The organism is Paenibacillus sp. JNUCC-31 (genome assembly GCF_014844075.1).
Taxonomy (GTDB): domain Bacteria; phylum Bacillota; class Bacilli; order Paenibacillales; family Paenibacillaceae; genus Paenibacillus.
Genome location: NZ_CP062165.1, coordinates 3,919,531 through 3,977,201 on the forward strand (window position 1 = coordinate 3,919,531; position 57,671 = coordinate 3,977,201).

Here is a 57,671-nt window from a genome sequence, read left to right on the forward strand (position 1 = left end):
TTAAACCGAACAAGCCACTTTGCGTTATGGAAGTGGTTTGTTTGGCATGCGATGTTAATATTTCACACAAATAAATACGCTCTTTCAGCCGATATATAAGGTAGGCCTTCAGACTACATTGATGTCTATATGACACCTGATTTCAGAACAGGAAGGTTCTACATAAAAAGAAAAAGGGCAGATTTATTTGGAGGGGGAGAAGTATGATGAGTGAAATTCGGGAGAAAGAGCAAGTAAAGGCAGCAACCAAGCCTGCCAAATCCAAAGATCATAAACCGAAAAAGAAGAACAAGAAGAAAAAAGGTTTCGTCTGGAATATAAGAAATAAATTACTGGTGTCTTTCCTGGCAGTTTTACTGTTGCCTAGTCTGACCATAGGGATCGTTACGCTGCTTATCGCGGATCATACGGTGGAAGACCAACTGATGGATAGTGCCAAACAAAGTGTGGACACAACGAATTCCATCATTGAGACACATGTGGATGCGAAGATTAATGATATCAATTATTTTGCCGGTGTGATCGAAAAGGCCGTGATCAAAGGGCAAAGTGACAGTCCTGAACTTGAGACGAAACTGAAACAGTATCTAGGACTGCATCCGGATGCTTTAAATATTTTTGTGGGGACCAAAGAGGGCGTGATGGTCCGTGGTAAGGAATCAACGGGTAGTGCACAAGGGTCCAGTTATGATCCCCGGGAACGGGAATGGTACAAGCTTGCAATGGAGAAACCGGGTACTGCAGTAGTTTCACCCGTGTCCAAGAATACGGATGGCATTGCGGTTGTATTTGTATCCAAAACGCTTGAAGATCAATCGGGTGTTGTAGGTTTATCCCTGAATCTGACTGAGCTGCGTGAGCAGGCGTCCATTAAGGTGGGCAAAGAAGGGTATGTCGTTATCCTTGATTCGGAAAAAAACTATGTCGTATCGCCAGTTGTGGAAGCTGGTACACCAGAACAGACGACAACACTTGATCCAATGTATGAGAGTAATGAAGGCGAGTTCGATTATATCTATAATGAAGATGCCAAAACGATGATTTATTCAACCAATGAAGCGACAGGCTGGAAAATAGGCGGCACGTTGTTAAAGAGTGAAGTATCCAATGCAAGCAAAGAGATCCGGATAGCAACCTTGATGGTTATCGTGGCGGCTACTTTTCTAACGTTGTTGTTCATTATCTGGTTTACACGTTCCATGTTGCGTCCAATCAAACGTCTGCAGGAATCCGCGAGAGCCGTGAGCAAAGGTGATCTGACTGTGAAAATGGAAACAGGACGCAAAGATGAAGTTGGCGATCTGGCGAAGTACTTTGAGCGAATGGTCGATAATTTGCGAATGATGATTCTGGGTGTACAGGAAACGACAGAGCAGGTATCTGCCTCCTCGCAAGAATTATCCGCCAGTGCAGATCAAACAACCAAAGCGATTGAACACTCTACAATGGCGATTCAGGAACTTGCCGAAGGTGCCGAGCAGCAAGTGAAGAGTGTAACGGATGGATCAGGAATGATGAGTCGTATGGCGGAAGATGTTCGCTTGATGTCCGAACGTGTGCAATCTATTACAGAGAACATGCGGCACACTTCGGGAGCGGCTTACTCAGGAAATGAGGCTGCAGGCCAGGCTGTGGAACAGATGAACAGCATTCAGGAAACAGTGGAAAATCTGGCGACCGTGGTTCAGTCCCTGAATGCCCGGTCCGTCGAGATTGGCAGTATGGTAGATGTAATCGCCACCATCTCAAAACAGACCAACCTGCTTGCCCTGAATGCTTCTATTGAAGCAGCAAGAGCAGGCGACGCTGGCCGCGGCTTCGCTGTTGTAGCGGGAGAGGTGCGCAAGCTTGCTGAAGAATCGGGGAGCTCGGCAGCGCAAATTGGTGAGCTGGTTCACAATATCCGTCAGGATATGGATGCTGCTCTGAACGCTATGAATGCAGCTCAGACTCGAGTGGAAGACGGACTTCAGGCCGTGAACACATCCGGGCAATCCTTTGCCCAGATTCGAGGGGCCGTGGAAGATGCTGTCCATACGCTGGATGACTTGTCCGAAACGACGAAGCAACTGGAGAATGGTGCTTCCCACGTTGCCCAAGCAATGAACGATATTTCCATCGTGACCCAGGAATCTGCTGCGAATACGGAATCCGTCTCGGCATCTTCGCAGGAACAGCTGGCATCGGTGGAAGAGATTGCTTCGTCTTCGGCACATCTGAACAGCATGGCAGAGCAATTGCAAGGGTTGCTGGGGATGTTCAAGATGGTGGAGGACACACCGAAGGATGGGGACAAGTCCTAACCATAATTAGAAGGAAATAAAGATAGACATTTCTCCTGTAGCCATGTATAAATAGAGCGTCTGGTTTATCCGCAGGAATTGCGGTGTAATCATGATCTGGCAGGATTTTCAACTCCTGCTCGAATCATGAGGGGAATATAGCGGCGCAGGAGGCTTTATGACGTATATAGCAATTCTGATTTTTGTACTGACCATCACACTGGTCATCTGGCAGCCACGTGGATTGGGAATCGGCTGGTCCGCCATGGGTGGGGCTGTGCTGGCATTAATATGTGGTGTAGTCAGTCTGAACGATGCATCTGATGTGGCATCCATTGTATGGAATGCAACGCTGGCCTTTGTCGGCATTATTATGATTTCATTAATACTCGATGAGACAGGTTTCTTTGAATGGGCGGCTCTTCATATGGCAAGATTGGCGGGAGGGAATGGACGCAGACTGTTTATCTATTCCATTTTGCTGGGGGCGGCGGTGTCCGCTCTCTTCGCCAATGATGGTGCAGCGCTTATCCTGACTCCGATTGTGCTGGCGATGGTACGTGCATTAAAGTTCGATGAGCGCATGGTGCTCGCCTTTGTTATGGCTAGTGGATTTATCGCAGATACAACCTCGTTGCCGCTGGTGGTCAGCAATCTGGTAAACATCGTATCTGCCGATTATTTCGGTATCACCTTTGTGGAATATGCGGTGCGGATGATCGTGCCTAATCTATTTTCGATCGTGGCGAGTACAGGCATGCTATTCTTGTTTTATCGCAAAAGCATCCCGCTTCGCTATGATATCTCCGCAGCACGTGATCCAAGGGAAGCTATTCGTGACCCTCGGATGTTCCGCATCTCCTGGTTCATGCTGTTGCTGCTATTGGTTGCCTATGCATCCAGCGAGTTCTTGCCGATTCCGGTATCGGTTATCGTTGGTGCAGTGGCTCTTTTGTTCGCCATATTAGCGAGAAAGAGCGAAGCCGTTGACATGAAACGCGTGATCAAGGAAGCTCCATGGTCGATTGTGGTGTTCTCGGTGGGCATGTATATCGTTGTATACGGACTACGTAATGCCGGGTTAACCGATTACCTAAGCCGCTGGCTTGATGCCATCGCGGATCACGGTCTGCTGGCTGCTTCAATAGGGATGGGCATGATTGCAGCGATATTGTCTTCCGTAATGAACAATCTGCCCACTGTGTTAATTAACGCATTGGCGATCCAGGGTGCACACACCGAAGGCATTGTGCGTGAGGCACTGATTTATGCCAATGTGATTGGTTCCGATTTGGGTCCCAAGATGACCCCGATCGGCTCACTTGCCACATTGCTGTGGCTGCATGTGCTGTCCCGCAAGGGTGTGAAGATTACATGGGGATATTATTTCAAGGCAGGCATCATTTTAACCATTCCTACATTATTAATCACATTGGCCGGATTGGCGGTATGGTTATGGATTTTGGGTTAGTACAATCGTATCTTACATTTTCAACTAGCACAGACCGTTAAGTGTCTGGAGTAGGTAGTGTTTGTAGGGATCGCGCTTATGGTCATGGATGTAGTGGTACTATATACACAAACCAACCTTTTTAGAAGGTTGGTTTTTTTGTGTTCTGTTTTCCTTCCCAAAAGATTCCTTAATAGAACGAATACACGATCACTTCCTAACTATTAGGAAAGAGTATAGGCTTGGTGGATATAAAGCGCTTGCATTACTATGAGTGTAAGGAGGAAGCCAAAATGAGAAAACGTTACATTAAGCTATTAGAGCATTTAAAACAATCTGAGCATGATTTTGTGAGTGGAAGCGAATTAGCTAATCTATTTGATGTAACGACTAGAACGATTCGCAATGACATCAAAGAAATGAATGAAAATTATTTAGATAAAGCAATGATCATTGGCAATACTCGCAAAGGATACAAGTTAGTCGGGGATTTATCCAGCCTGCATAAAAATGAAGATGATGACGAAGAAAGAGCATTTCATATTATCAAAGCACTGTTATCGCAGACTGATTTTATTACGTATGAAGACCTTGCTAGAACGCTTTATTTTTCGACTCAAACCATCCGTAAAGACGTGCAAAAATTAGTACAAACGATTCAAGCAGAAAAGCAGAACATCGAGATTGAAGCGATTATTTTCCAAGGCATCCGGCTTAAAGGAAGCGAAGTCGAGAAACGGATTTTGCTCAAAAAACTAGTCACTACCGATTGTCTCAAACACATGCCGATAGATGAAGCACTGCAATACTATTTTGGCGATTGGTTCGATGGACCTTCTATTCATTTTATCTACGCTTGTATTGAAGAAGAGGTTGCCAAGTATAATTTACTGCTAAGTTTTCAAGAGTTATTCTCGATCTGTGTGAATGTGTTGATTAGTCTTAAACGTGTAAGTCTTGCACAAAAAATAACTGAACAAGATATGAGATTGGATCATACAAGTTTTGAAGAGTTAAAATTGGCCCAATCTATTCTGATCCGACTAGCCCAAGAAATAGATGTCTCTTTTGATGAATATGAGTATCAGTATTTGGGCTACCTGCTTATCGCATTGCAGATCTTGCCTAAAAAAAATCAAGAAATCGGACATAACTACGTGAATGAAATGGAACAAAAAATTAAATCAGTGATCCAAAAAGTAGGAGAGCAATACGGATTTATCAGCCTCAAAAATGAAGAGTTACTTGATCGATTATTAGCGCATATCATCAAATCATTATATCCGTTAAAGTATTATTTCCCTGTCGAAAATCCTTTTATTGCTCAAATAAAATCAGAATACACCAATGCTTATAATGTCGCGGTTGTGTTGGCCAAAGAATTGCAATTTTGCCTAAATATCAAAATACCTGAAAATGAAATCGGTTACTTGACGCTGCACATCATGGGCATTATTGAGAATTCTCAAGATAGCAGAACACGTATTGCGATAATTTATGGCAAAAATCTATTAGTCGGCAAGTTGTTGGAGCGTAAGATTAATCTCTATTTTCCGAATATTAAAATCGATAGTCTACTAGCTAATCATGAAATACATCTTCTTCCCGAAGGAATCGAAACGATTATTGCAACGAGCGAGATTGCGGGGCAGCAGCAGTTAAATGTACAAAATATCATTCTAGTTAGTGAAATGATTACAAGTGAGGATATGAAAAATATTTCCATTCAGTTGAATCGTGGACTACTCAAATATTATTTATCACCAGAGGATGTTTTTTTCTTAAATGAAGACAATCCAATCGATTTGTTGAAAACCCTTACAGAACTAGGCGATATTCAACATTTATATACCAGTATTCTGGAACGAGAAAAAATGTCCAGTACAAATATCGGTAATTTAGTTGCTATGCCCCATCCATTTGATTGTGGAGATAACAAAAAATTACGAGTGCTGGTCGCAATCAATAAGCAAAAAATACTGTGGGGCAATCAGATGGCCCAGATTATTTTCCTGTTTATTCCGCCGAAAAATCAAAAGGTGAATAACACCAAATTCTTCGAAGAAATTTACGATGTGTTCAAGCAGACCAATATGACAGAAAAACTACTCCATATCACCAATTACGATGAATTTTTGGAAGTTTGGTCTTCCAAATAAACCTAGGAGGAATTCAAATGTTAATCAATATGAAAGATTTACTTAAAGTAGCGTATGAAAATAAGTTTGCAGTCGGATCATTTAATGTAGCTAATAGCGAGTTCGTCAAAGTGGTCATTACAGCCGCAGAGGAGCAGAATTCGCCTGCAATCATGCAGATTCACCCGAATGAAATCGATCTAGTCACTGATGGCTTTATAGCTTATGTGCGAGAAGCGGCATCTAAGTCTAAAGTCCCGTTTGTTATTCATCTGGATCATGGAGCGACGATCAAAGATATTACGCGTTCGATTCGTAATGGTTATACGTCAGTCATGATGGATGCATCTCATTTACCTTTTGAGGAAAATATTGCGGCAACCAAAGAAGCGGTTGAACTGGCTCATCTGGTCGATGTATCTGTAGAAGGTGAACTAGGTACGATCGGGAGTAATGAAGGCAGTTCAGAAGGTGGAGCCGACGAGATTTTGTATACGAATCCAGACGAAGCGGCGATTTTTGTAGAACAAACAGGTATCGATACACTTGCTGTTGCCGTAGGCACTTCACATGGTATTTATCCTCAATCCAAAGATCATTCGATCAAAATCGATCGGTTGAAACAAATTCATGAAAAGGTAAAAATTCCGTTAGTGCTACATGGTGGATCAGATAATCCTGATGAAGAGATTAGAGAAGCAGTGAAGCATGGGATAGCGAAGATCAATTTATCAACCGATATGAAGCGAGCATTCTACAACCAATTAAGAGCGACACTCGATGCGAATCCAAATGCATATGAACCGGATCAACTGATGCCCGAGGCGACCAAAGCGGCAACAGAACTGGTGAAGAAGAAAATGGATCTGTTCGGTTCTACAGGTAAAGCATCCCTTTATAAACTGGGAGAAATTTAAGAGGAGAGATCCATCATGAAGATTTCTAATGTCTTAAAACCAGAAAATATCATATTAGATGTCACCGCTACGACCAAAGCCGAATTAATAGATGAATTGTCGCAAAAGTTAAACGATAACGGCTATTTAAGCGACATCGAGCAATTTAAAAAGGATATCTGGGCACGTGAAGAACAGGTTCCTACAGAAGTGGGGTTCGGAATAGCCATTCCGCATGCCAAGTCTACTGGAGTACAGTCCCCTGCGATTATTATGGGCAGATCATTACGCGGTATTGAATATAGTATCGAATCATGTAATTTATTTTTTATGATTGCAGTCGATCAAAACTCTTCATCAGAGCATTTGCAGACATTATCCAAAATTTCGACCTTTTTGATGGATGAGCTATTTAGAGCGAAGCTTATCCTTGCTCGAGATCAAGAAGAGGTTGTCCGCTTATTTGAACATGCAGAAGAGCAAGATGCGCAGGCGCTTCATCGTCCTAAAAAGTATGCTGGCAAAAAAGTGGTTGGAGTTACAGGCTGTCCTACAGGAATCGCTCATACGTTTATGGCAGCGGAAGCATTGAAAAATGCGGCCGAGGGACTCGGTGTACACATTAAAGTGCAAACCAATGGATCAACAGGTGTTGGAAATCCATTGACTCCTGAAGATATTGCTGAAGCTGATGGTATTATTGTAGCAGCAGATGTCAAAGTAGATATGGATGTTTTTGGAGATCGTCCAGTGATCAAAACATCTGTCAAAAATGGAGTTCATCATGCACAAGAGTTAATTGAAGATGCGATTGCTGGAAAAGGTGTCGTTTTGAATCAAGGCAACAGTAATCTTAAAGAAGCAAAAGAAAAAACACGCTTAAAGCAGCCTAAAATATACAGCCATATTATGAATGGTGTATCATTTATGATTCCTTTTGTAGTCGCAGGTGGTATATTGATTGCGCTTTCGTTTATGTTTGGTATTCATGCGGCTGATCCAACTAGCCCGGACTATAATGCTTTCGCCGCTTTTTTAAGTACAGCAGGGGGTAGTGCTGCTTTTGCATTGATGGTTCCTGTATTAGCAGGGTATATTGCGTATAGTATTGCTGACCGTCCAGGTTTAGCACCTGGTATGATTGGTGGGATGCTGGCAACTATTGGAGGTTCAGGATTTTTGGGAGGTATGCTAGCTGGATTTATCGCCGGTTATACGATCCTAGCTCTGAAAAAATTAGTCAAAGGCATCCCCGACTCACTGCAAAGCCTGTCGCCTGTGCTGATCTTGCCATTAGTAGGTTCATTTATAACCGCCTTGATTATGTACTTTGTCATCAACAGTCCGATGGCTTGGATCAATGAGTCGTTACAAGGTTGGCTAAATGGCTTAACAGGATCGAATGCTATTTTATTAGGAGCACTTCTGGCAGGAATGATGGCATCTGATATGGGAGGGCCGATTAACAAAACAGCGTCTGCATTTGGACTGGCGATGTTTGCCAACCAGATCTTTGAACCTTCTGCTGCTCTGATGGTTGGAGGCATGGTTCCACCACTGGGCATTGCATTAGCCACAACATTATTCAAAAATAAATTCTCAACTGAAGAACGTAATGCAGGCAAAGCAGCCTATATTATGGGCGCCTCGTTTATCACAGAAGCTGCGATTCCGTTTGCCGCTAATGATCCATTGCGGGTTATTCCATCCAATATTGTAGGTGCAGCGATTGGTGGAGGAATGTGCATGGCTCTAGGTATTTCATTACAAGCTCCTCACGGTGGGATCTTTGTTATTCCCATTGCGGCAAGTAATCCATTACTGTATATTGTCTGTATTTTAGTAGGTTCCATCGTTACAGCTTGTATGATTGGATTGTTAAAGAAACCTATATATCAACCACAGAGTAATACAAGCGAGCCATCAGAAAAGAAAGCCGTAACCACTATGAAATCTGCATAACTTCTCTAACCAGCTGGTGCCATGCACTGGCTGTGAGGCAGTTTTTTGTTTGTTCTATATATCAGATTGATTCAATATCTACATTAAGTATTTGCACAAAGCCAGCCTTTTATAGGGCTGGCCTTTTTTTGCTTTCTTCCAGGCTGAGGACTGAAATGCCTGGATGCTACCAAACAACAACGAAGTAGTGGAGGAGACGGAATCGATTCTGAAGAAGCGAAGCGTTCGCCTTTGTTTCTGAATTTTACCATTTGGAATATTAGATCAAAAAAAATTTGGAAACAACAGCGATCGGAAGAACGATCCGGAACCGGAACGGTCGCTCGAAAGTTGATTTAACCCAAATATTTCAATCCGCAGCCCACATTTTTAACATTGCGTTTACAAAACAATGATTTTGAGATGACATAACAAAACTACAATGAGTAAAGAGTTGATGGTGATCAAACAAATTCACAAAACGCCATCACTAATTTGGGGGAGGAAAACAAAACATGTTTAAAAAGTTGCCGTTTATTTTGATGACCTTAACGTTCGTACTGGTGCTCGCAGCATGCGGATCGAAAAATGACGCAGGTACTGATGGTGCCGCAAGCAATGGTGCAGGCGAAACCGCTACTGAACTCAGCGGGAACATCCTGGCTGTTGGTTCAACAGCACTGCAACCTCTGGTAGAGCAAGCTGGACAAAAATTTATGGCAGTTGATGAATATAAGAACGTAACGGTACAAGTTCAAGGCGGCGGTAGTGGTACGGGTCTGACACAAGTATCCGACGGACAAGCTACAATCGGTAACTCTGACGTATTTGCAGAAGAGAAAATCGACGATGCAGCAAAAGTGAGCGAACTGAAAGATCACCAAGTGGCTGTAGTAGCAATCGCTCCTGTAAGCAACAAAGATGCAGGTGTACAAGACTTGACGAAGCAACAACTGATCGACATTTTCTCCGGTAAAATTACGAACTGGAAAGATGTTGGCGGTAAGGATCAAGCGATCGTTATCGTAAACCGTCCTAGCAGCTCCGGTACTCGTGCAACATTTGAGAACTTTGCACTGGGCACAAAAGTAGAAGATATCCAAGGTTCGATTCAGGAAGATTCCTCCGGTACAGTTAAGAAGCTGGTAGCTGAAACTCCGGGAGCTATTGGTTATCTGGCTCTGTCCTACCTGGATGACAGCCTGCAAGTGTTGAAATACGAAGGTGTAGAAGCGACGGTTGAGAACGTAGAAGCAGGAACTTATCCAGTATGGGCTTACGAGCACATGTACACCAAGGGTGACCCTGACGCAGCAACAAAAGCATTCCTCGATTACATCCTGAGTGATGAAATTCAGCAAAAAGACGTGACTGAGCTTGGTTACATCCCGGTATCCGGCATGAAAGTAAAACGTGATGCAGCAGGCACTGTGACGAAATAATCTTTGAACTTGCGCATACAGCGAGAGAGGCGGACCCAGGTCCTGCCTCTTTGCGCGGTTTGCTCTGGATTTATCCCATATTTTGCATGAATTCTACTATAGAAGGATGGTTGTTATGGAACAGACCGAAGGGGGAACGGTAATGAACAACAAGTTGAAATCGCGCCGGCCCTTGAGAGAAAAGCATTACTGGGAAGAGTGGACGGGACGAATCTATACGTCGATTTGTGTCGTTTTCCTGATCGTTGTCATGTTTTCCATCGTTTATTTTGTAGCGTCCAAAGGGTTGTCGACCTTTTTCCAGGATGGCGTAAGTTTGAGTGAGTTTTTATCCGGTAAAACGTGGAATCCGGCGGGCGAACCCGCTGCCTATGGGGCGTTACCGTTCATTACAGGTTCATTCATAACAACATTTCTCGCAGCACTGATTGCAAGTCCGCTTAGCCTGTGTGCTGCGCTCTTTATGACGGAGATCGTACCAGGTAAAGGTAAAAAAATATTGCAGCCTGCGATTGAGCTTTTGTCAGGTATACCTTCCGTTGTGTACGGTTTTATCGGACTAAGTGTGATCGTGCCTTTGCTGCGCAGTATCTTTGGTGGAGCCGGCGTCGGGATTGCAGCCGGATGTCTGGTTCTGTCTGTTATGATTCTGCCTACCGTAACCAGTATTATGGCGGATGCATTGTCTGCCTTGCCTAAAGGTCTTCGTGAATCTTCCTACGCCTTGGGTGCGACTCGCTGGCAAACGATCTATCGGGTCATTATTCCGACCGTTCTGCCTGCCTTGCTGACAGGGATTGTACTGGGTATGGCTCGCGCATTTGGTGAAGCCCTTGCTGTACAGATGGTCATCGGGAATGCACCGCATGTACCGACATCCTTACTCGAATCGGCATCAACGTTAACAAGTGTAATTACCCTGAGTATGGGTAACACCACGATGGGTTCTGTTCATAACAATGCACTGTGGAGTATGGCGCTTGTCCTGCTGGTGATGACCTTTGTCTTCGTCATTCTGGTTCGCCTGCTTGAAAGGAGGAACCGGGTATGAAAATGAAGGCTAAAACGGTAGATAAAATTGCAACTTCGGTTATCGTTGTGCTGGCCCTGTTCATTGTTGTTCTTCTGCTCGGCTTGCTCGGCTTCATTCTGATACGGGGGATTGGTCAGATTAACTGGCACTTCCTGACCAGTGCACCACAGTTGCTCAAGGGCGGCGGCGGGATCGGCCCGCAGCTGTTTAACTCGATCTTCCTGCTTGTTCTGACCTTGATTATTACTATTCCGCTTGGATGGGGTGGCGGTATTTATATGGCTGAGTACGCTAAGCCGGGCCGGATTACAAGCTTTATTCGTCTGGTGGTCGAAGTGTTATCTTCCTTCCCGTCCATCGTTATTGGTTTGTTCGGACTTTTGCTGATCGTTAATACATTTGGTCTGGGCTTCTCCCTGTTATCGGGTGCCATGGCTCTTGCCATATTTAACCTTCCACTGATGGTGCGTACAACGGAGCAAGCGTTCCGAGCCGTACCGAAAGAGCAGAAGGAAGCGGGTCTTGCACTTGGATTGTCCAAATGGAAGATTATCACTTCCATTCTGTTGCCTGTGGCTTTGCCCAGCTTAATTACAGGTACGATTCTGGCATCGGGCCGGATCTTCGGTGAGGCAGCAGCCCTGATGTTCACGGCGGGTATGAGTAGTCCTCCGCTCGACTTCACGGATTGGAATCCAACGAGCCCAAGATCACCAATCAATCCACTGCGTCCGGCAGAGACACTGGCCGTGCACATCTGGAAAGTGAACAGTGAAGGCATTGGCCCGGATTCCAAAGAGATAGCAGCTGGCGCTTCAGCCGTGCTTGTACTTCTCGTCCTGGCGTTCAATCTGAGTGCACGCTGGATCGGTCGGGTGGTTTACCGCCGCATGACAGCTTCGAAATAAGGAGGAACCAACATGGCCATACCTTTCGGTACGGAACAGTTAAGCATATATTATGGGCATTTCCAGGCAGTGAAGCAGATTAGCCTGACGTTTCCCGAAGCGAGTGTGACGGCGCTCATCGGGCCTTCCGGCTGTGGGAAATCCACATTCCTGCGGTCGCTCAACCGGATGAACGACGAGATTGCCGGTTCCCGCACGGAGGGACATATCTGGATGGATGGCAATGATCTGAATGAACCCGGCACAGATGTAATCAAGCTGCGCCAGAAGATTGGCATGGTGTGGCAGAAGCCTAACCCTTTCCACAAGTCCATCTACAACAATATCGCGTTTGGCCCCCGCTACCGCGGTATCAAGAGTAAGAAGGCACTGGATGAGATTGTGGAAAAAAGCTTGCGCCGCGCTGCGCTCTGGGATGAGGTCAAGGACAGACTGAATGAGTCAGCCCTGGCCCTCTCGGGCGGACAGCAGCAGCGGCTCTGCATCGCCCGCGCATTGTCAGTTGAGCCGCAAATTTTGCTGCTCGACGAACCGGCATCTGCGCTTGACCCGGTATCCACGGGCAAGGTTGAGGAACTGATCTCGGAGCTCAAGAAAGAGCTGCGGATCGTGATTGTTACCCATAACATGCAGCAGGCGGCACGCATCTCGGATTATACGGCCTATTTTTACCTGGGAAACATGATTGAGCATGGGGATACGGAGCATATTTTTACCAACCCGGACAACCGTCTGACGCAGGAATATATTATGGGACGTTTCGGTTAACTGTTATATTGGGATAGAGTATGAGATAGATTTATAGAGATAGAAGGAAGCGTAACTCCCGGGCGAGATCGTTTGGGGGTTATGCTTTTTTGTATGATCCTTCATATGGAATAGTTTTCCATAATAAAAACAATCATGCTACGATATTCGCACGTACCACTCTAATTTGATACAAAGAAGGCGATGAATACCCGAACCGTTCTGTGGATCGTAACATAAATAGTACTAACCACAGATATGGCTCATCGAAAATAAAACAATCATAATGTATGCGCTTTCGGGATGAAACGCATTAACACATTCATGTGATGAAAGTTTACAATTTGTTGATTTTTCCTGTGTGTAAAATGGAAAAAAGTAAAGATTAACAAAGAAATCGTTAAGTTTGTTGACACTGATCTTCCGGTCGATTAATCTTAATGAGAAAGTAGTCAAAACTTCAATTATCGTTCTGGTACAAGATCAGAATGGTTCCATACAAGCGAATGATAGCGAGCGGGAGAGACCTGGGCAGGCTGAGTTATGGCTGGCATTCAGGCACCGAAGGAGCAAGCTGCTGCGCACCCGGCGCAGCAGTTAATCTCTCAGGTAAATGTACCATCGTTGGACGCAACTCTGGAGAGTGCGCGAACTGCGCCACCCAAGGGGTATATGATCAAGCGGCAAGGGTTTGCAAGGTGCGTCACCTGTGAAATACAGGGAAGGCATCTAACGTGCTTCTTATCATGAAACTCTCAGGTATCGAGGACAGAGAGAGGGCTCATAGCCTTCTTCTGTCCTTTTTTGATGTCATCATTCAGTAATAAAGGAACATTATGGGCGTAGGTCTGGATGAAAATGACGATTATAAATGGAGGGTTTGCGATGCGTTTTAAAGACGTTTTTTCAATTATTGGCCCGTCGATGACAGGGCCATCAAGTTCACATACGGCTGGAGCGGCACGATTGGGACGAATTGCCCGTCAGTGGCTGGGATGCACGCCAGAACGGGCCCGGCTTACTCTGTACGGCTCGTTTGCCGATACGTATCAGGGGCACGGCACGGATCTCGCGTTGATCGGTGGTCTGCTTGATTATGTCACCGACGATCCGCGTATCCCGGATGCAGAGCAATATGCTGAGGAAGCGGGCATGGAGGTTGAGTTTTTCACAAGCGGTCTGCCAGCTCCCCATCCGAATACGGTCAAGATTGAATTGTGGCATGGGGAGCGCAAATGTTCTTTAATCGGTGCATCCATTGGTGGTGGCAGTGTATCGGTTCATGCCTTGAATGATTTCCGGGTACAGATCAGCGGAGAGTTTCCGACGCTTGTTCTGCGTCATTCAGACAAAGCTGGGGTTCTCGCTTCGGTAACGTCCACAATCAGCTCGTCAGGTGTGAACATCGGGTATATGCAAGTTGATCGGAAAGCCAGGGATGGTGAAGCCTTGACTGCGATGGAGATGGATGGTGTGCCAAATCCCGAGATGTTGAATCGTCTGCGATCGCTGGACCATGTACTTGAAATTCGCGTCATCGATTTGAAGAGAGGAGTGGAGCCGGATGCGGTTTAAACATCTACATGAACTGAATACCATCTGTACAGCGGAGTCCAAAACCATTGCCGAACTGATGATCGAAGAGCAGGTTCAGGAAACCAATACTCCAAGAGCGGGTGTTGTGCAGCAGATGTCGGATTACTATCAGGTGATGAAGGAAGCTGTACACAAAGGACTGACAGAAGATACGACATCACGAAGCGGCTTGACTGGCGGAGACGGCAAAAAAATGGCCGAGTACATTCGCCAAGGTGAGACTTGCTCTGGAGATGCTTCTGCATTAGCTATGGCGTATGCCCTGTGTGTATCTGAAGTGAATGCCTCCATGGGCCGGATCGTAGCGACACCGACAGCGGGCTCCTGCGGCATTATTCCAGGTGTGTTTATCAGTTCCCAGGAGCGGTTTGGCTGGAGTGACGAGCATTTGGTAAACGGTCTGTTCTGTGCTGGTGCGATTGGATATGTTATTGCCAACAACTCGTTTATTTCCGGTGCGGAAGGCGGCTGTCAGGCGGAAGTAGGTTCAGCAATCGGCATGGCTGCGGGTGCCATGGTTGAACTACGAGGAGGTACACCAGAGCAGGTTGTCCATGCGGTAGGTCTCGCGTTAAAAAATACACTGGGCCTCATCTGCGATCCGGTTGCGGGCCTCGTGGAGATCCCGTGCATCGTCCGTAACGGACTCGGTGCGGTAACCGCGCTGGCTGCGGCCGATATGGCACTAGCCGGGGTGCGCAGTGCCATTCCGTCAGACGAAGTTATAGATGTCATGCTTGAAGTGGGCAGTGCGATGCCAAGCAGGCACCGTGAAACGGCTCAAGGCGGGCTCGCTCAAACGCCAACAGGACGGAAAATGATGGAAAAGCTGGCCAAACCGAAGGCGAAGCGTGCAGAACCTGAGTCTGAGTCTGAGTCTCCTGGTGAAAATGAACCAGAAGCTAAGGCATAATCTCCTTAAACGCGTCAGAATGAGTTTCGCAACAAAAATCCTGATGTTAAACTGTGACTGTTCCAATGATCGATCCTTAACGCCAAATAAGCGCTCAACAGATCCGTTACAGGTCTCTGTAGCGCTTATTTATCGTATTACACGGGATTCGAACTTAGCACAGCGTATCCATATGCGGGCAGCTCGACCGCCAGAATACCCTCTTCCTTCGCTGTACGATAATTCTCTCCAAATAATTCCTTCCATTCCCTGTTACCCGCTTCCAGCTCGACGATAGCCGTTTCTTCCGAGCGATTGAACAAGATCAGAATGCGTTCCTCGTCACTTTGCCGTTCCAGGACCAGCTGGCTTCCTTCGGCACGGGCCTGCAGGAATCGAACGCGGCCTTCTGCGCGCAGGGCAGGATGAGCATGGCGAAGTGCAATGAGCTGCTGATAAAAGGTGAACAACTCGCGGTCCTGCTTCGCTTCGTCCCACTCCATGCATTTCCGGCATCCCGGATCAGCGCCGCCATCCAGCCCAATCTCGTCCCCGTAATAGATACACGGTGTGCCCAGGTAAGTGAACTGGAACAGCGCTGCCAACTTCATCTTGCGCTGGTCACCTTCACATAGCGTGAGCAGCCTCGGTGTATCGTGGCTGTCCAGCAGGTTGAAGGCCACTTCGCTCGCCTGCAGCGGATAACGTGACAATTGTCGGCCGATAGAGTCCGCGAACGTCTCGGCATTCATTTTATTTCTCACAAAGAAACCATTCACGGCATCGGTAAACGGATAGTTCATGGAGGCATCGAACTGGTCACCTTGCAGCCAGGCTGAGGATTCATTCCATATCTCCCCGAGAATGTACGCATCCGGATTTGCAGCTTTCACCACTCGGCGGAAGTCACGCCAGAATGCATCATCCACCTCATCCGCGACATCCAGTCGCCAGCCGTCCATACCCACTTCCTTAATCCAATACTCGGCAACCTTGAGCAGATAGTCCTTCACCTCGGGATTTTCCGTGTTCAGCTTCGGCATGTGAGGCTCAAATCCAAAGGTCTCATAGGTAGGGATGCCATCCTTCACATCCAGCGGAAATTCATGCACATGGAACCAATCCTTGTACTTGGACTTCTCCCCGTTCTCCTGCACGTCCACAAATGGCGCAAACGTCTTCCCTGAATGATTGAATACCGCGTCCAGGAGCACCCGGATGCCACGTTCATGACACAGCTTGACCAGTCGTTTGACCGTGTCTGCATCACCGAAATGCTGACCTACCCGCAGATAATCCTCGGTATCATACTTATGGTTGGTAGTTGCTGCGAAGATGGGGGTAAAATATATAGCGTTAATGCCCAGCTCGCTAAGATAGTCCAAATGATCCATCACACCCTGGAGGTCACCGCCGAAGAAATTAAACGGTGTAGGTTCGCCGCCCCAAGGTTCGACATTCTCCGGATTAAGTTCAGGATTGCCATTGGCAAACCGCTCGGGGAAGATCTGATAGAAAACAGCATCTTTCACCCAAGCAGGTGGTGTAAAAACAGCACCCGGATGAATATACGGGAACTGAAACATTTGCCCGGGATCGTCAGGTTCATGTTCCTGAAAATCCGTTTCGGACATCCAGATCTGCTCGTCTCCACTTTTTAGCAAAAAAGAGTACTTCAGGCGATGATATGGTGGCTTTATTTCACCCTCGTAATAATCAAACATGGAGTCAGATGCGAACTTGGCTAAAGGAATCAGTTCTTTGGTATTGTCCCATGCGTATTTGTCACCCGTCATGGCGTAGACTTCGGTGAGATCATTCTTTTTGGCGCGCAGACGCAGACGAACGGTATCCTTGTCGTAGGCGTACGCCCAGTTTCGCTTGGGTTGATGATAGATGGCTTCCAGCAGCATGTTGAAATTCCTCCCGTATATACCCTTTGTATGTACTTCATGGACCTCATGACATGATATTTCTGAATCTGGAGATTAAGGTATAATACAAATAAAAGTAACGGAGTCCCCGTTGTACGGTGCATCGCTTCGTTCATACATACAGCTTACTCCATTATGTTTAGATATATAATTAACCCAAAGGGTGCAGAAAGGAAACGAATTTACGCATGAAAACAAAATTGTTATACATTGAAGACGATACGGAAATTGCGACATGGGTCAGAGCTGACCTGGAGGAACGTGGTTATGAGGTCATATGGCTCGGAAGTGGAGAGGGCGCGGGTGAAGCCGCCGGAGGCTGTTCGCTGATTATTCTGGATGTCATGCTGCCGGGGCTGGATGGATTTACAGTCGGGCAGCGGCTCAAAAAGGAACATCCTTCTGTGCCCATCGTCATGCTCTCGGCCAGAACGTCCATTGACGACAAGCTGCATGGGCTCGATTTTGCCGATGATTATGTAACCAAGCCGTTTCATCCTGATGAACTCGCTGCCCGAATTGAAGTGCAACTGCGGAAGGCGGGAACGGATGTCTCGTCCGAAACCGTCGTAAAGCTGGATCATCTGTCCATCTATGAGAAGGACCATCGGATCGTCAATGAGGAAACCGGGGAAGAGATTATTTTATCAGGCAAACAATTTCATATCTTCGCCTATCTGCTCAGGCATATGGGCATGATTCGCACAAAAGAACAGATCTACGAGGCTGTTTGGAATGAGCCTTATCTCGACGGGGACAAGACACTAATGGTACATATTCGACATTTGCGCGAGAAGCTGGAGCTTGATCCGGCGAACCCTGCCATCATTCAAACGATCCGCGGTGTAGGGTACCGCGTGAAGAAGCCATGAGGTGGAGATCCGGAGAACGAGAGAGGATGAAGGGAGAAGGGCGTAAGGACCGAATTCCGGCAGGGAAACGTAAGCTGCGCTTTGGAAGGTCCCTGATGTCCCGTTATATGTTGCTGATCCTGGCGGCGGTTTTATTTGTTCCGGTTGTTCTTCCGCTCACATCCATCATTTACGTTGTGGTGGTGAACAATACCAATATAGAGAATACAGCCCCCTATGGGGACTCTACGAAAATCAGCAACTTGTGGTCCAGGGAGTCCAAGGAACTACATGGGGCTACACCGGAAGAGATTCATAAACGATTGGAACAGCTACACGGTAAATATCCAAAATCGTCAATGTATTATGTGAACAAGAAGGGCGAAACGGCATATATACTCGGAGGGGAAGACGTTAACGTAACGGAGTCAACGCAGGCCGGAATAACGGTAACCACGTTGAAGTGGGCACGGAATGACAAGAATGCGGCAGTGACCCGAATTCCTGACTTATGGGATGCAAACTCTGCCCTCGAATTTATGAAGGAAGCCTCCTATCGTGATCCACTTACGGTGGTTTCATTTGTGGGAGGCGACAACGAGGACAAGGGTCAGGGCTTTATGGTAATTGAGGTACCCCGGTATCTGTTGGAAAAATCGCAGAATAATTGGCCCATGGAACTCTTGTATTTGGGCGTCTTGATGATGATCATCCTCCTGTTGTTCATCGTCATGTCGATCCTGTTCTTTGCGCGAATTCGCAAGCGACTCATTCGGCTGCAGACGGCAATGATGACTCCGGGCAAAGAAGGCATTCCGCTTCCTGTGGACATTCTCAGATCCGACGAGATCGGACAGTTGGAAGAATCATTCAATGCAATGGTGTATCAGTTGACAGACAGCCGTCACCGGGAACGGGAGGAAGAACAGTTGCGCAAACGTCTGGTTGCGGGACTGTCGCATGATCTGCGTACGCCGCTGACTGTAATTCGTGGACACATGCATTCACTTCACAAAGAGCCGCTAAGCGCAACTGCGGACAATTCATTGCGCCGGATGGAAGCCAAAATGGATGACTTGAGCGGACTCATTGATAACATGTTGTCTTATAACCTGCTCGCCAGTGGGAAATATACTCTGAAGCTGGAACAGAAGGACATCCTGCGAATTGTCAGGGAGGCCGCAGCGGCTTGGTACCCCGTTTGGGAGAAAGAACAATATGAGATTGATATTGATCTGCCGGAAGAACCATTAATCTGGCAGGTCGATGAGCAGGGCATGCGCCGTGTTCTCGATAACCTGTTTCAGAATGTGATTCGTCATGCAGCCTGCGGAAAATATATCGGCATATCGACAAGTGTGGTTCAAGGAAGAGTTGCTCTTGTTATTCAAGATCGGGGACCTGGACTCCAGGAGGATTCCGATACCAAAGGAACAGGCCTGGGCTTATCCATTGTGGATCTGTTGATTCGAGAAATGGGACTGCGCAAGCGGCTGGATAGCTCACCGGAAGGGGTCCGTATCTATATCTATTTTTAAACTAAACTTAAACTTGGAAAGAACTCCGTTTTAACCTTGGAAGGTTACGATGTTATCCGAGGTGATTAACAGTGAGTAATAACATTATTCAAACCGCTAATTTATGGAAAACTTATCGGGATCGTGCGGCGGTCCGTGAGCTTGACTTGCATATTAAAAAGGGAGATATTTACGGCTTCCTGGGTCCCAACGGTGCCGGAAAGACAACAACGATTCGCATGCTTCTTGGCTTAATCAAGCCAACCAAAGGAGTCATCCGTATATTCGACAAAGATATCCGCAAAGATCGCATGGATATTCTGCGGCGTGTAGGTTCCTTGGTTGAATATCCATCGTATTACGGACACCTGAACGCGGTGGAGAACCTGGAAGCCCTGCGCCGGATTATCAATGTACCCAAATCGAGGATTGACGAAGTGCTCTCCATTGTCGATCTGACCCGCGACGCGAAACGCTCGGTGAAAGGATACTCTCTTGGCATGAAGCAGCGTCTGGGTATTGCCAGTGCATTGTTGGGCGAACCGGAATTGCTTATCTTGGACGAGCCCACGAATGGACTCGATCCTGCGGGAATTCAGGAGATTCGGGAACTAATCAAACGCATGCCACTGGAACATGGCATCACGGTCCTCGTTTCCAGCCATTTGCTGAGTGAAGTGGAGCAGATGGCAAGCCGTGTCGGCATTATTCGTGAGGGCAAGATGGTGCTTCAGGATACCATCGCGAATCTGCATAGCCAGACAGGCAGCTCCATTCGACTAACCGTATCCGAGCCGGAAGAGGCGATGAAGCTTGCAAGGGAGCAAGGGCAGTTCGGCGAGCGGCAAGGAGCAGCCCTGACGTTCCCTTATATGGATAATAGTGCAATCGCCTTGCTGGTACGCCGACTGGTCGAGCAGGATCACGCGGTCTATCGCGTGGAAGAGCATCGTCAATCACTGGAAGACCTGTTCATGCGGGTCATCGGTGAGGGGGCGAACGTATGACAGGCCGAGCATTATCGTCCGATTGGCTCAAAATCCGCGGCAAAGGTATCTGGTTCCTCGTGTTTCTGGCGCCCATTGGGCTGACAGCGATGCAGGCGTTGAACTTCGGATTACGTCTGGATTATCTGAAACAGCAGTATGGGGATAATCTGTGGGGCGGCTTATTGAACAATGTGGTTGTGTTTGTACCCCTCGCTTTGATGTTGGGGGCGACTATTCTTAGTTCAATGATTGCCAATGTTGAACATGAGCAGGGATCATGGAAACAGCTTCTGGCATTACCCATTCCGAGAACTGCCGTGTATCTGGCAAAATTCATGCTGGCTTGCATCTTGCTTATCGTCTCCTCTTTATTGTTAACGGTGGGGGTGGTAGGTCTGGGGCTCGTGCTCGGATTCGATGCCAGTGAGATACCATGGACGGATACCATCAGACTGGGGCTGCTGCCTTTGGCCGGGGCGCTTCCTGTATTGTCATTGGAGCTATGGCTCACGATGGTCACCAAAAATCAGGCACTTCCCGTAACCCTGGGCATTATTCTCGCCGTGATGGGGATGTTCTCGCTCAGTATCTCACCGTACTTCCCGCTTGCTTGGGCACAAATGGCCTGGAATGGACCCCATTCATGGATGTATGCAGGTATGGGTATAGGTATGGGCTTGCTGATCATGTTGCTGGGTATGATTCACTTCAGCCGGAAGGATGTGGCCTGAATGAGCTTTGCCACAACCTATTTCCGGATTTTGTCCGCTGAGCGGCTGAAAATGGGCAAGTCTCCCGTGTGGCTTCTGATCCTGCTGAGTCCCTTAATTGCGCTGCTTATTGGGCTGTTATCCACCCCCTCCGGGAATTGGCGTGTATTGATGACAACAATGGTCTTCCTGCATGGTTTATTGTTGTTGCCGATTCTGACTGGTGTATTTACTTCCTTTGTCTGCCGCTTCGAACATGCAGGAGGAGGCTGGAAACAGATGCTGGTCTTGCCGCTCACCCGTACAGGCGTATATGCCGGCAAACTGACAATCGTGCTGCTTCTTCTGGCGGGGACGCAACTATTGTTGCTGGGTTCCATTTTGCTTGCTGGTCAGCTTCAGGGGTTGACAGCTCCTGTTCCATGGGGATTCCTTGCAGAGAAGTTGTTGTTGGGCTTGTTCGCCTGTTTGCCGCTTGCTGCTCTGCAGATGTTTGTTTCCTTGGTATGGAGCAGCTTTGCGGCGCCGCTGGCATTGAATTTTGCGTTGACAGTACCCAATATTCTGATCGTCAACTCGGTCACTTTTGGCCCGTATTACCCTTGGGCGCAGCCAATGATCTTAATGACGCCGATGGAAGGCGAGGGATTTGGAGCTTACAATGTTCCACTCGAGACCATGCTGACGGTAGTTGGAGGCAGTGCTGTACTCTTCATGCTTATCGGCGTTTTATATTTTAGAAAAAAAGAAATTTGAGTGACAAGAAACCATCCATAAACTCGCATACAAAACTTCCCTTCTACAAAGAAAAGGCATATGTCATCATGAATGACGGCATGTGTCACTAGAGGGGATTTTTTGTCGTTTTAACGGGATTTGGTGAGGAGCTTGTAAGCAAAATTGAATTGGAATCTGGTAAAATATAAAAAGGTGTTTCTATCCCGCTTAACCTGGTTATTCGAGGGTAAGCCTATTCTTCCGGAAGTTATTATGATCCGGTGTTATATGGATTGAAGGCTAAAGAAAAGAGGGGTAAGCCTTGGATATTAATAAAACGGAAACTCTGAAGCGCATTATTTCTGAGGGGAGTTCTTACCGATCACTGTTTTTTAACCACCCGGATGCCATATATGTGATGGACATCCATGGAAATTATATTGATGCCAATCCCTCTATTGAGCGGATTTCAGGGTATACATTTGAAGAACTCCGTCGGATGAATCGAGTGGGGATCTGTCCCCCTGAGAGTGAGGAGTTACGAAAAGAATATATTCGTGAGGTACTGGCTGGACATTCAGTTAGTAATTCGATCACATTTTATCATAGAGATGGTTCTCTCAAACATGCCGAGATTACCTATGTGCCCATAACGGAGCAAGAAGAGATCGTTGGGATATACGGTATCGCCAGGGACGTAACCGAGATGGTAGAAGTGGAACGTAAATTGCAGGAAACGCAGGAGAAGTATCAGATGCTGGCTGACCATGCTCAGGACCTCATTACTACAACCTCCCTGGACGGTAAGCTGTTATACGTTTCCCCTTCTGTCTATCCGTTGCTCGGATATCGTCCAGAAGAGGTGACAGGAAGGTTTCTGAGGGATTACTGTCACCCGGAGGATTACCCCGTGTTACAGGAATTGTCATTGAGCGGGAATGGCTGCAAGATGCGTGTGCTGCACAAGAAGGGGCACTACATCTGGATGGAAACATTGGCGAAGCCAGTGGCCGGAGAGTTGCACAAGGGCACACAGATCGTAAGTATCAGTCGTGACATTACACAGCACAAGGATGCAGAAAGACGTCTGCGGGAGAGTCGCCAGCGTTACAAATCCTTATTTGAGCACAATCCGGCTGCGGTCTACTCGTTGGATCTGGTAGGGAATTACAACGCAGTGAACCGCAATTTGGTAAAAATGCTGGACATCCCTCGAAGCCAATTGATGGGTCAGTCCTTTCTTTCTCATCTGGATCAGAGTGAAGTTCACGCCGGAAAAGCTTATTTTGAACTGGTCAAACAGGGTAAACCCCAGCATTATGAAACAAGGATCGTGAATGCCCGCGGCCGAAAGATTGATGTATCCATCATTAATGTCCCCATTATTGTGGATCAGGAACTCGTGGGTGTGTATGGGATTTTGTCCGATATTACGGAGCGTAAGGACTATACGGAGCAGATTCAGGAGCTTAGCAAGCAGCATGCGCTGATTCTTAACTCGGTTACAGAGGGAATCTATGGATTGGATGCAGAGGGGATTACCCGATTCATGAACCCGGCTGCGGCATCCATGTTCGGTTATACAGTAGAAGAGTTTATTGGCAAAAGCTCACATCCCATCATCCACCATTCACGTGCAGATGGCAGTTACTTTCCCAAAAAAGAATGTCCTATTCAGATGACGGTGATGGATGGGCAGTGCCGTACGGTTAAGGAGGATGTGTTCTGGCGTAAAGACGGAACAAGCTTCCTGGTGGAATATCAGGTTACACCGATCATCGATGAGGGTCAGATCCAGGGCGCCGTTATCGTGTTTAATGATGTGACAGGCGATCGTGAAATTATGCGCGCCAAGGAGACGGCCGAACTTGCGGCACAGGCCAAGTCGGAATTTCTGTCCATGGTCAGTCACGAGATTCGTACACCGATGAATGGAATTGTAGGCATGACAGAATTGTTAATCGGCACCGATCTATCGGAGGAACAGCGTGAATATGCTGAGATCATCCGTGAGAGCGGCGATGCATTGTTGAACATTCTGAATGATATCCTGGATTTCAGCAAGCTGGAGTCTGGCAAAATGGCTCTAGCCTTCGAACCATTCTCGTTACGCAAGATGTTGGAGCAGGTAGCGGAACTGTTCTCGCCTGGAGCAGAAGAAAAACAATTGAAGATACGGTATCGTCTCAATCCGGACATTCCTGAATTTATGGTGGGTGACGCGATGCGTATTCGGCAGATTCTCGTCAATCTGGTCAGTAATGCCTTGAAGTTTACGAATCAGGGCAGTATTGATGTCGCGGTTGATATCATTCACGGCAGCCGTCCGGAAACGAGTTTGCTGGACTTTGCAGTAAAGGATACGGGAATTGGTATTCCAGAGGATAAGCTGGATCAGCTATTCCAGTCATTCTCTCAACTGCACCCGGTTATTAACCGCAAGTATGGGGGTACCGGTCTTGGGCTGGTCATATCGAAGCGGCTCGTAGAAATTATGGGTGGCAGTATCAGTGTGGAAAGTGAGGAGGGGAAAGGTTCGACCTTCCGCTTCGCAGTGCCTGCGACAAGTGTAGATGTATCTGCGGAGAAGACTGCACGCCAGTTCAGCCATGATCGTACACGCCAGGGCGATAAGGTAGCGATGCGTATCCTGGTTGCCGAAGATCATCCGGTTAATCGAAAAATTCTCACAGAGTATCTGGAGAAGCTTGGTTACCAAGCTGATGTGTGCACGAATGGGGTCGAGGCTATCGAAGCCATTTCGCAGAATACCTATGACATCGTATTGATGGATCTCCAGATGCCTGTCATGGATGGGCTCAAAGCGACAGATCTTGTACACCGATTGATTCCGCAGGAGCGGATACCGGCTATTATAGCGGTTACGGGTAATGCCAAACGTGAAGACAAGGAAGCCTGTTTGGAGATTGGGATGCGTGACTTCATTAGCAAACCGGTCATGCTGAGTGAATTGAAACGGGTGCTTCAACAGTGGGGGCCGACAGATGAACCCCAGCTTGCACCAAGTTGAGCAGTAGTGAGCGGGTATATTATAGGCAAACATGCAATCAATAAGCCAATAGGCTCCCGCCTCGGGAGCTCATTGGCTTATTGATGTTTAGGATTATTTAATTAGCAGAAGGGATGGATCATACCAAGGTTAGGCGATTAATGTTGCCTGACAGTACTTCACAGGAACGATCGAATTTCTCACGTTCAGCCGTATCCAGATTCAATTCGATGATCTCCTGAATTCCATTCCCGCCGATAATGGCTGGTACACCGGCACAGACGTTGCTCTGTCCATACTCTCCATCCAGAATCGCAGAGACGGCAATGATTTTATGCTCATCATTAAGAATTGAACGGGTAATATGTGCGAGTGCATTACCAATTCCGAATTGAGTGGAACCTTTACGTGTGAAGATTTCCCACCCGGCATCTTTCGTCTTGCGAGCGATATCCTCCAGATCCAGATGTTTAAAACGTTCTTTGTGCTGCTCCATAATATGCATGATCGGTTTGCCACCGATGGTCACATGCGACCATGCCACGAATTGGGATTCTCCGTGCTCTCCGAGCGCGTATCCATGCACACTGCGTGGATCAATGGAGAATACCTCAGACAGCAGCGTTTTGAGACGTGAAGAATCAATGGATGTACCCGTACCGATAACGCGTTCACGTGGAAGTCCGGACAGCTTCCATACCATATAAGTTACTATGTCAACCGGATTGGCCGCGACGACAAAGATCCCCCGAAATCCGCTATTCATGATGGGAACGACAATATCTTTGGCAATGGACTCGGCTTCCTCCAAAATATCAAGACGAGTCTGTCCTGGCTTCGGATTTGCTCCGGCAGTCATTACAATGACATCCATGCTGCCACAATCCGCATATGTGCCAGCATATACTTTCGTTCGGTTATGTGTAAAATCCATGCAATGGGAAAAATCCAGTGCCTGAGCAACGGCACGGTCATACGTCCGGTCAACCATCATAATTTCTCTGCATATGGATTGATTAATCATGGAATACGCACAACTTGAACCGACAAGACCTGCCCCGATCACCGCTACTTTACCTGATTTGCCTAACACTGCCGTTCAGCCCCCATTTACATTTGATTTGTCCGTTTTTGATGAGACCTATGTTAAGTATAGTCCTTTATTTTATGCCAGCAACGGCTTTTACGTTACATAAGATAACACATGGAAAAGCTGTGCAGCAATGATATCCTCTGTCGCGGGAGCGTATTGGAGTGATGGAGTTAACAATATTGACATGATTAATATGCCTTATCCAATACGACGGCATTTGCATGACTGAATTTCGACATGACAGCATTCATGCTTGATGTCGGATGGAGGGTTATTTTTACGAATAAGAGGCCCGACAAATGTTCTTATGAATCCGCAGAAACAGAAGAAAAGCGTCAAAGGGTTCTGAAAGGGAGCTGACGAATACATACGGACAAGCAAATGAAATGTGATTTGATCCATGAGACAGGTTGACCCGATCCGATGACAGTTTCAAAGGGGAACACTGACGCCACTATCTTGTTTTCAAAAAGACTTCATTCCGGGAGGGAATAATAATGATTGAAGAAGCAGGAGCAACGACGGAAACGGCCAAGAGCCTGGGCATCGGTGCCAGTACTCTTCGTAAATATGCGGCAGCGCTAGAGGAACAGGGGTACCGATTCGAGCGTTCCGCCAACAAATCCAGGTTGTTTAAGTCTGACGATATTGTGTGTATTGAACGACTGATGACAGAACTAAGGGAGCATAACCTGCCACTTGCGGATGCTGTGGTTACCGTATTGACTCCGGATGTGCCTGTGATGGCAATCGAAAGTTCTTCAGTGGCGGAATGTGCGGCAACCGTCGTACCCGAGGTTTCCCCTGAGGGGCATGAACCCATGCTAACCGGTACCTTAAGAGCTTATGAAGGACTTGGACAACTGGTAAGTGAAGTGACTCATGGTGCTGTAGAACAACAGGATGATCGCGTGCAACTGCTGCAACAGCGGGTGGACGAGCTGGAGTTAACACTGCAGCATCTGGCGGATACCCATCTTGCTCTCCAGGAGCAGATGGAGAAGCAGCGTTTGTGGATGAACGAGAAACTGGAAGAGGAGCGGGATCGGGAGCTGGTCACCAATCTGCGTAGCTTTCAGGGCAGAAAACGCAAACCCAAGGGGACATCACTGCGCATGTTGTTTGGCCTGCTGCCAAAGAAGCATAAAGAAGCCTGAGAGCGAAGTCGGGGCATGTCGTGATTTCGTCCAACCGGCTTGATATAATAGTCTCCATACAACATCAAGAAGACTGGCTGCTGATCTACTTTGGATATACGGAGAAAAGGTTGAGATCAGACGGCTGGCATGGGAGGATCTGTGGAGCTGCGACGAAGCTGGCAAAGACTGCTCGGCCTATGGGCAGACCGCCCCCGGCGGAAAGGTACGTTGATCGCCGGGCGTTATACGATACATGAATTACTCGGCATGGGGAGCTATGGACTGACATATCTGTGTACCGATGCACAGACCGGTAGGGATGTGGCGTTAAAAGAATCCAAACCCAGCAAGGGCAAACTTGCTGCACGGCTGCTGGCCAGGGAAGCGGATGTGATGAACCGTATGGATCATCCGGCCATTCCGGATTTGCTGGATTCATTCACCTACCGGGGACGCCGTTATATCGTTATTGAATATATTCGGGGGCAGACACTGGAGGAGTGTATATTTGAGCAAGGTCAAACCTATACGCAGCGGGAATGTCTGGAACTCGTAAGCCAGCTGTTGACTCCCATTGCACATGTTCATGAGCAGGGGTTTATTCATGGGGATGTACGTATTCCGAACGTCATTTTGCGTAACGGGCAAGTTCATCTGATTGATTTCGGCCTGGCACGGCGCATGGGGGAGCCGTTGCTGCCTGAGCTGAAACGCCGGCTGCGTGAAATGCCTGAGCCTGATGAGGAACGGGCTGCCCCTGAGCAGGATTTGCAGGATCTCGGTCATTTTCTGTTGTTTATGCTGTATTCGGCTTATGAGCCGGAGAAGGGTCGGAAACCTGCCAGTTGGCAGGAAGAACTTGAGCTCACACCCGAATTGCACCAAATGCTGGAGCGACTTCTGGGGCTGCGTCCTTATTATGAAGCAGGGGCTGCGGAATTACAGGCTGAGATAGAGATTATACGGCTGAAAATGCGGTAAATTAAACGCTGCTTAGCCTATATATTTGCTATTCATGACCTCTAGGTGCTTTCTACAGGGGTCTTTTTCCTTTTTTTATGAAAATTTCATAACGTATCATCAAAAAGAAAATAGGGGTGTTCTGCTCCCGTGCAATACGGCTGGCGGCAACCCCTTTATTACATATCCCACTATTTTGACGCTGGGCTAACTGATAAGAACAATTCTGTTGGAATACAATGTGGCCCGCAGCTTAGCTGGAGCTGTATTTTCTGCTTTTATAATACCCGGAGCCATGGCGGTTATCCCGGTACTTTACATCCGAAGACGAATAGCGTCTGTAACCACGTTTGCCCGAAGAACTGCTGTAGCGTTTATAGGATCGTCGATCCGATGAGCTGTTACGCCTACGATGAGATGAAGATTTAGAGTCGAGAAGTTTGCCTATAATCTTTTTGAACATCGAAGTTCATCCTTTCGCCTTCAACCGTTTTAAGCATATACGGGGTTTTCCCGGAAGGGGTTTCGTTTTTTCAGGAGAAATGTATTCATTGGACAATGGCTTGGCGCATAATGGAATGTTGATGATTACACGGAATTTTTTATTTTGAGCGTTTCGCGTTACAATAGAAGACAGGATAAGATTTTAACGGACAAGGAGTAGTTGTAATGATTACGTTGAAGACCAAAGAACAGATCGAATATATGAAAAAGGCTGGAGAGATTCTTGCTGCATGCCATAGAGAAATCGCAGGAATGATTCGCCCGGGGATCACGACACAAGAGATCGATCAGTTTGCAGAGGCGTTTATGAAGAAAAATGGCGCCACGCCGGAGCAAAAAGGATATAACGGGTACCAGTATGCGACATGTGCGTCGGTTAATGATGTAATCTGTCATGGATTTCCGGGGAAATATGCGCTGAAGGATGGCGATATCGTTACGATTGATATGGTTGTGAATCTGAACGGCTGGTTGGCCGATTCTGCATGGTCTTATGCCGTGGGTCAAGTCACTCCTGAAGCGCAGCACCTGCTGGATGTTACCAAAACATCCCTTTACAAAGGGATTGAACTGGCAGTGGTTGGCAACCGGATCGGAGACATTTCCAATGCGATTCAAACGTATGCGGAAGGCGAAGGCCTGTCGGTAGTGCGTGAATTTATTGGTCACGGAATTGGTGAGAAGATGCATGAGGAACCTCAAGTACCTCACTACGGCCCACCACATCGTGGTCCGCGTCTTAAGGAAGGCATGGTTATTACGATTGAGCCTATGTTGAACATTGGTACGTATCGCAGCAAGCTGGACTCGGATGGTTGGACGGCACGTACCCAGGATGGGAGTCTGTCTGCCCAATACGAGCATACCATTGCCATTACTGCGGATGGCCCTGTGATTCTGACTGCTCAATAATCATTCCTGCCATCCATTGTATGGCTGCAATGTGATGATATTTGCATATTTCCAGGCGGCCCACGTTTGTGATCCGCCTGTTTCGGTTTAAACTAATAAGAGGCGTTACACATAGAGCCGGTGGTGAAAGAGATCAGCTGACAGAGGGTTAACCCAGGTCCACTGGCAAGAAGGAGGTAATTTTGGTGTCTGAAAATAAACAGATCGTACTTGCATCACGTCCCGAAGGTGCCCCATCCAAAGAAAACTTCCAATTCATTAATGCACCGCTTCCTGAGCCGGAGGCAGGACAAGTTCTGGTACGTACACTATATTTGTCTGTAGACCCGTATATGCGGGGCCGGATGAAAGATACAAAATCCTATGCTCCCCCCTATGCTTTGAACGAAGTGATCAAGGGTGGGACGATTGGGCAGGTTGTAGAGTCTTCCGAACCGAATCTGCGCAAAGGTGACCTGGTATCAGGAATGTGGGGCTGGCAGCAGTACGCGGCAGTAAATACAGCAGATATTACCCTGATTGATACAGAAGAGGCACCGCTCACAGCGTATCTGGGTGTGCTCGGTCTGACAGGTCTGACCGCTTATTTTGGAATGGATGATATTGGTAAACCGAAGGACGGCGAGACGGTTGTTGTATCTGGTGCAGCCGGAGCGGTGGGCATGATCGCAGGTCAGATCGGCAAAATTGTAGGTGCACGTGTGGTCGGAATCGCTGGTTCTGACGAAAAATGTACTTACCTGAAAGAAAAACTGGGATTCGACGTTGTGTTGAATTACAAACATGAGCAGGATATGTCAGCTGCCATAGAACGGGCTTGTCCGAATGGTGTAGACGTTTATTTCGACAACGTTGGCGGTGACATCTCTGATGCCGTACTGCGTCATATCAACCGAAATGCGCGGATTCCGCTCTGTGGGCAGATCTCGTCCTATAATCTGGAGAAGCCGGACATTGGTTTGCGTCCACAGACGCTGCTGCTAACCAATACAGCGTTAATGAAAGGTTTTTTGCTGGGTGATTATGCCAAATCCTTCAAAGAGGGCCGTGCCAAATTGGCAAAATGGATGAAGGAAGGTCATATACAATACGAAGAGAACATCGTGGATGGTTTTGAACGGACGCCAGAAGCATTTATGGGCCTCTTCTCCGGAGATAACCTGGGCAAACAACTTGTAAAAGTGGCAGACCCTGAGTAAATCGGGCTGTGTAGTCAATAAGTCTTCCTGTAACACAACGAAGCACCGCGACAGAGTTGTGTGCGGTGCAACGTTTGCTATCCCAACAACTATAACAAAAAGTTACAAGTGTCGGTTAGTTGAGGAGGATTTAATTTGATAGCGATGTTAAGAGAGTGCAGGCCGTGCTAGCGATAAGACTGAAGGCACGCCTGTCGGATCGACAGTCCGTAGAAGCTGGTATCCTATCCCTGAATAGCCAAGGAAAAATCCCGGCGTGGCTATTGCACGGGGCACGCCAGTCTGCCAATGACCAGTCAATTTTTTCTCATGGATCACATGCTGAGCAAGTAGTCGGGCTTTTTTCAAGTCTTCTTGACGTCCTAGGATCAGCCCGGATTGGAGTAGAAACTCCTGAATGCCCATATCACCGTGACATAGACAGTGGCTTGCTCCGATGCCTCCATTCAGCGATGAGTGGATGGCAGTTTCGATTTCGTCCAGCATCTCAGTGCGGCCGCCAAAGGACTCACTATCTTGAAGCAGGAGTAAACGACTCAGCCCGATTCCTGTGGAACCATGGCACCAGAACTTAGACGAGTGGGCTTCTGGAGCCTCCAATTTTCGCAGATCCGTCCAGTTTTTTTTCGCCGAATCGTATAGCGAGCGGTCATACCTCAGTGCAGCTTCGGCTGCTTCCAGATAACGTGAATCGCCAGTAATTCTGGCGAGTCGATTAAGCGACCAAGCTATGCCAGCCGAGCCATGTGCGAAGCCTCCCAAGGGTTGTTTACTTTTCAAGGGAGAAGGCCAGCCGAGCCCGTCTCCTACAGGTATCGCATATTCCAGCAGTCGGTCACCATAGAGGATGGCCGTGTCCAGTGCTTCTTCTACTCCTTGCTCATGGTAGAGATCTAATAGCACCGGTATGATACCTGCACCCCCACCCAGCACGTCATAGCAGTTGTCGAATGGCACACCCATGCGTAGATGATTCAGGATCAGCGCTGTTTTTTCGCTCCAGTTTTTTTCACTCAAACCTAAATTGGACAATTGTAGCATGCTGTAAAGCACGGAAGCTTGTCCATAGAACGCCGATCCGAAGCTAGTGTTATAGGGCAGTGATGCAATGGATGTTCGCATAGAACGTTGAGCGAGGTCACTGTATTTATGTTGGCCTGTGAGACGTCCTAGCTGCGCTAGAAAAAGAGATGGCCCCGCAGCTCCGTCATATAGACCACCTTTCATCGCTGCTACGTTCCATTGCCCCCTATAGTTCATACCGACTCCAACCCATGTGGCGTCATGTCTTCCAAGGCTAAAGATTGCTTCCCGAAGCAGGTAGTCGCCTATTTCCGAAGCCTGTTCCAGAAAATTATAATTCTGATCAATGGATTCTCCTAGCTGGTCGTCGGATGCGTCCGTTTCTTCAAGATTTACCAAGATTTTATCCTTGTTGCAGTATTCCTTTTCTGTTGTACGCCAGTCAGCTGAGCCAAGAATGGAGGATATGATCCAGTCCACCTGTCGATCTTCTTCGTCGTCTAAGGAAAGTAGACGCTTTAAAGCTAGATCATAGCTAGAAGAGGCAAAGAATCCAGGAATACGTTGGCCTCGGCTATCGAACAGATCAAGTGAAGAAGGGGTCGTAGTGAAGTAGGGAATGTCGCCATATAGCAGATCCTGTCGTTCCGAAGCAATAGCACGTGGATCGAGTACTGTATACCAGAGACGGTCCATTAAGAGTTCGCGTTTAAAAGCATCGCGTGTATAATTCGGATGTCCCGATTCCATCAAAAAGTTGGCATAGAATTGTGTAGCTCTCAAAATAATTCTCACGGTGTCGTTTGCGAAAGGTGCGAGTGGACCATTATTCTTGTCAAGTAGCAGCATCCGATTGCGACGAAAAATTGAACATGCTTGTCGGAAACCTTCCACAATATGATCCACATACTTGGCTGCATGTGTTGGAATATTATTTAGCATAGGGATGTTTTCTGATCCCTTGGTAGACTTGGCCTTGCGTACGAAACGCATCTCGTCAGTTTCGTCGTTTTCGACTTGAAGTACCGGGAATGGAAGTACTTGCTCACCACCACCTATACCGCTCATTTCGACTCCGAATCCTTCCTCGTTCTGATACAGTAGTAGTGGGAGTAGCCCCGTGCCGATAACCGAATCGACGATTTTTTTCTTGGCTTCCACATCGGCTGTATCCGGGAAATGAAGTGTAGGTGTATTGTGAAACACCGTTTCCAAGTCGATTGGGATCGGGTGTTCGCCGGATGCAATCACGTTCTCCATGTGAAAATCAGTGCCGCGCATACTGTATAGTATGGCGAGCAAGCCACCAAGCCGAGTGTAATAGCGTTCTACCTCGTTTGAATTCGTACAGCCCCTCTGCACGATAAACTCTTCCCATCCGTAGTTTTCCTGATCTAGCACCCGCATCGGTTTGAATTCGGGATGGAATCCTTGACTGTTCATCCAACCAAGAAAATCACTGAAATGTTTCGAGGCTCCGAGTGGTTTTGGCTTATATACTAGTTCGGTACCATCTTCCAATTGCATGCGAATGACGGAACGACCCTTCTGGTGTGCATCGCCCATACCGGCTACAAACGATTGCAAGCGACCGCAATCTTGGGGCAGCCCAAGTGTCAGGATCAATGTGGGGCGGTCTGCGGTAAAACGCTCCATCGCTTCCAATGTTGCGTTGACGATAAATATCGTTCGGATCATCAACATACGGGCGAGCATAGGATACTCATTGTACAAAAATTCGATCTGAGCTGTATCCCACAACTTTCTTTCTACGAAACTACGAAATCGTTCTTCAGGGGTATCCCCGTATAGCTCACCCATCTGCTTGGCTACATGAAGTTCCAGGACGAACGTTCGCGCCCCAAACTGTAATAGACACTCCGCTAGATCTTGAAGAAGCTTTTCTCTTAAACGATCCACATCTGCAATCAAGCGTACTTCTGTGCATTCGTCCACAAAGGTATCCCATTGTCGAGCTGCCCAGAGCAGGAAAGGACGGAATGCGGAAATCAGCTTGGTCGGAGCTCCACTTTGTAGAGGGATGGAGCGATTCAGAAGCAGCGCCTCTTCCCATTCTTTAAGTCCGATTCGTACTTGCTCTTTAGCTAACGAATTATTTGTGCTCAGTGCTTTGGTATTCAACGAAAGCAGAAGCAGATTACCAAACTCTTCTTCACTCAAGCCCAATGCATTCAGGCGAGCCTGATATTGGTTATCATCTAGCAGTAGAGCCTCATTCCTCCAATGGTCTATTGCTGTTTTACGTGCTTCTGCTTGATTCTCAGACTGGTCCAATGTGTCCAAAAAGTCTTTCCGCTCTTCAAAAAAGAGAGCTGATACATTCAGAGCACTATATTTGGAATCGTGCGATTGAGTCGTTAGAGTAGACATCATAGTTCCCCCCGATTCATATGATGGGTTCATCATAACAAGAATGAATCAGAGATTGCACTTCGCAAAATAGCAATTTATGATTCATAATCAAGAATTCAGAGCAACGCCAAAAAGTGTACAACCCAGTGGTTGTACACTTCGCAAGAACTCAAAATGAATCGTTATTATCCTATGAGAATCTTCGTGATGAATTAACAGCTTTTGATTGTTAGAACGATTGTAACACCTACCGCGATCCCGCCACCTACAGCTGCGCAAGTTGCTGAAGATGCAGCAACGGTTGCAGCGACCGCACATACAGGAGTTGTCTCTGGTTGTACATCGCCGCCGCCAAACACACGAGACAGTTCAGCATGACTCAGTTCAACTAATGCTTCTCCTGCCGGATTGGCACTTTCTAAGGCGTTCAGGACGTCTTCTCTTTTCATTTTAAATTCCTCCATTTTTTTATTTTGTTTTTTAGTAACAAAGTAAGGAAGGCATGATCTCATTAACAACTTGTTACCGAGAGAATAACTCCGATTCCCACACCTACGAGGAATCCGCATAATGGGGTAGTTTCCGGTTGTACATCGGCGCCGCCGTGTACTCGCATCAATTCTTCCTGACTCAGCTCTACCAGAGTCTCTCCCACTGGACTTTGCGTTTCAAGAAAACGAAGTGCATGTTCACGATTCATATCCGATCACCTCCTCTCGTGCTTGGTGTGTTGTTCATGGCTTAATCTTACTGGGCATGAGCCTTTCGCGGTACTACGCAAAATGGCAGAAATTAACTTGCCTTGTACAACGCAATAGGAGCCAGACAACCCGCAGTTCATATCGCAAGAAAATGGCGTAATCTGCAGAGGTTGTTTTCGGTGCGAAACCACGCAGGAGCCTCTATGATGAAGCTCAAGCACCTCAATAAACGATAGGAGTGAAATGGCTATGCATCTAAGTGAGAAAGAAAAGGAAGTTGCGATTTTGGTTGCACGGGGTATGAAGGACATAGAAATTGCACAGAGCCTATTTATCAGCCGTAGACGTGTAGGTGAGATTATCTTCTCCATTAAAGTCAAATGGGAGATTATCTCCCGGGTACAGATCGGCATCCTTGCTTGCCATCTTGGATGGGTCTGCCCACCTGTAGATGCTCTCTATGAGGAGGGGCGACAACACAAGCGGGGGCTGACTTATGCCTAGATTAAGGGTCCCTTTTATTGAGCAGATGGAGGATTCAGAATGCGGAATTGCCTGTGTCGCAATGATTATGGCATGTTACGGTTGCCGTGTTTCGTTACACGAGATCAGGGAACGCTTCGGCGTTGTTCGTGGTGGGAGTTCACTTCTGCAACTGATCACGATTTCTTCCGGCTATTCCATGAAGAGTAAAGCATATCGAGCTGACGTGGACGAGCTACGCAAACTGCCACTCCCCGCAATTGCCCATTGGGAAAATAAGCATTTTGTCGTAATCGAAAAAGTAGGCAAACACAAGGTCACGATTGTAGATCCTTCATTTGGACGCAGGACGCTCTCTTTGGTAGAAATGCGTGAAAGGTATAGTGGACATATACTTTGTTTAGCACCAGATAATGGGTTTGAGCAGCGAAAAGGGAGAAATAACTGGGGATTTTTCATCAAGCTTGCATTTAAACAACCGAAATGGTTAATCGGAATTCTGTGTGTGTCTCTTATTCTGCAAAGTTTTGGTCTGATTGCACCTAAGTTGACTGCCTATATTACAGACAGTCTTTTAATGGATATGGCTCGAGATCAGATTTCCTTGATCGGATTTGCTCTTCTTTCGCTGTTTGTGTTCTACGAAGCTTTTTGTATGTTGAGAGGTTGGTCAGTAGCCAGGCTTCAGAGTGTAATGGATCTGAGTATGATGCAGACTTTCATTGGACGCTTGTTACGACTTCCTTATTCTTTTTTTGAATCCCGCACAGGCGGCGAATTGATGTTTCGAACTAATGCGAACGTATACATACGGCAGATTCTGTCGAATCGCATGGTGACGGTCGTAATCGACTTCATTTTGCTGATATCTTATGCTGTGCTGATGCTGGTGGAATCGAGTTCACTCGCATTATTGGTCATCAGTGTGGGAATTGGAATATTCTTGGTATTGATCTTGACGACACTAGTGACCAGGAAGTTCTCCAGTCGCGAAATCACCGAGCAAAGTCGGACACAAAGTTTTCTCGCTGAATGTATCTACGGGATCACGGATATCAAGCTTGCAGGTGCAGAAGATCGGATTTTCAATTCATGGCGCGGGTTGTTTACGGGGCAATTAGCGGTAACACAAAAGCGCAATGTTTGGGTCTCATTGCTTGAGTCCTTTTCGACTGGAATTCAGTTCATTCTGCCGTTGCTGCTGCTGTGGGCTGGAAGCCATGCTGTGTGGAGTGGACAGATGACACTTGGCAGTCTACTGGGATTTAACGCACTTGCGATGGCTTTCATGATCCCCATCGTCTCACTGGGCTCAGCTTATACACAGTTGCTTACGGTCAGTTCTTATTTGCAGCGCATTTACGATGTAATTGAAGCGAAGCCTGAGCAAGAAGAAAATGGCGAAGTCGTAGAACGATTGAGTGGCCAGATCGAATTGGATCATGTCTCTTACCGATACACCCCTTTTTCAGCTGAAGCAGTGCAACAACTGAATTTTCAGATCGAACCTGGTCAGAAAATTGCAATCGTTGGTCCTTCCGGTTCAGGCAAAACAACACTGGCCAAACTATTGCTTGGCTTCTATATGCCCACCGAAGGCGAGGTCCGTTATGACGGGCGTTCGTTAAAAAACATGGATTTGCAGTCGCTACGAAAACATGTGGGTTCGATTTTGCAGGACACACGACTGTTCCAACGAACTGTGGAAGAAAACATACGTATGCTGAACGACTCCATAACATTGGAACAGGTCGTACAGGCCGCTATCAAGGCGAATATCCATGAGGAAATTCTCAAGCTCCCGCTTGGTTATTCGACGATGGTGTCTGAAAGTGGTGCGAACCTATCGGGTGGACAGAGACAGCGGTTACTTCTGGCTAGAGCTATTGTAACTGAGCCTCATATTCTGCTGCTGGATGAAGCGACTAGTGCACTCGATAATTTATCCCAAGCCAGAATTGAAGAAGCTTTGTCGCAGATGAACTGTACACGGATCGTTATTGCTCATCGTTTGAGTACAGTGATTGATGCCGACAGAATCGTTGTAATGGACAGAGGATGTATCGTGGAAAGTGGTAGTCATATGCAGCTAATCAGTCAGAAAGGGTTATATTACCAACTTTATATGAATAAGGGGGAAAAAGAGCATGAACTGGCAGTCTAAAGTTAATAATTTGAAGGTTTGCGTTTTGTCCTTATCTATGGCCTTGTCAGCAGGATTAGTAGGAATATCAGGCGTAGCAGTGACGGGAGTAGCTGATGCCTCTGCGGCCATGGAGCTTAGTGTAACAGGGGATTCATACAGTAGACTTATCTTATTCAAGGAAGGGATGTTTCCAGAGCAAGCAGCTACTCTTTTCGAGGGATGGAAAGATATCCAAGCTACTATAGTGCCAGAAACAGGGCTATTACGGTTGAGTGGGTCCTCCCCCACACTCGTGAGAGAAGCGGAGTTAGCTGTTCTACAAGCATTCACAGATGTGGTGGAGTACACTGGCAGTGATCCGAAACTGGAACTTAAATTGGACGATTCAGAAGTGATTGCTGCTGCGCTCACTCCACAGGCTGTGCAACAAAATCTAGCAGATATTCAAGATATGGGAGAGAACCCGAAATTAGATAAGTCAATATTCAAAACAATGGATTTCGAAGGATTAAATGCTAATCGTGGCGAAGAAACAGTTAGGGCAGAGGAGCTATTATATGAGAAATGGGGCTGGGACATCAAAGAAGTAACTGATGATTGGAAAAGTTATGATATTCAACGCGGAAGCCGGGATGTGGTTATCGCTGTGGTGGATAGTGGAATCGATGCTTCTCATCCTGATCTAAAGGATAGCCTTATCGGAACCGGGAAATCATTTGTGCCTGGCATAGAGTCCACTGATGATAACCTTGGACACGGAACGATGATTGCTGGAACGATCTCTGCGGATGGAAAGCTGCTTGGTGTGGGACCCGGGCTTGGATTGGTTCCTTATAAAGTATTCGATACGGGAAAGGCGGATAGTTCTTGGGTCGTTGAGGCCATAGTAGAGGCGGTAAACGATAACGTCGATGTGATTAATCTCAGTTTAGGGACTTACAAGTCTTTATTGAAGCCTGATGACCAAGCAGCGTTACTCGCTTATGAACGAGCGTTGGCATATGCTCAATTAAAAGGGGTGATTGTGGTAGCTTCCTCTGGTACAGATGGGCTTAATATTGGTGATCCATCCAGTCTTGCCCAAGCGCTCAAATGGGATGCATTTGAGGCTGCCGTTCATGCACCTGGCGGTTTACCTGGTGTCATCACTGTCTCTGCCTACAATCGTCAGCATGAAAAATCTTTTTATTCGAATTATGGTTTGCGTGATATGATTGCATCTCCCGGTGGGGATTATGGGAGTACCTGGTTCACCAAAGGTGAGCTGAACTTAACGAGTATGTGCTTGACGACATATCCTACCCATCTTCCGCAGTCAGAGCTAAGCAAGCTGGTGGGTCTGCCAGTCGGTTATGAATTTATGATAGGCACCAGTCTGTCTGCTCCCAAGGTGGCTGCTTCAGCGGGGCTACTGATCGCTGAAGCGAAAGAGCAGGGTTACAGACTGAGTCCATCTGCGGTGAAAAATATATTATTTGAGACGGCAACTGATTATGGGGAACCCGGAGCGGATGAAGTATTCGGTGTAGGGGGTGTGAATGTATACGCAGCACTAATGCGGTTGAACCCATGAACGGGCGAATTCAAGCAAGAAAAGCTCTCTATGAAAAGTATATGGAGCAGTTGATTCATGAGAGAATGAATATGCTTGGAAGACTATTTCTGGAGATGAGTACGTTTGAAATACTAGCAGGAACTCAAGAGATGGACGTTATGTTTGGAGATTCAGGGGAAGACAGCCCCATGGCGTAGGAGGAAGTGTTTTGAAAAAGAACCTGCTGGTTTTTGTTGGAGTGACGATTGTTTTCGCTCTGGCTACTTCGTTTTTGCTGGGGGATACAGAAGGTATACCAATACTAGGAGGGTGGGGGGGGGAGGCACTGCTTACCCTCTTGCTCAATATTGTAATTGCACTGGTAATAGCTATTATGTTACATGAATTCGGGCATATCCTCGGTGCACTGTTTATGGGAAACCGAGTAACCCATCTGATATGTGGACCATTTCTGTTTTCATTTTCACCGTTTCACCTCGAATGGAAATGGAAACAAGCCTACTTTTTTGGAGCAATGAAAGCGGAAATCGCGGCTTATGAGGACGAGCGCACATTTGCTTCATCCATTCGAGCTCAACGCGTAATTTATTCGGCTGGTCCGACGTTTAGTTTGCTTCTTGGTCTGCTCGCTCTGAACCTCTCATCAGATTTCCTCAGCTTGTGGGGGCTGATTGGTCTTTTGTCAGTCGCCATCGGTATCGGTACGTTATTTACAGATGGAACAAATGCTCTTTTGCTCGGTAGACGCAACTATTCACTTTTCTTTGCTTGGAATGCGTTGATTACTGCCAGCTCTATGGACGTCAGGAAGCTGGATTTTCTGCTTAAGGATTCACGGCGGTATTTGTATGAAGTCGCAGAGAGAAATGATACTAAATGGAGCAAAGATCTGCATAATCTGAACGTTTTATATTTTTATACAGCGATGCAGGGTGAAAGAAATCATGAAGATATTTTAGTCACCAGGCTGACAAGGGATTTAGTCGAATTTTGGCAAGAAATGACAAGCCTCATACACCAGAATACAGTAGCAATGATCCTGTCTGAAGAGGTCATTCGGCTGAAAGAAGTGAGTGACCATAGGGAGGCGGACATTCTCTTACATCTTCTGCTCGACAAGCAGGTACTGGGTCCATTGTCTTTACTTAAAGTGGAGGCCTTTACCCATTGTTCGGATGAAAGCGCGGATGTATACTTGAGTTATATTCGAAGTATGTATTCCCCGTTGCATCCTTACGGCGCACTACTCAGTTTTGAAGAACAGCGCCTAAAGACTTTAGAACAAGGTAGACTTCTGAATAAATCTTAAGCGGAGCTCTTCTGGCTACTATATAGCCAGAGGAGTTTTTTTGTCGTTAATTCTTAGGAAGTTGATCTAAAAAAGATAAATATGATATCTTATTGGAAAATATACTCAAAATGGGAAAAAAGAGAATAAGGAGGATGTGTGATGGTGGAAGACATGAAGATCGAACAGATACTGTGCCAGGCCATAGAGAAAGAATTTACAGATGAGGTACTTTGCAAGCAAGCAGTGGAATGTGTTTTGTACAAGTTGCAAGGTGGAACTAAAATCGGAAATCTGACAAGTTTGCACTATCAAATCTATGGTGGTGAAGGCAAAGAGATTTATAGGGCGGTCGCTGCTGTCGAATTGCTTTTGCTCGCGTTAGACATAATCGATGATCTTCAAGATCGTGATAACACAGTGGCCGTTTGGAGCTCCATTCCACAAGAGTGTGTACTAAATATTGCGCTTGGTTTCGTATTCTTGTCCCAGCATCTCTTGCTGGATAGCGACTTTGAGACCACGAGAAAATATAAGGCTGCCGCTCTGCTGAACACCCAAGCTATAAAAGCGGTAAACGGTCAGATGATGGATTTGACAAGCCGGATTCGCAGCGAAAGTGAGTATATACAAACAGTTGTCGACAAATCAGCATCCTTGATTGTGATGGCTTGTCAAATAGGTACGGTTCTCGCATGTGGAGAGAGCCGTGTGGAAGTAGAAGAATACGCCGAGCAGTTGGGTTTAGCCGCTCAGATCAAAAATGATATTTTGGATGTGATGAATCGGGAAGGGAAGAACGACTTTTGGAATCGAAAAAAAACCCTTCCTGTGCTTGCTTTAATCGCGCATCTGAATGGGCAATCCCACTGGGTGATTGATTATTTTGAAGGTCGATTAACGTACAAACAAGTTTGCAACAGAATAAACGAGCTACTAGAGTTATTGGAGAATTCTGGTGCATTGACATATGCTTCTGTTCATATGCGCATCGCTTATTATCGTTATCTTCGGTTGGTTGAGCAGTTGCCCATTCAAGATGGGTTCAAGAAACGTTTATCTGTTGTGATAGAATCCTGATGCCTGTGTAAAGAGGATTACAGGTAAAGTTGCTAGATCACGCAACAGAGCGCAAATTCTTTTGCGGGAATTACAATGTGGGTTGTCGTTTCATGTTCTTTGTTGTACTGATATAGTAAAAACAAGCCGGACACCCGCAGTTCATACATCAGAAGATCATCTCATACTCGTATGCAGCCGGCGTAGAATATATTAGGAATGGGATTTAATACTCATCAAACTAAACTACGATACGGGAGGCTGACTGGAATGTTGAAGGAAGCTATTGAGATATTGATGAAGGAAAAAAATGCGTGTAACAGTTTGTTAAGTGGACAATTGTTTTTCGCCGGACTAGGGGAGATCGAACATCGAGCATTACTGGATGTGTTCACTTTTCGATCGGAAGGTCGCTCCATCACCAGTCAGCAGATTTCAAACTGGGGCGATTAAATCATACATAAAATAGGTTGGAGGATTTTGAATTGAGGAAAGGGAATTGGATAGCCGCAGTTTTGATATACATCGTCATTGTCGTATATGATATCCTCCTCGTTGTTGGGTCACCTTTAATTCATATTGAGGTTGAGGCAGATGTAACAGGGTATTATAAAGTGAGCTCTATTGGCGATGAGGGATGGGGGCGGGCTTATATGGAGCCAGGAGACGTCGTGATTGCCATCGATGGGGCCTCACCAGCGAGAAATTTCACTGTTCAACATTACGGAAGGATTGAACGAGCTGAGTCGATTACCAAAATAGGGGCAGATGGAAAGGAGCAGCTTCTGACGATCCAGAAGCTGCCTTTGCACGTATCACTACTTTCCATTAAAGGTCCACTGAGTGCGTCTGTACTTTTTCTTTTTTTCGTCGTCGTAATGGGGCGCTACCGACGGAAAGATTCATCGGCATTTCTTTTGGCGCTCTTCTTTCTGTTCACAGTTCTAGCCTATCTGGGTGGTTATACTACAGACCGATACGAACCTTTTGGACGTCTTTTTTTCTATTTATCCTTTCTAATGGTACCGATTCTATTTATTCACTTTATGAATAGCTATCTAAGAAAGTTTGAAGAACGGTTTATATCCAAACCCTGGCTTGTTCTGTTTTATATCTGCATCGTGTTCCACATAGTCATGAGGTCGATCCGTGAACTCATTGACGTGGAATTCTACTCTTATGGATCGACATTACTTATTTTATTTTTTGCGATACCCAACATTCTAATTGTCGCGAAGTTAATTCACAAGTATCGCAAACATCGCTTGGATCATTTGCATTCGTTGTTCAAATTGACGTTAATTGCACATATGCTGGCCTTTCTCCCGTTTGTCTGTCTGTACAGCCTGCCATCACTGATCAATTATCCAATTGTATCTAACGATGTGGCTGCAGCCTTCTTGTTAACATTGCCGATTATTTATATATATATGCTGACAACGAGAAGGATGTTTGATGTTGATTTTGTACTAAACCGCTTTATTTATCATGCTCTTCTTGCCATAATACCTTCTGCGTTGATGGCCACGCTTGGGATGTGGATAGCCAATAGCGGAGGGCCGAACGGGATTGATGGCATCCGTATGTTTCTCTTGTTTTATTTCCTTCTGGTTATTACGCTGTTTGTCAAGGAAAATATGGATCGTCGAGTGAAGAAAAAATTGGGTAGTCGTCTGGATATAAGGGACAGTTTTGAACGATTCTCTCACAATGTATCGCGTGTCATGAAACGCTCAGACCTTGAGAAAGCATTGGAGCAGGAAATAAATTCTTCGCTCCCTGTGTTAGATATGGCTTTCTTCGATTGGGATATGCATCAAACCGAAGTGCGGATTGATCAATTGAGGAAGTCAGAGCGTACTGAACTAGCAAGTGAGTTACGGAAAAAAATGAATCGAATCGCTCCAGGATATCTGTTGACCATGTCTCGTGGCATTTGTCTTGTTATTGGAAAGCGTCAGGATTCTTTGTATATACTCTGGATTGACGACAAAGCAAATCATACGCGATTTAACCCGGACGAACGGAACTGGCTCAGTACGTTAGCCAATTATAGCGCTATTGTTTATGAAAATCTTTACTTAATTGAAGGGCTAATTGTGGATATGGAGACGGAAATACAAAAGCACAGTCATGCTCCATCCTGGGTGCTTCGGCTAATCTTCAACTTGTCTGAAAATGAGCGACGACGCTTGGCTTCAGATCTGCATGACTCTGCTCTGCAGGATCAGATCATCTGGCTTCGGCGGTTAGAGACAGCTATTCTTGATGAAGAGATGTCTGAAGGTTTGCGTAATGAACTGGAACAGATTAAGGAAGGGCTACTTGATGTCATCCATCAGATCCGCGAGACCTGTAATGAATTGCGCCCTCCACTTTTAATGGAAATGGGACTTACTCAAGCTTTGGAACAGTTGTTTATTGAAGCTCAGACACGCATGGATTATGTGGTAGATTTCTCGACAGAATCCGTTGATGGACTGCTTGATGATGAACAGACGCTAGCCATTTATAGAATCACTCAGGAGCTGCTTCGAAACGCAGCCAAGCACTCGCGGGCTACGAGAGTTGAGATTGGCATTAGATTGGAGGAGGGGGTGCTACATTATACATATCGTGACAATGGCATAGGGATGCTAGAGTCGGTGACAGAGGACTCATTTAGTCATATGGGGATATCGGGAATAAAAGAGCGCGTCCGTAGCTTTGAGGGAAGCCTGGATTGGTACTCACAGCCTGGAAAAGGATTATTCGCCGTAATCCGGTTGCCGATCCATAGTCATGCTGTAACCAGAGCAAAGGAAGGATAAAGTAAATGTGGAAAGAAAGGAGAGAATCCAATGATTCGTATATTGCTGGTAGATGATCACCCATCAGTAGGAGAAGGAACGAAGCTTCTGCTGGAGCAAGACCCGGAGATTCAGGTGACGGCGCTTACACTTCCCATGGAGGCGTTGGAACGATTGCAAACCGAGAACTTTGACCTATTGCTTTTTGATCTGAATATGCCTGGGATCAGTGGATTGGAGCTGACTAAACGGGTAATCTCGCTCGATCCGGAAAATCGAATATTGATCTACACCGGTTATGACATAAGTCCCAACTTCAACATCCTTATTGACTCAGGGGTGACAGGTTTTGTGAGTAAGACAGCAACCCGTGAGCAGCTTCTGACTGCAATTCGCTGTGCGATGCGTGATGAAGCAGTTATTCCGGTTCATTTGCTGCGTCAATTGCGTCGGAGTGAGATTCATTTGAGTAAACGTAAAGATCAGACCTTGAATAAGGTATCCATCACAGAGCGTGAACAAGAGATTTTGCAGGAAGTTGCAAGTGGCCGTAGTAACAAAGAAATCGCTGCAAAGCTACTCATGAGTCAACGTACGGTTGAGTACAGTCTGACTCGCGTCTTCGAGAAACTCGGCGTACGCTCCCGCTCCGAAGCGATAACAGAAGCGATGCGTATTGGGCTATTGCGTGACAATTCCATTTTATGACGAAAGGAAGATATAGGCTCTGCTGATGTTGGTGAAAGATGGAGCGGACCATATGGATATTCGAATTCGCATGGATTTCAATTATGGATAACTTCTGCCTTCTTCCATTTGAAAAAATACGCCTAACCCACAAAAAAGACACGTTCCGCACGGTGAAGTGAAGTGCCAGAACGTGCCTTTTTCTGTTATTAGGATGTTGCTAGGATTCGGCAGCAACAACTTCCTTATAGTGCTTGTACATATATACGCGCCAGCGTACGATCATGCCGAAGGCCAGCAGGAAGAACAATCCGCCCGTTTGCGGGATGCTCACATAGCGCTGGATGACTTCATGCAGAATCAGACGAACTGCCAGCAATCCAAGCAGAATGAAAGCAAAACTTCGTGAACGAGTGGCGAAAATTTCATCGTTAATGCGTTCGAATCGGGTACTGTGGATGAGGGGATACGAGAAAATAAACCAGCCCACCAACAGTGCGATGAATGCCCACAGAAGCGGAACATGTGTCTCAGGCACAACAAACATTAGAAATCCCGTACTCATGCCCAGCGGAGGGATAAGAATTTTGCGAATGGTAACCGGGCGGTGACTGGCTTTCATTCGAATGAAAATGGCAAGCAGGGCCATGATGAGCATACCCAGTGTTGCGCCGATCTGAAGGTAAGACGGACTGATTTGAGCCACGTAGAACTCCCTCTTTCTGGAATAATATGTTATCCGGATATCCGGAACATGACGCCAATTACCGGAATTTTCTGTTCCTATTATATCACAAACGCAGAAAGCCGATAGAACGCTTAGTGTCTCATGGACCCGGAATGAACATACGGGATTTATTTGAAAAATTTGTATTTATTGTACCCCGTGTGAGGCGGTTTATTCGAGTAAGGGGAAATCAGGAAATGAACGAACATGTAGGGTCATAAAAATCGACGGTGACAAGACAGATAACCAAGTGGGTCATACAGAGCTTGTCAGGCGACTGCATAAACGCATGAAACAGATGAAAGGGCGTGGACGTATTATATACATCCCCGACTCCATCTGCAGTGTCAGAGAGCGGCGACGTGTGGAGTCAGCTTCGGAAACAAAAGAGGTAACTTGGGCTTTAACCTACCCATTCGATTCATACCTTGGAACAGAGCAAGGAGGAAGACGCTTCGATGAATAGAACGCACAGACCAGTCAAGGTATGGACGATGGCTTGTCTGACGGTGGTTTCGGTAGTTCTGGTTGTGCCCTGGATCTTGTGGCAATCTCAGGCTTCGACACCGCTAAACATCATGATTATTGACAAAAGCAAGCCTGATCTTTCCTATGTGGCACATAAGGGATTAGTATGGCTTCTGAATCAGCAGAAGATTGTACAACAGACCGGGGAACGTTACAGGTACGAGGAAGATTACTACGGATATGACACCCAGAACGACATTCTTCGTATGAAGCGGCCCTTACCTGATGAGGTGACGGATACGGACCTGATCTATCTGACGTCAAACCAGAGTATGTCATCTGATGATCCCAACGAACATATACAGGGCCAAACATTGGAAGGTCTCACGATATACGATGCCCAAAAAATTTGTGAAGCTGCCAATAAAGGGGTATCCATTGTAGCCGAGTCCAGTGCCTTGTGGAACATCACCTCTGATCTGACAAGAGAGCAGTTGTACCCCATTCTGGGCATGAGAAGCAGCGGATGGCAGGGCAGATCGGTATCGGATCTACAGAATACGGATGAAGTACCGCAGAGAGTGCGAATGAACTATGAACGGAGCGAGAAGAAGAATTGGTCTTTCCATGGAGCGGGCATTGTACTTGCGCATGAGGATGGACAGGTTCTTGTACTCCAGAAAGGTCGGGATGTGAAGACGGAGGATATCCAGGTTTCCTTCACAAAGGAAGGTGCAGAATGGAGTGGAGTTACGAAGGATACCCATTATAGCAACTGGTTTGACGTCATTGTACCGGAGCAAAATGATTTCGTACTGGCCTGGTATGGAACCGACCTGACCAAGGAAGGCCAACAGAAACTGAAAGATGCAGGCATACCACCAGACTTCCCCGCACTTATTCGACATGATGACCATAATCGGTCTTATTATATGGCAGGAACATTCGGTGAGATGAAGCATTATTCGTTTTGGCGGCGCATTAAGGGATGGGAAGTACTGAGAAACAAGCTTACGCCGGATGAAAAGGGGATTCCGGACTTGTTTTACTGGAAAGTCTACGTACCCGTTATGAAGAAGATTTTGCAGGAAGTGCAGACAGGGCGACAACCCTGGCAATAGAAAAACCGTTTCAGGAAAAGGAAAGCCGGGATACATATAGAAGGGCTGTCTCGGTAGGGCTCCCGCTACGGGGAGGCGTGCCCGAACGGCTGCTCAGCGTCATGTGCCAAACTTTACAAGGTACCTAAGGAATCTACCGCATCTTAAATGACGGATTGTTAATACATGCTAATTTTAACGAACTTCAGTGACGCCATTTCAGTGCAAACACGGCTTCAGAGCTTAAAAAGCGGCGTAACCGATGACATAACGTCTTTGTGATTCGTTACATCTCAGGACGGTGCAAATGAGAGCGAATAACGTGTGCCAGGTTCGTTAGACCATAATAATGATAACAAGGGGCGCCCATCGTCATGCTTATGACTGATGGGACAGCCCCTCTTCACTTTGGTCTGTAGAAACGGGTTAGGCTTTGTGAAGGTGATGCAGCCCACTCAGAAAAGCGGCAATGGTCAGACGCAAGCTTTCGTCCGGGTCAAAGTCCATGCCGAAGCCGCCTTGCGCCCCCATAGAGGCGAAGCCATGACACAGGCTGCGCAAACCACGGACTGCATGCAATGCTTCCGCTTCGGTTAGCGGGTAGGGCTGCAGAATATGTAGCAGCACCTCCAACGCAGCTGTGCTGGCCGCAGCGAGCTGCGGTTCCTCGCGGTCCGGGGCATGAAATGAGGCTTCATACAGCCCCGGATGCTCTCGGACGAAGGCGATATATGCGGCAGCAACCGCTTGAATGGCTTCGTCGCCCGAGCGGTCAGCCGCTGCCGCGGTTAATGCGCGGCTGAGCTGCTGTACAGACATCAGCGCCAGTTCCTGGCGAAGCCCTGGAAGTCCGCTGATGTGGTTGTACAGCGACGGGGAGCGCACATCCAGCCGCTGGGCCAGGGCGGCCAGCGTCAGCGCATGGAATCCGTCGCTGTCGGCGAGCTGGGCGGCTGCGCTTAACAGAGCGCTGCGATCCAGACCCTGCCGCGGGCTCAAAGGCGCCCCCCGGCAGGGCTCAGCCGGTGCTCTGCGTCAGCCGCTGCTGCGAGCATGGCGGCCGCGGGCTGGCGCAGGAGTCGTCCGTGCCCTACAGCGAGCACGGACGGCTCCAGCTCAGCCAGGCGCTTGGCGCTGGCAAGAGCAAGTTCACGGTTCCAGGTCGCAAGCGCCGGGAACGGGAAGAGCGGGCGCAGGCGGCCGGATACGGCGAGACCGCCATGCAGCTGGTACGCGTCGCCAGCGATCAGCACGCGGCTGCGCGTATCCATGAAGGCCATGTGGCCAGGCGTATGGCCCGGAGTAGCAATGGCGACCAGGGAGCCGATCTGGTCGCCGTCATCCAGCAAGCGATCCGGCCGGGTTCGCACCGCTTTGGGCACACTGCCGCGCACAGGGGTCTGTGGCTCGCCGGGAAGCAGGGAAGCATCTCCGGCCAGCAGCGGGGCATCCCGTCTGGAGATGCAGACTTCGACATGGGGCAGAGTATCCTTAAGACCATCCAGTGCACCAACATGATCGCCATGAGCATGAGTCAGAATGATGCGGGTAATGGGTTTGCCGAGGGATTGTGCAGTAGCCAGAATCCCTTTGAGGCTGAATGGCATTCCGGTATCAATCAGGGTAAATCCATCCTCTTCTTCGACAAGATATACATTCACGGGGAAGAGGCGTGGAAGAAATGAAATTTGAATGACGGCATGTTCACGGGTGATTCGCATGATAAAACCCTCCTCAAAACTAATGATATTAGTAATATAACTAATACCATTAGTTTTTGCAATCCCTGTGTCGATATTCGTTTAGAACAGAAAAATTTAAAATAAAGATCCACTTGACAAAAAAAGCGTTTTCAAAATGACGATAACCGATTATAATAATCACGTAAGCCCTTTCATATGTCTATCTTATTGGAGCCTTTCGCGAAGCGATTGGCTCACTTTTTTGTTCTTTTTCATGGAAATACGACCCAAATTTGATGATATACGATCGACGAAAAGAGATTGTAATTCCTGCCTGTGTCGGGATAAATCAGGATTCCTAACCGACTGTTGGAGAGTGTTGACAAAGATAACTGTTATTCCTATAATAACAGTTATACTTGCCTTGGAATGAATTTTTATCGGTGGAATGTGCCGGGAAAGGAGTAAGTAATGAACAGCGAATTTACCATTGCTGTGCACTGTCTGGTCTTTCTGTCCATGAAGGATGAATGTATGGCCAATAGTGAAGACTTGTCTCAAAGTGTTGGTACACATCCAGCCAGAGTACGCAAGGTTCTTAGTGTTCTGAGGAAGAATGGATACCTGACCACCAAGGAAGGTGCCCACGGTGGATATTTGCTCAGTCGTCCGAGTAAGGACATCAAGCTTGGAGATTTGTACAGACTGGTAGCGGGCGGGTCACTTGGTCCCAGCTGGTGTTCGGGAGAATCCGGTTCAACATGCGTCGTTTCTTCCAATATGCAAGAAGTAATGGGAGGCATCTACGATGGAGGCGAACAAGCGTTGAGTGCTTATTTTGACCGCATATCCATTGAGGATGTGAAGCATCGTATCAGCAATGGGGAAGAATGTTCCTTGTCCAAGGAGCTTTTGTCCACAAAGGACAGATCATGACGGATAATACTGCTAACGCTTCTTCATGATCTGGCCTTGGACTGCTGCTGCTGGTTTGCTGGACAGGCTATAAGGGCGTTTGCTCCGGTTGTAAGATCCGTTGATGTTTCAGGCGATTCCGGGCATAACGTGAACACAGATGGAAGCGATCGTCTGCGCTGATGTTATTTTCGGAGGGTAAGTACTCGGTAGAGTTTGGCCTTGCGAACTTAAAAAAAATAAAAAAAGAACTTGGGAGTGGAACACATGTCCAGCATTGAAAACAATGAAACACTTCGTGTGATTAGCGAACGTCACGCTGTCAAAAAGTACGAAAAAGATTTTGTTATGCCTGAAGCAGATCTGAACGCGATCCTGACTGCCGCTTCCGAAGCACCGTCTTCATGGAATCTGCAGCACTGGAAATTCCTCGTGATCGAATCCGAAGCGGACAAAGCCAAGTTGCTGCCAATCGCTTACGGCCAAAGTCAAATCACAGACAGCTCCGTTACTATCGCCGTACTCGGAGATCTGGAAGCGAACCGCAACGCCGTGATTTATGATCAGGCTGTTGAAGCAGGTGCAATCCCGGCTGAAGTTCGTGACGCATTGGTTGGACAGATCAACAATGCCTACCAAAATCCGCAAATCGCCCGTGACGAAGCGATTCGCAATGCGTCTTTTGCTTCACAGAATATTATGCTTGCTGCACGTTCCCTGGGATATGATACTTGCCCAATGGGTGGTTACAACCCGCAACAATTGATCGAAACATTCAACATTCCATCACGTTACGTGCCAACGCTGTTGATTACTGTGGGTAAGGCAGCTCAACCAGCTCGTCCAGCAGGTCGTCTCCCGCTGTCTGAAGTTGTGGTTAAAGGATCGTTCTAAATCCTGATTGGAATACCGGTATATCGGTGTACAATTATATATAAGCCAGAAGATAAACAGAAACAGCCGCATGTTCCTCTTGAGGGAGCATGCGGCTGTTTTGTTTTGCTTTGAATGTGGTTCAGGGAGGATCAGCTACTCAGGCTCTCCCGTAGTCATTACTTTTCAGGTGTCTCGGGGATTTTCGGTGCATTGAAGTCTTCCATATACGCCTTGGCGTTATACATCATAACTGCAGCTTCAGCACGTGTAATGGTATCTTTCGGATTGAAATTTCCGTCCGCATCGAGCGTGTTAATCTTCAAGACAAGCGAGCGTTGAACAGCGCCTTGATATTCGGGAGTAAGCTCCTGTTCGTCCGTGATATCTACCGGTTTGATGTTAATCATCGGCAGACCACCTTTGGCTTCAATGCCCTGCATCAGGAACAGGGTGTACTGTTCACGGGTCAGTGCTTTGGATGGATCAATATCATCTGACATTTTGATTCCATTGTATTTGGCGCGGATAAAAGCATCGCTGTACCATACGCCATCTTTTACGTGGGAGAAGGAGTCACTCGGCAGCGGTTCTTTAACAAAACGAATGGTATCCAGATTCAGATCCAGTCCATCGGCAATGAGCTGTATGCCCTGAGCGGTGTTTAATTCCTGTTCCGGCTTGAACAAGCTGTCACTCACTCCCTTAATTAATCCATCCTGATGCAGGGATTCAATCTTGTCTGCTCCCGCAACGCCTTGAATATCGGTGAATCCCGCTTGAGCAGCGTGAATTGGAGCAGCGCTCAGAGAGAGTGTAAGTAAAGCTCCGGCGGTCAATGCAGCCAACTTATTATTTTTTTTCATTACAGATTCGCCTCACTTTTCCAGGGGTCATCCCTTTATATAAAAGCTATTTGTCCCTATAGACGACCCTTCCCTCAAAAAGGTTGCTGTAATTTCCCATGCCGTATTCCAAAATATTCATAACCAATCGTTTGGCACTCCAATAATTCTATCCTTTCGATTTATTGCGATAATCCGTGGGTGAACGTCCCATCATTTTGCTGAACAGGCGTGAGAAGTAATACGGGTCCTTGAACCCCAACTCGGAGCTGATCTGTTTTACGGTCCAATCGGTAAAATCAAGATAGCGGCAGGAATGCTGAATTTTGAGGCGCAGGAAATAATCAATGGGTGAATGTCCTGTAGCCTGTTTGAACAATTGGGAGTAGTGAGGTACAGACAAACGGGCTTGGGCAGCCAGCTCCTTGAGGGTAACCCCACTTTCAAGATGTTCCAGCATATACTGGACAGATTGTTCTGCTGCTCTTTTGCTGCTGACCATCCCGCCCTCTGTTTCGTGTCCATAAGCGAGCATACCTAACATATAACCCGCAATCAGGGAAGTGTATGTCAAGGTTTGCATTGAATAACCAGTCTCCAGTATGCTGTAACATTCATGGAACAGCTCCAGCCATTTCTGTGCCTTGGTGGGAGACATCTTGGGGATGACATCTGCAACCAGCGGCTCGATATAAGTAGAGGCGTGTTCGCCGCGCAGATGCATCCAATAGATGCTCCAAGGTTCAGCCGAATAGGCTCCGTAGACGTGGGCGATATGGGCAGGCAGGATCACCAGATTTCCGGTGGTAACATCATGCCGCTTGCTTCCAGCGAGCGTATACCAGCCCGTACCCTGGACACAGTACATCACAATATGCGAAGCACATCCTTCGGGCCGGTCCCGGTAATGGTGCTCAGCTTCATGGAAATACCCAATATCGGTAACGTACAGCCCGGACGTGACTGGAGCAGCCGCGGCATCCTCCAGTAGCGGATCAGGCAATACAATAAGTTTTTGCATATGGAATCCGTCGGATTTACGCATTGGGGTTGAACTATTGTAGAGTCTCATACTTTGTATTATGGTGAGGGAGGATAGGGGAGTCAATGGTCTATCTGCAAGCGCTCACAGGATATGCATATCCATAAGAATGGAGGGCGACCAATGAAGCAGAAGTCTGTGAATTGGGTAAGTACATAACAATGGAATCCATATTTGAATGAATAGGGGGAGAATAGTTGATGGAACCAATCGCAACGAATGAAACATTTTTCTATACAGGTACGTATGCATCAGCGGATCAACCCGGAATTTTTCTATGTGCATTGAATACGGATACAGGTGAGATGCGGATTGTGAATCATACGGATGGTGTGGATAATCCATCCTATCTGGCACTGTGCCCGGACGGGAGCAGCCTGTATGTGGTGAGTGAAACGGATGAGGGAGAAGTGCTAGTCTATCGCCGGGATGCGGCAACGAGTGAACTTCATCTGATGGATCGCAAATTGACGAAAGGTGCTTCACCTTGTTATGTATCTGTTACGGAGGATGGCAAGTGGGTTCTTGCGTCAAACTACAGCAGTGGTAGTGTGAATGTATTTCCGATCAGAGATCAGGGGACGCTTGGAGAGATGAGTGTGCTGGTTAAACATACGGGAAGAGGGTTGAACGATGATCGTCAGGAAGGGCCACACGCACACTCCATTCAGCCAGATCCTTCCGGGCAGTATGCCGTTGTCTGTGATCTTGGATTGGACCAGATCATTGTGTATCGGTTGGAAGAGGGGCGTCTCGTTACTCATCGGGAGATGAATCAGCCTCCTGGCTCAGGGCCGAGACATCTGGTCTTCCACCCGAACTCACAATGGGCATATGTGATCAACGAGTTGAGCAACACCGTTACAGCATTCATGTATGATGAGCGTAGAGGTGAATTCAATACATTGCAGCATATATCCACTCTGCCTGAAGGATATAATGGAGAGAGCACGGCAGCCGATATTCGTGTATCCACGTGTGGTCGTTTCCTCTATGCTTCCAATCGTGGAGATGACAGCATTGTGCTGTATCACATTGATCAGGAATCCGGTGAATTGGAAGCGGTCGAGTGGACTTCGACGATTGGTCAGACCCCGCGCAACTTCAACCTGCTGCCAGGTGGCATTCTGCTGGTAGCCAATCAGGACAGCAACAATCTGGTCGGTTTTCAGATGAATGGAGAAGACGGCCGTCTGACGCATAACGGGTTCAAACTGGAGTTGTCCCGCCCGGTCTGTATTGCTCCGGTTGTTTAACATTGCTTGGTGTAAAGTGCAATAACGTCAAGATTAGCTGTGGAAATCCTGTCTGTATGACAGGGCTTCCACAGTTTTTTTTGTGTCCGTAGAAATTTGATTTTAGAAATGTGCTATGAATATCGCTTCTAGAAATTTACTAATTTAGACCTATAGATGGAATTATATGTTTAATTTAAAATGAATATATTAAAGCGCTTACATAAAGATTGCGTTACGAGGGTATTGGGCTTACCAATTCGATTGGGGGAGGCAATGGTTTATGGGAAATCGATCGTTATGGATGCGTACGTTGCGAACGGCTGGAGTATCCTTGCTGAGTTCGGCGTTACTGGTTACTTCGCTCGGCCTTGGAGGAACTGCGGTCACGCATGCTGCGGGTGCACGTCAGATGGAATTGCTGGATCGTGGCGTTGTTGCAGTGAAGACAGGTACGGGTGTATTTGTCAGTTGGCGGCTTCTGGGCACGGAAGGGTCGAATGTGTCGTATAATGTCTACCGGGATGGAACCAAGGTAAACGCATCGCCCATAACGAACAGCACCAACCTCCAGGATGCAAGCGGGACAAGCAGTTCCAAATATACGGTTCGAGCCGTAGTCAGTGGAACCGAGCAGGCTGCTTCGGCGGCGGTCAGCGTATGGGGCAATAATTATTTGTCCGTACCTCTCAGTGTGCCAGCAGGGGGTACAACACCGGATGGTGTAGCCTACACGTACAGTGCCAATGATGCGAGTGCAGGGGATCTGGACGGTGACGGTGAGTATGAATTGATCGTGAAGTGGGACCCGTCCAACTCCAAGGATAACTCCCAAAGCGGCTATACAGGCGAAGTATTTATAGATGCCTATAAATTGAATGGAACGCGCCTGTGGCGTATCAGTCTGGGCAAAAACATTCGTGCGGGGGCTCATTACACCCAGTTTATGGTGTACGATCTGAACGGAGACGGCAAGGCCGAAGTGGCGATGAAAACGGCAGATGGGACCAGGGATGGTACGGGTGTGGTCATCGGCGATGTCAGCAAGGATTACCGGAATTCAAGCGGATATGTCCTGTCGGGACCGGAGTTCCTTACGATCTTCAATGGGCAGACCGGTAAAGCACTTTCCACAGTGAACTATGAACCAGCGCGTGGCAATGTGTCTGATTGGGGAGACAACTACGGCAACCGGGTGGATCGATTCCTTGCAGCGATTGCGTATTTGGATGGGGAGCGGCCAAGTCTGGTCATGGCACGCGGTTATTACACTCGGACTGTGCTGGTGGCGTACAATTGGAGAGATGGACAACTAACTAAGCAGTGGACGTTTGACTCCAACGCGTCAGGTAATTCAGGATACGCAGGACAGGGCAACCATAATCTGAGCGTTGCAGACGTGGATGGCGATGGCAAAGACGAAATCGTTTACGGAGCGATGGCGGTGGATGACAATGGTAAAGGTCTGTATACGACAGGACTGAAGCATGGAGACGCCATGCATCTGAGTGATCTGGACCCGGATCGTGCAGGTCTTGAAGTATTCCAGGTCCATGAGACACCTTCCAATGCCGGGGTGGAGTTCCGGGATGCGCGTACAGGTCAGTTAATCTGGGGCATACCTACGACGAAAGATATTGGACGTAGCATGGCAGCCGATATCGATCCACGTTATAAGGGTGCCGAAGTATGGGCGGATGGTGGTTTGTATACAGCCAAAGGACAGAAAATCGGGACAACCTTACCTTCTTCCACGAATTTTGGCATCTGGTGGGACGGTGATTTGCTCCGCGAACTGCTGGACAGCAACCGGATTGATAAATGGGATTACGCCAATAGCAAAACCGTTAATCTGCTGACCGCTTCTGGTGTCTCTTCCAGTAATGGAACGAAATCCACACCGAATCTGCAGGCTGACCTGTTCGGAGATTGGAGAGAAGAAGTGGTATGGCGGACCAATGATAGTTCAGCGCTGCGTATCTACACAACAACAGCGATTACGGATAAACGTATCTATACCCTGATGCACGATCCGGTATACCGTCTTGGCGTAGCCTGGCAAAATGTAGCCTATAACCAACCGCCGCACACCGGTTTTTATTTGGGAGATGGCATGAGTACACCTCCTGTACCCAATATCCGGTATGCAGGCAAATAAGCATAAGCATACAGGCAGGCGATCCCAATGAAGGCTTTGCAACGAATAAGAGTTGTTTAACGCAGGGGAACAATGGACTCGGGTCCGTTGTTCTTCTTTTTCACCCCTTGAACAGAAAATCGGCAGAAATCGGAAAAAACGTTTGACAGCCATATGTACTGCCCTTATGATACGTATATAACTTACTAAACAGGTAGGAATAATAAAAATGACGTTGCTTTACATTGCAAAGCAGTCATTGACAGTCACATTAGAAAAGCAACGTGAACAGAATAACGTTCTCACCGTATAGACGGAGGAACACCGCAGCACATCATTCTGGATGAAGCATACACGGCCTTTGGACCGGCATGACTTTATGAGGGAGAAGTGCGCGGGAGTTCCTCCGTTTTTTGTTTTTTTTCGGTGCGTTCCATGCTGTTCAGCCTGTTGAAGGAGTCTTGCAGAACCATTCGGGGGGAGTGTTATCTATGAAAAAGAAAATTCATAAGGGTATTCTGGTTGGTCTGGCATTGGTGTTAACAGGGGTACTGGCGGCATGCGGATCGGAAGGCGGTGGATCGAATGCAGCAGGAACACCGGAGGGAGCGGAAGGCGGCAAAGAAGGGGCAAAAGCGATCGAGCTGCTGAATGTATCCTATGATCCGACACGTGAACTCTATGAGCAATATAACAAGGCGTTTGCGGCGTATTGGCTGAAAGAGAAGGGCCAGGAAGTGACGATTAAGCAGTCTCATGGCGGTTCAGGTAAACAGAGTCGTTCCGTGATTGATGGTCTGGACGCGGATGTGGTTACGCTGGCTCTAGGATATGACATCGATGCCATTGAGGATAAAGGTTTGATCAATGCGGGTTGGCAGGACAAATACGAGCATAACAGCTCCCCTTATACATCCACGATTGTATTTTTGGTACGCAAAGGCAATCCGAAAGGCATTAAGGATTGGGATGATCTCATCAAGGGAGATACACAGGTTATTACACCGAATCCCAAGACGTCCGGCGGAGCACGCTGGAACTATCTGGCGGCATGGGGATATGCGCTCAAACATAACAACAATGATGAAGAGAAGGCCAAAGCATTTGTTGCAGAATTGTTCAAACATGCGCCTGTTCTTGACTCTGGAGCGCGTGGAGCGACGACGACGTTTGTAGAGCGCGGTATTGGTGATGTACTGCTTGCATGGGAGAATGAGGCTTTCTTATCGGTTAAAGAGCTGGGTCCGGACAAATTCGATATTGTTGTGCCTTCCGTCAGCATTCTGGCTGAACCACCTGTAGCGATCGTGGATAAAAATGCAGACAAAAAAGGAAGTCGTGAAGTGGCGGACGCCTATCTGAAATATTTGTACAGCGAAGAGGGGCAGACCATTGCTGCCGAGAACTATTACCGTCCAACCCTGGACAGCGTGAAGGAAAAGTTCAAGGACCAGTTCCCGCAGCTTGAGCTATTTACATTGAACGATGTGTTTGGCACATGGCGGGATACGCAAGCCAAGCACTTTAATGACGGCGGTATCTTTGACCAGATTTATGTTCCGGGCAGCTAATGCGATTTCTGACATCAATGATGTTGCGTAACCATGTAAGCGGCCAACCAGTCCTACCGACTGAAGGCAGAGAGGATGAACGTGCATGAGCAAGGTGATGGCGGCCCGGAGT

Annotated in this window: 48 protein-coding genes and 2 riboswitches (1 of these 50 running past the window's edge); of the genes, 38 read left to right on the forward strand and 10 right to left on the reverse strand. The window is 47.2% G+C overall.

The features are described 5' to 3' along the window. Positions 1 to 203 precede the first annotated feature (203 nt). The 11 genes from JNUCC31_RS17045 to sdaAA all read left to right on the forward strand — a co-directional run bounded on the left by JNUCC31_RS17045 (position 204) and on the right by sdaAA (position 15,346). A complete protein-coding gene (locus tag JNUCC31_RS17045) occupies positions 204 to 2,303 on the forward strand; it encodes a methyl-accepting chemotaxis protein (protein ID WP_228469048.1) in 2,100 nt (699 codons plus the stop codon). 157 nt (positions 2,304 to 2,460) lie between these two features. Beyond that, entirely contained in the window at positions 2,461 to 3,753 is a 1,293-nt protein-coding gene (locus JNUCC31_RS17050) for an arsenic transporter (protein WP_192262717.1), read from the forward strand. A 272-nt stretch (positions 3,754 to 4,025) separates the two neighbouring features. Continuing rightward, positions 4,026 to 5,891, forward strand: a complete 1,866-nt coding sequence (locus JNUCC31_RS17055) for a BglG family transcription antiterminator (protein ID WP_192262719.1) — start codon at positions 4,026 to 4,028, stop codon at positions 5,889 to 5,891. Positions 5,892 to 5,908: 17 nt separating this feature from the next. Beyond that, complete coding sequence (locus tag JNUCC31_RS17060; protein ID WP_192262721.1) at positions 5,909 to 6,787, forward strand: ketose-bisphosphate aldolase; 879 nt, start codon at positions 5,909 to 5,911, stop codon at positions 6,785 to 6,787. A gap of 15 nt (positions 6,788 to 6,802) precedes the next feature. Then, a complete protein-coding gene (locus JNUCC31_RS17065) occupies positions 6,803 to 8,728 on the forward strand; it encodes a PTS fructose transporter subunit IIABC (RefSeq protein ID WP_192262723.1) in 1,926 nt (641 codons plus the stop codon). Between the two features lie 494 nt (positions 8,729 to 9,222). Beyond that, positions 9,223 to 10,149 carry a phosphate ABC transporter substrate-binding protein gene (locus JNUCC31_RS17070; protein ID WP_192262725.1) on the forward strand — a complete coding sequence of 309 codons (927 nt, stop codon included), beginning with the start codon at positions 9,223 to 9,225 and terminating at the stop codon, positions 10,147 to 10,149. Between the two features lie 142 nt (positions 10,150 to 10,291). After that, complete coding sequence (gene pstC, locus JNUCC31_RS17075) at positions 10,292 to 11,200, forward strand: phosphate ABC transporter permease subunit PstC (protein WP_192262727.1); 909 nt, start codon at positions 10,292 to 10,294, stop codon at positions 11,198 to 11,200. A gap of 2 nt (positions 11,201 to 11,202) precedes the next feature. Then, on the forward strand, positions 11,203 to 12,090 hold the full coding sequence (gene pstA, locus JNUCC31_RS17080; RefSeq protein ID WP_192273088.1) for a phosphate ABC transporter permease PstA: 888 nt from the start codon (positions 11,203 to 11,205) through the stop codon (positions 12,088 to 12,090). 12 nt (positions 12,091 to 12,102) lie between these two features. Further along, positions 12,103 to 12,858 carry a phosphate ABC transporter ATP-binding protein PstB gene (pstB, locus tag JNUCC31_RS17085; protein WP_192262728.1) on the forward strand — a complete coding sequence of 252 codons (756 nt, stop codon included), beginning with the start codon at positions 12,103 to 12,105 and terminating at the stop codon, positions 12,856 to 12,858. Positions 12,859 to 13,344: 486 nt separating this feature from the next. Next, positions 13,345 to 13,467, forward strand: a riboswitch (glycine riboswitch). Between the two features lie 4 nt (positions 13,468 to 13,471). Further along, a riboswitch (glycine riboswitch) is annotated at positions 13,472 to 13,611 on the forward strand. Between the two features lie 111 nt (positions 13,612 to 13,722). Further along, positions 13,723 to 14,412, forward strand: a complete 690-nt coding sequence (gene sdaAB, locus JNUCC31_RS17090) for an L-serine ammonia-lyase, iron-sulfur-dependent subunit beta (protein ID WP_192262729.1) — start codon at positions 13,723 to 13,725, stop codon at positions 14,410 to 14,412. Beyond that, positions 14,402 to 15,346, forward strand: a complete 945-nt coding sequence (gene sdaAA / locus JNUCC31_RS17095; protein WP_192262730.1) for an L-serine ammonia-lyase, iron-sulfur-dependent, subunit alpha — start codon at positions 14,402 to 14,404, stop codon at positions 15,344 to 15,346. Before sdaAB ends, sdaAA begins: the two co-directional genes overlap by 11 nt. Before the next feature lie 137 nt (positions 15,347 to 15,483). Here the strand turns inward: sdaAA and JNUCC31_RS17100 are convergent, their stop codons facing one another. After that, positions 15,484 to 17,238 (reverse strand): alpha-glycosidase, encoded by a 1,755-nt coding sequence (locus tag JNUCC31_RS17100; RefSeq protein WP_192262731.1) that lies wholly within the window; start codon positions 17,236 to 17,238, stop codon positions 15,484 to 15,486. Between the two features lie 209 nt (positions 17,239 to 17,447). Here JNUCC31_RS17100 and JNUCC31_RS17105 point away from each other — a divergent pair, with 209 nt between their 5' ends. From JNUCC31_RS17105 to JNUCC31_RS17130, 6 genes are all read left to right on the forward strand, one after another. Next, positions 17,448 to 18,131 (forward strand): response regulator transcription factor, encoded by a 684-nt coding sequence (locus JNUCC31_RS17105; protein WP_192262732.1) that lies wholly within the window; start codon positions 17,448 to 17,450, stop codon positions 18,129 to 18,131. A gap of 26 nt (positions 18,132 to 18,157) precedes the next feature. Beyond that, a complete protein-coding gene (locus JNUCC31_RS17110; protein WP_192262734.1) occupies positions 18,158 to 19,648 on the forward strand; it encodes a HAMP domain-containing sensor histidine kinase in 1,491 nt (496 codons plus the stop codon). 71 nt (positions 19,649 to 19,719) lie between these two features. Beyond that, entirely contained in the window at positions 19,720 to 20,634 is a 915-nt protein-coding gene (locus tag JNUCC31_RS17115; RefSeq protein WP_192262736.1) for an ABC transporter ATP-binding protein, read from the forward strand. Next, positions 20,631 to 21,347, forward strand: a complete 717-nt coding sequence (locus tag JNUCC31_RS17120; protein WP_192262738.1) for an ABC transporter permease — start codon at positions 20,631 to 20,633, stop codon at positions 21,345 to 21,347. The genes JNUCC31_RS17115 and JNUCC31_RS17120 overlap by 4 nt, the downstream gene beginning before the upstream one ends. Next, positions 21,348 to 22,082 carry an ABC transporter permease gene (locus JNUCC31_RS17125; protein WP_192262740.1) on the forward strand — a complete coding sequence of 245 codons (735 nt, stop codon included), beginning with the start codon at positions 21,348 to 21,350 and terminating at the stop codon, positions 22,080 to 22,082. A 283-nt stretch (positions 22,083 to 22,365) separates the two neighbouring features. Beyond that, a complete protein-coding gene (locus tag JNUCC31_RS17130) occupies positions 22,366 to 25,074 on the forward strand; it encodes a PAS domain S-box protein (RefSeq protein ID WP_192262742.1) in 2,709 nt (902 codons plus the stop codon). Positions 25,075 to 25,192: 118 nt separating this feature from the next. Here JNUCC31_RS17130 and JNUCC31_RS17135 read toward each other — a convergent pair whose 3' ends face one another. Then, a complete protein-coding gene (locus tag JNUCC31_RS17135) occupies positions 25,193 to 26,146 on the reverse strand; it encodes an L-lactate dehydrogenase (protein ID WP_192262744.1) in 954 nt (317 codons plus the stop codon). A 497-nt stretch (positions 26,147 to 26,643) separates the two neighbouring features. On the opposite strand from JNUCC31_RS17135, the gene JNUCC31_RS17140 reads away from it, so the two are divergent. The 4 genes from JNUCC31_RS17140 to JNUCC31_RS17155 all read left to right on the forward strand — a co-directional run bounded on the left by JNUCC31_RS17140 (position 26,644) and on the right by JNUCC31_RS17155 (position 30,860). After that, positions 26,644 to 27,303, forward strand: coding sequence for a hypothetical protein (locus JNUCC31_RS17140; RefSeq protein ID WP_192262746.1), 660 nt, complete (start codon positions 26,644 to 26,646; stop codon positions 27,301 to 27,303). A 141-nt stretch (positions 27,304 to 27,444) separates the two neighbouring features. Next, on the forward strand, positions 27,445 to 28,266 hold the full coding sequence (locus JNUCC31_RS17145; protein WP_228469049.1) for a serine/threonine protein kinase: 822 nt from the start codon (positions 27,445 to 27,447) through the stop codon (positions 28,264 to 28,266). A gap of 648 nt (positions 28,267 to 28,914) precedes the next feature. Further along, entirely contained in the window at positions 28,915 to 29,661 is a 747-nt protein-coding gene (gene map, locus JNUCC31_RS17150; RefSeq protein WP_192262750.1) for a type I methionyl aminopeptidase, read from the forward strand. Positions 29,662 to 29,846: 185 nt separating this feature from the next. Further along, a complete protein-coding gene (locus JNUCC31_RS17155; protein ID WP_192262752.1) occupies positions 29,847 to 30,860 on the forward strand; it encodes an NADP-dependent oxidoreductase in 1,014 nt (337 codons plus the stop codon). 147 nt (positions 30,861 to 31,007) lie between these two features. Here the strand turns inward: JNUCC31_RS17155 and JNUCC31_RS17160 are convergent, their stop codons facing one another. From JNUCC31_RS17160 to JNUCC31_RS17170, 3 genes are all read right to left on the reverse strand, one after another. After that, positions 31,008 to 34,277 carry a type 2 lanthipeptide synthetase LanM family protein gene (locus JNUCC31_RS17160; protein WP_192262754.1) on the reverse strand — a complete coding sequence of 1,090 codons (3,270 nt, stop codon included), beginning with the start codon at positions 34,275 to 34,277 and terminating at the stop codon, positions 31,008 to 31,010. A 191-nt stretch (positions 34,278 to 34,468) separates the two neighbouring features. After that, the gene (locus tag JNUCC31_RS17165; protein WP_094938128.1) at positions 34,469 to 34,705 is read right to left on the reverse strand and encodes a mersacidin family lantibiotic; all 237 of its coding nucleotides are present in this window, start codon (positions 34,703 to 34,705) and stop codon (positions 34,469 to 34,471) included. A 62-nt stretch (positions 34,706 to 34,767) separates the two neighbouring features. Next, positions 34,768 to 34,956, reverse strand: a complete 189-nt coding sequence (locus tag JNUCC31_RS17170; RefSeq protein WP_094938127.1) for a mersacidin family lantibiotic — start codon at positions 34,954 to 34,956, stop codon at positions 34,768 to 34,770. A 244-nt stretch (positions 34,957 to 35,200) separates the two neighbouring features. On the opposite strand from JNUCC31_RS17170, the gene JNUCC31_RS17175 reads away from it, so the two are divergent. From JNUCC31_RS17175 to JNUCC31_RS17215, 9 genes are all read left to right on the forward strand, one after another. Further along, the gene (locus JNUCC31_RS17175; protein WP_192262756.1) at positions 35,201 to 35,461 is read left to right on the forward strand and encodes a LuxR C-terminal-related transcriptional regulator; all 261 of its coding nucleotides are present in this window, start codon (positions 35,201 to 35,203) and stop codon (positions 35,459 to 35,461) included. Next, a complete protein-coding gene (locus JNUCC31_RS17180) occupies positions 35,454 to 37,604 on the forward strand; it encodes a peptidase domain-containing ABC transporter (protein ID WP_192262758.1) in 2,151 nt (716 codons plus the stop codon). The genes JNUCC31_RS17175 and JNUCC31_RS17180 overlap by 8 nt, the downstream gene beginning before the upstream one ends. After that, entirely contained in the window at positions 37,588 to 39,159 is a 1,572-nt protein-coding gene (locus JNUCC31_RS17185; protein WP_192262760.1) for a S8 family serine peptidase, read from the forward strand. Before JNUCC31_RS17180 ends, JNUCC31_RS17185 begins: the two co-directional genes overlap by 17 nt. Continuing rightward, entirely contained in the window at positions 39,156 to 39,338 is a 183-nt protein-coding gene (locus tag JNUCC31_RS17190) for a hypothetical protein (RefSeq protein WP_192262762.1), read from the forward strand. The genes JNUCC31_RS17185 and JNUCC31_RS17190 overlap by 4 nt, the downstream gene beginning before the upstream one ends. 11 nt (positions 39,339 to 39,349) lie before the next feature. Beyond that, complete coding sequence (locus JNUCC31_RS17195; RefSeq protein ID WP_192262764.1) at positions 39,350 to 40,450, forward strand: site-2 protease family protein; 1,101 nt, start codon at positions 39,350 to 39,352, stop codon at positions 40,448 to 40,450. A 141-nt stretch (positions 40,451 to 40,591) separates the two neighbouring features. Continuing rightward, positions 40,592 to 41,509 carry a polyprenyl synthetase family protein gene (locus tag JNUCC31_RS17200; protein ID WP_192262766.1) on the forward strand — a complete coding sequence of 306 codons (918 nt, stop codon included), beginning with the start codon at positions 40,592 to 40,594 and terminating at the stop codon, positions 41,507 to 41,509. Positions 41,510 to 41,758: 249 nt separating this feature from the next. Next, entirely contained in the window at positions 41,759 to 41,941 is a 183-nt protein-coding gene (gene comX, locus JNUCC31_RS17205; RefSeq protein WP_192262768.1) for a competence pheromone ComX, read from the forward strand. A gap of 32 nt (positions 41,942 to 41,973) precedes the next feature. Next, positions 41,974 to 44,298: a sensor histidine kinase gene (locus tag JNUCC31_RS17210; RefSeq protein ID WP_192262770.1), complete on the forward strand. Its 2,325-nt coding sequence runs from the start codon at positions 41,974 to 41,976 to the stop codon at positions 44,296 to 44,298. Between the two features lie 30 nt (positions 44,299 to 44,328). Beyond that, entirely contained in the window at positions 44,329 to 44,985 is a 657-nt protein-coding gene (locus JNUCC31_RS17215; protein ID WP_192262772.1) for a response regulator transcription factor, read from the forward strand. 199 nt (positions 44,986 to 45,184) lie between these two features. Here the strand turns inward: JNUCC31_RS17215 and JNUCC31_RS17220 are convergent, their stop codons facing one another. Continuing rightward, complete coding sequence (locus JNUCC31_RS17220) at positions 45,185 to 45,670, reverse strand: CcdC family protein (protein ID WP_192262774.1); 486 nt, start codon at positions 45,668 to 45,670, stop codon at positions 45,185 to 45,187. 310 nt (positions 45,671 to 45,980) lie between these two features. Between JNUCC31_RS17220 and JNUCC31_RS33390 the strand changes: the two genes are divergently transcribed. Both JNUCC31_RS33390 and JNUCC31_RS17225 read left to right on the forward strand, forming a co-directional pair. Continuing rightward, positions 45,981 to 46,157 carry a hypothetical protein gene (locus tag JNUCC31_RS33390; RefSeq protein WP_228469051.1) on the forward strand — a complete coding sequence of 59 codons (177 nt, stop codon included), beginning with the start codon at positions 45,981 to 45,983 and terminating at the stop codon, positions 46,155 to 46,157. Next, positions 46,150 to 47,280 (forward strand): hypothetical protein, encoded by a 1,131-nt coding sequence (locus JNUCC31_RS17225; RefSeq protein ID WP_192262776.1) that lies wholly within the window; start codon positions 46,150 to 46,152, stop codon positions 47,278 to 47,280. Before JNUCC31_RS33390 ends, JNUCC31_RS17225 begins: the two co-directional genes overlap by 8 nt. A 405-nt stretch (positions 47,281 to 47,685) precedes the next feature. On the opposite strand, the gene JNUCC31_RS17230 is transcribed toward JNUCC31_RS17225, so the two are convergent. Both JNUCC31_RS17230 and JNUCC31_RS17235 read right to left on the reverse strand, forming a co-directional pair. Next, positions 47,686 to 48,258, reverse strand: a complete 573-nt coding sequence (locus JNUCC31_RS17230) for a TetR-like C-terminal domain-containing protein (protein ID WP_192262778.1) — start codon at positions 48,256 to 48,258, stop codon at positions 47,686 to 47,688. Continuing rightward, positions 48,255 to 48,980, reverse strand: coding sequence for an MBL fold metallo-hydrolase (locus JNUCC31_RS17235; protein ID WP_192262780.1), 726 nt, complete (start codon positions 48,978 to 48,980; stop codon positions 48,255 to 48,257). Before JNUCC31_RS17235 ends, JNUCC31_RS17230 begins: the two co-directional genes overlap by 4 nt. Positions 48,981 to 49,412: 432 nt before the next feature. Between JNUCC31_RS17235 and JNUCC31_RS17240 the strand changes: the two genes are divergently transcribed. Continuing rightward, on the forward strand, positions 49,413 to 49,877 hold the full coding sequence (locus JNUCC31_RS17240; protein WP_192262782.1) for an Rrf2 family transcriptional regulator: 465 nt from the start codon (positions 49,413 to 49,415) through the stop codon (positions 49,875 to 49,877). A 246-nt stretch (positions 49,878 to 50,123) separates the two neighbouring features. Beyond that, complete coding sequence (locus JNUCC31_RS17245) at positions 50,124 to 50,750, forward strand: nitroreductase family protein (protein WP_192262784.1); 627 nt, start codon at positions 50,124 to 50,126, stop codon at positions 50,748 to 50,750. Between the two features lie 158 nt (positions 50,751 to 50,908). On the opposite strand, the gene JNUCC31_RS17250 is transcribed toward JNUCC31_RS17245, so the two are convergent. After that, positions 50,909 to 51,595: an S-layer homology domain-containing protein gene (locus tag JNUCC31_RS17250; protein ID WP_192262786.1), complete on the reverse strand. Its 687-nt coding sequence runs from the start codon at positions 51,593 to 51,595 to the stop codon at positions 50,909 to 50,911. A 148-nt stretch (positions 51,596 to 51,743) separates the two neighbouring features. Further along, complete coding sequence (locus tag JNUCC31_RS17255; RefSeq protein WP_228469052.1) at positions 51,744 to 52,619, reverse strand: AraC family transcriptional regulator; 876 nt, start codon at positions 52,617 to 52,619, stop codon at positions 51,744 to 51,746. A gap of 197 nt (positions 52,620 to 52,816) precedes the next feature. On the opposite strand from JNUCC31_RS17255, the gene JNUCC31_RS17260 reads away from it, so the two are divergent. From JNUCC31_RS17260 to cysT, 4 genes are all read left to right on the forward strand, one after another. After that, entirely contained in the window at positions 52,817 to 53,872 is a 1,056-nt protein-coding gene (locus JNUCC31_RS17260) for a lactonase family protein (RefSeq protein WP_192273090.1), read from the forward strand. Between the two features lie 262 nt (positions 53,873 to 54,134). Then, positions 54,135 to 56,009, forward strand: coding sequence for a rhamnogalacturonan lyase (locus tag JNUCC31_RS17265; RefSeq protein WP_192262790.1), 1,875 nt, complete (start codon positions 54,135 to 54,137; stop codon positions 56,007 to 56,009). Between the two features lie 470 nt (positions 56,010 to 56,479). Further along, on the forward strand, positions 56,480 to 57,559 hold the full coding sequence (locus tag JNUCC31_RS17270; RefSeq protein ID WP_192262792.1) for a sulfate ABC transporter substrate-binding protein: 1,080 nt from the start codon (positions 56,480 to 56,482) through the stop codon (positions 57,557 to 57,559). A gap of 85 nt (positions 57,560 to 57,644) precedes the next feature. After that, on the forward strand, positions 57,645 to 57,671 hold the beginning of the coding sequence (cysT, locus tag JNUCC31_RS17275; RefSeq protein WP_192262794.1) for a sulfate ABC transporter permease subunit CysT. Its footprint extends 810 nt past the window's final position; 27 of the gene's 837 nt are visible here — the first part of the coding sequence; the start codon lies at positions 57,645 to 57,647; its stop codon lies beyond the right edge, outside the window.

Excerpts from the sequence above, each read along its gene's own strand:
- JNUCC31_RS33390 (WP_228469051.1), top strand. The coding sequence starts at position 45,981 with ATGAAACAGATGAAAGGGCGTGGACGTATTATATACATCCCCGACTCC.
- JNUCC31_RS17110 (WP_192262734.1), top strand. The coding sequence starts at position 18,158 with ATGAAGGGAGAAGGGCGTAAGGACCGAATTCCGGCAGGGAAACGTAAG.
- JNUCC31_RS17170 (WP_094938127.1), bottom strand. The coding sequence starts at position 34,956 with ATGAATCGTGAACATGCACTTCGTTTTCTTGAAACGCAAAGTCCAGTG.
- JNUCC31_RS17260 (WP_192273090.1), top strand. The coding sequence starts at position 52,817 with ATGGAACCAATCGCAACGAATGAAACATTTTTCTATACAGGTACGTAT.
- JNUCC31_RS17185 (WP_192262760.1), top strand. The coding sequence starts at position 37,588 with ATGAACTGGCAGTCTAAAGTTAATAATTTGAAGGTTTGCGTTTTGTCC.
- map (WP_192262750.1), top strand. The coding sequence starts at position 28,915 with ATGATTACGTTGAAGACCAAAGAACAGATCGAATATATGAAAAAGGCT.
- JNUCC31_RS17160 (WP_192262754.1), bottom strand. The coding sequence starts at position 34,277 with ATGATGTCTACTCTAACGACTCAATCGCACGATTCCAAATATAGTGCT.
- JNUCC31_RS17050 (WP_192262717.1), top strand. The coding sequence starts at position 2,461 with ATGACGTATATAGCAATTCTGATTTTTGTACTGACCATCACACTGGTC.
- pstB (WP_192262728.1), top strand. The coding sequence starts at position 12,103 with ATGGCCATACCTTTCGGTACGGAACAGTTAAGCATATATTATGGGCAT.
- JNUCC31_RS17100 (WP_192262731.1), bottom strand. The coding sequence starts at position 17,238 with ATGCTGCTGGAAGCCATCTATCATCAACCCAAGCGAAACTGGGCGTAC.
- pstC (WP_192262727.1), top strand. The coding sequence starts at position 10,292 with ATGAACAACAAGTTGAAATCGCGCCGGCCCTTGAGAGAAAAGCATTAC.
- JNUCC31_RS17125 (WP_192262740.1), top strand. The coding sequence starts at position 21,348 with ATGAGCTTTGCCACAACCTATTTCCGGATTTTGTCCGCTGAGCGGCTG.
- JNUCC31_RS17190 (WP_192262762.1), top strand. The coding sequence starts at position 39,156 with ATGAACGGGCGAATTCAAGCAAGAAAAGCTCTCTATGAAAAGTATATG.
- JNUCC31_RS17235 (WP_192262780.1), bottom strand. The coding sequence starts at position 48,980 with ATGCGAATCACCCGTGAACATGCCGTCATTCAAATTTCATTTCTTCCA.
- JNUCC31_RS17255 (WP_228469052.1), bottom strand. The coding sequence starts at position 52,619 with ATGCGTAAATCCGACGGATTCCATATGCAAAAACTTATTGTATTGCCT.
- JNUCC31_RS17105 (WP_192262732.1), top strand. The coding sequence starts at position 17,448 with ATGAAAACAAAATTGTTATACATTGAAGACGATACGGAAATTGCGACA.
- JNUCC31_RS17055 (WP_192262719.1), top strand. The coding sequence starts at position 4,026 with ATGAGAAAACGTTACATTAAGCTATTAGAGCATTTAAAACAATCTGAG.
- JNUCC31_RS17175 (WP_192262756.1), top strand. The coding sequence starts at position 35,201 with ATGGCTATGCATCTAAGTGAGAAAGAAAAGGAAGTTGCGATTTTGGTT.
- JNUCC31_RS17165 (WP_094938128.1), bottom strand. The coding sequence starts at position 34,705 with ATGAAAAGAGAAGACGTCCTGAACGCCTTAGAAAGTGCCAATCCGGCA.
- comX (WP_192262768.1), top strand. The coding sequence starts at position 41,759 with ATGTTGAAGGAAGCTATTGAGATATTGATGAAGGAAAAAAATGCGTGT.
- JNUCC31_RS17070 (WP_192262725.1), top strand. The coding sequence starts at position 9,223 with ATGTTTAAAAAGTTGCCGTTTATTTTGATGACCTTAACGTTCGTACTG.
- JNUCC31_RS17140 (WP_192262746.1), top strand. The coding sequence starts at position 26,644 with ATGATTGAAGAAGCAGGAGCAACGACGGAAACGGCCAAGAGCCTGGGC.
- JNUCC31_RS17240 (WP_192262782.1), top strand. The coding sequence starts at position 49,413 with ATGAACAGCGAATTTACCATTGCTGTGCACTGTCTGGTCTTTCTGTCC.
- JNUCC31_RS17200 (WP_192262766.1), top strand. The coding sequence starts at position 40,592 with ATGGTGGAAGACATGAAGATCGAACAGATACTGTGCCAGGCCATAGAG.
- JNUCC31_RS17215 (WP_192262772.1), top strand. The coding sequence starts at position 44,329 with ATGATTCGTATATTGCTGGTAGATGATCACCCATCAGTAGGAGAAGGA.
- JNUCC31_RS17120 (WP_192262738.1), top strand. The coding sequence starts at position 20,631 with ATGACAGGCCGAGCATTATCGTCCGATTGGCTCAAAATCCGCGGCAAA.
- JNUCC31_RS17245 (WP_192262784.1), top strand. The coding sequence starts at position 50,124 with ATGTCCAGCATTGAAAACAATGAAACACTTCGTGTGATTAGCGAACGT.
- sdaAA (WP_192262730.1), top strand. The coding sequence starts at position 14,402 with ATGCGGTTTAAACATCTACATGAACTGAATACCATCTGTACAGCGGAG.
- JNUCC31_RS17225 (WP_192262776.1), top strand. The coding sequence starts at position 46,150 with ATGAATAGAACGCACAGACCAGTCAAGGTATGGACGATGGCTTGTCTG.
- JNUCC31_RS17250 (WP_192262786.1), bottom strand. The coding sequence starts at position 51,595 with ATGAAAAAAAATAATAAGTTGGCTGCATTGACCGCCGGAGCTTTACTT.
- JNUCC31_RS17180 (WP_192262758.1), top strand. The coding sequence starts at position 35,454 with ATGCCTAGATTAAGGGTCCCTTTTATTGAGCAGATGGAGGATTCAGAA.
- JNUCC31_RS17045 (WP_228469048.1), top strand. The coding sequence starts at position 204 with ATGATGAGTGAAATTCGGGAGAAAGAGCAAGTAAAGGCAGCAACCAAG.
- JNUCC31_RS17060 (WP_192262721.1), top strand. The coding sequence starts at position 5,909 with ATGTTAATCAATATGAAAGATTTACTTAAAGTAGCGTATGAAAATAAG.
- JNUCC31_RS17270 (WP_192262792.1), top strand. The coding sequence starts at position 56,480 with ATGAAAAAGAAAATTCATAAGGGTATTCTGGTTGGTCTGGCATTGGTG.
- sdaAB (WP_192262729.1), top strand. The coding sequence starts at position 13,723 with ATGCGTTTTAAAGACGTTTTTTCAATTATTGGCCCGTCGATGACAGGG.
- JNUCC31_RS17065 (WP_192262723.1), top strand. The coding sequence starts at position 6,803 with ATGAAGATTTCTAATGTCTTAAAACCAGAAAATATCATATTAGATGTC.
- JNUCC31_RS17265 (WP_192262790.1), top strand. The coding sequence starts at position 54,135 with ATGGGAAATCGATCGTTATGGATGCGTACGTTGCGAACGGCTGGAGTA.
- pstA (WP_192273088.1), top strand. The coding sequence starts at position 11,203 with ATGAAGGCTAAAACGGTAGATAAAATTGCAACTTCGGTTATCGTTGTG.